At 73.7% G+C, this 55659-nt stretch carries 55 protein-coding genes (1 of these 55 cut by a window edge); 27 read left to right on the top strand and 28 right to left on the bottom strand.

Annotated elements, in window-relative coordinates; genetic code table 11:
- Positions 1-212: the 3' end of an NAD-glutamate dehydrogenase gene (locus tag SM577_RS12375; RefSeq protein WP_474586931.1), read on the top strand. It extends 4846 nt beyond the left edge of the window; 212 of the gene's 5058 nt are visible here — the last part of the coding sequence; its start codon lies off the left edge, out of view; its stop codon occupies positions 210-212.
- Between the two features lie 67 nt (positions 213-279).
- Here the strand turns inward: SM577_RS12375 and SM577_RS12370 are convergent, their stop codons facing one another.
- Positions 280-957: a class F sortase gene (locus tag SM577_RS12370; protein WP_302919667.1), complete on the bottom strand. Its 678-nt coding sequence runs from the start codon at positions 955-957 to the stop codon at positions 280-282.
- Position 958: 1 nt separating this feature from the next.
- Positions 959-2014, bottom strand: coding sequence for a hypothetical protein (locus SM577_RS12365; RefSeq protein WP_474586930.1), 1056 nt, complete (start codon positions 2012-2014; stop codon positions 959-961).
- Positions 2015-2648: 634 nt separating this feature from the next.
- Between SM577_RS12365 and SM577_RS12360 the strand changes: the two genes are divergently transcribed.
- Positions 2649-4412: a glycoside hydrolase family 6 protein gene (locus tag SM577_RS12360; protein WP_474582822.1), complete on the top strand. Its 1764-nt coding sequence runs from the start codon at positions 2649-2651 to the stop codon at positions 4410-4412.
- A 235-nt stretch (positions 4413-4647) separates the two neighbouring features.
- Here the strand turns inward: SM577_RS12360 and SM577_RS12355 are convergent, their stop codons facing one another.
- From SM577_RS12355 to SM577_RS12335, 5 genes are all read right to left on the bottom strand, one after another.
- Complete coding sequence (locus SM577_RS12355; RefSeq protein WP_088992237.1) at positions 4648-5028, bottom strand: hypothetical protein; 381 nt, start codon at positions 5026-5028, stop codon at positions 4648-4650.
- Positions 5029-5146: 118 nt separating this feature from the next.
- Positions 5147-5458 (bottom strand): hypothetical protein, encoded by a 312-nt coding sequence (locus SM577_RS12350; protein ID WP_474586929.1) that lies wholly within the window; start codon positions 5456-5458, stop codon positions 5147-5149.
- Positions 5459-5473: 15 nt separating this feature from the next.
- Positions 5474-7132 carry a sodium:solute symporter family protein gene (locus tag SM577_RS12345; RefSeq protein WP_302919178.1) on the bottom strand — a complete coding sequence of 553 codons (1659 nt, stop codon included), beginning with the start codon at positions 7130-7132 and terminating at the stop codon, positions 5474-5476.
- A 147-nt stretch (positions 7133-7279) separates the two neighbouring features.
- On the bottom strand, positions 7280-8212 hold the full coding sequence (locus tag SM577_RS12340) for a hypothetical protein (RefSeq protein ID WP_474586928.1): 933 nt from the start codon (positions 8210-8212) through the stop codon (positions 7280-7282).
- A 10-nt stretch (positions 8213-8222) separates the two neighbouring features.
- Complete coding sequence (locus SM577_RS12335; protein WP_302919176.1) at positions 8223-8816, bottom strand: hypothetical protein; 594 nt, start codon at positions 8814-8816, stop codon at positions 8223-8225.
- 302 nt (positions 8817-9118) lie between these two features.
- Between SM577_RS12335 and SM577_RS12330 the strand changes: the two genes are divergently transcribed.
- From SM577_RS12330 to SM577_RS12295, 8 genes are all read left to right on the top strand, one after another.
- Complete coding sequence (locus tag SM577_RS12330; protein ID WP_474586927.1) at positions 9119-10609, top strand: catalase; 1491 nt, start codon at positions 9119-9121, stop codon at positions 10607-10609.
- Between the two features lie 219 nt (positions 10610-10828).
- Complete coding sequence (locus SM577_RS12325) at positions 10829-13600, top strand: sensor histidine kinase (protein WP_474586926.1); 2772 nt, start codon at positions 10829-10831, stop codon at positions 13598-13600.
- Positions 13597-14022 carry a roadblock/LC7 domain-containing protein gene (locus SM577_RS12320; RefSeq protein WP_302919666.1) on the top strand — a complete coding sequence of 142 codons (426 nt, stop codon included), beginning with the start codon at positions 13597-13599 and terminating at the stop codon, positions 14020-14022. Before SM577_RS12325 ends, SM577_RS12320 begins: the two co-directional genes overlap by 4 nt.
- Positions 14012-14401 (top strand): DUF742 domain-containing protein, encoded by a 390-nt coding sequence (locus tag SM577_RS12315; protein WP_302919174.1) that lies wholly within the window; start codon positions 14012-14014, stop codon positions 14399-14401. The genes SM577_RS12320 and SM577_RS12315 overlap by 11 nt, the downstream gene beginning before the upstream one ends.
- Positions 14382-14978 (top strand): GTP-binding protein, encoded by a 597-nt coding sequence (locus tag SM577_RS12310; RefSeq protein WP_302919173.1) that lies wholly within the window; start codon positions 14382-14384, stop codon positions 14976-14978. Before SM577_RS12315 ends, SM577_RS12310 begins: the two co-directional genes overlap by 20 nt.
- Positions 14979-15147: 169 nt before the next feature.
- Entirely contained in the window at positions 15148-16185 is a 1038-nt protein-coding gene (locus SM577_RS12305) for a lactonase family protein (protein WP_474586925.1), read from the top strand.
- A gap of 142 nt (positions 16186-16327) precedes the next feature.
- Positions 16328-18085: a VWA domain-containing protein gene (locus tag SM577_RS12300; RefSeq protein WP_302919171.1), complete on the top strand. Its 1758-nt coding sequence runs from the start codon at positions 16328-16330 to the stop codon at positions 18083-18085.
- Between the two features lie 220 nt (positions 18086-18305).
- Positions 18306-19790 carry a sugar transferase gene (locus SM577_RS12295; protein WP_474581966.1) on the top strand — a complete coding sequence of 495 codons (1485 nt, stop codon included), beginning with the start codon at positions 18306-18308 and terminating at the stop codon, positions 19788-19790.
- 12 nt (positions 19791-19802) lie between these two features.
- On the opposite strand, the gene SM577_RS12290 is transcribed toward SM577_RS12295, so the two are convergent.
- Positions 19803-20933, bottom strand: coding sequence for a PP2C family protein-serine/threonine phosphatase (locus SM577_RS12290; protein ID WP_302919170.1), 1131 nt, complete (start codon positions 20931-20933; stop codon positions 19803-19805).
- 57 nt (positions 20934-20990) lie between these two features.
- Here SM577_RS12290 and SM577_RS12285 point away from each other — a divergent pair, with 57 nt between their 5' ends.
- Positions 20991-21563, top strand: coding sequence for a MarR family winged helix-turn-helix transcriptional regulator (locus tag SM577_RS12285; RefSeq protein WP_302919169.1), 573 nt, complete (start codon positions 20991-20993; stop codon positions 21561-21563).
- Positions 21564-21767: 204 nt separating this feature from the next.
- Here SM577_RS12285 and SM577_RS12280 read toward each other — a convergent pair whose 3' ends face one another.
- Together SM577_RS12280 and SM577_RS12275 are read right to left on the bottom strand one after the other, a co-directional pair.
- Entirely contained in the window at positions 21768-23402 is a 1635-nt protein-coding gene (locus SM577_RS12280; protein ID WP_474586924.1) for a PP2C family protein-serine/threonine phosphatase, read from the bottom strand.
- A 128-nt stretch (positions 23403-23530) separates the two neighbouring features.
- Positions 23531-24796: an ROK family protein gene (locus tag SM577_RS12275; protein WP_474586923.1), complete on the bottom strand. Its 1266-nt coding sequence runs from the start codon at positions 24794-24796 to the stop codon at positions 23531-23533.
- 49 nt (positions 24797-24845) lie between these two features.
- Here SM577_RS12275 and xylA point away from each other — a divergent pair, with 49 nt between their 5' ends.
- The 4 genes from xylA (at position 24846) to SM577_RS12255 (ending at position 30237) form a co-directional block, all read left to right on the top strand.
- Complete coding sequence (gene xylA / locus SM577_RS12270) at positions 24846-26033, top strand: xylose isomerase (protein WP_302919166.1); 1188 nt, start codon at positions 24846-24848, stop codon at positions 26031-26033.
- An 11-nt stretch (positions 26034-26044) separates the two neighbouring features.
- Positions 26045-27541 (top strand): xylulokinase, encoded by a 1497-nt coding sequence (locus SM577_RS12265; protein ID WP_474586922.1) that lies wholly within the window; start codon positions 26045-26047, stop codon positions 27539-27541.
- Between the two features lie 92 nt (positions 27542-27633).
- Positions 27634-28749, top strand: coding sequence for a DUF5925 domain-containing protein (locus SM577_RS12260; RefSeq protein ID WP_474586921.1), 1116 nt, complete (start codon positions 27634-27636; stop codon positions 28747-28749).
- Positions 28750-28812: 63 nt separating this feature from the next.
- Positions 28813-30237 carry an MFS transporter gene (locus SM577_RS12255; RefSeq protein WP_474586920.1) on the top strand — a complete coding sequence of 475 codons (1425 nt, stop codon included), beginning with the start codon at positions 28813-28815 and terminating at the stop codon, positions 30235-30237.
- 178 nt (positions 30238-30415) lie between these two features.
- Here the strand turns inward: SM577_RS12255 and SM577_RS12250 are convergent, their stop codons facing one another.
- The 5 genes from SM577_RS12250 to SM577_RS12230 form a co-directional block, all read right to left on the bottom strand.
- Positions 30416-32080 carry a glycoside hydrolase family 13 protein gene (locus tag SM577_RS12250; protein ID WP_474587065.1) on the bottom strand — a complete coding sequence of 555 codons (1665 nt, stop codon included), beginning with the start codon at positions 32078-32080 and terminating at the stop codon, positions 30416-30418.
- A 68-nt stretch (positions 32081-32148) separates the two neighbouring features.
- A complete protein-coding gene (locus tag SM577_RS12245; protein WP_302919162.1) occupies positions 32149-33198 on the bottom strand; it encodes a LacI family DNA-binding transcriptional regulator in 1050 nt (349 codons plus the stop codon).
- A gap of 63 nt (positions 33199-33261) precedes the next feature.
- Positions 33262-34227, bottom strand: coding sequence for a carbohydrate ABC transporter permease (locus SM577_RS12240; protein ID WP_302919161.1), 966 nt, complete (start codon positions 34225-34227; stop codon positions 33262-33264).
- Position 34228: 1 nt separating this feature from the next.
- Positions 34229-35278 (bottom strand): carbohydrate ABC transporter permease, encoded by a 1050-nt coding sequence (locus tag SM577_RS12235; RefSeq protein ID WP_474581958.1) that lies wholly within the window; start codon positions 35276-35278, stop codon positions 34229-34231.
- A gap of 70 nt (positions 35279-35348) precedes the next feature.
- Entirely contained in the window at positions 35349-36698 is a 1350-nt protein-coding gene (locus tag SM577_RS12230) for an ABC transporter substrate-binding protein (protein WP_474581957.1), read from the bottom strand.
- 249 nt (positions 36699-36947) lie between these two features.
- Between SM577_RS12230 and SM577_RS12225 the strand changes: the two genes are divergently transcribed.
- The gene (locus SM577_RS12225) at positions 36948-37721 is read left to right on the top strand and encodes a peptidoglycan DD-metalloendopeptidase family protein (protein WP_302919158.1); all 774 of its coding nucleotides are present in this window, start codon (positions 36948-36950) and stop codon (positions 37719-37721) included.
- 39 nt (positions 37722-37760) lie between these two features.
- Here the strand turns inward: SM577_RS12225 and SM577_RS12220 are convergent, their stop codons facing one another.
- The 5 genes from SM577_RS12220 to SM577_RS12200 all read right to left on the bottom strand — a co-directional run bounded on the left by SM577_RS12220 (position 37761) and on the right by SM577_RS12200 (position 40401).
- Complete coding sequence (locus SM577_RS12220) at positions 37761-38249, bottom strand: TspO/MBR family protein (RefSeq protein ID WP_474581956.1); 489 nt, start codon at positions 38247-38249, stop codon at positions 37761-37763.
- A 152-nt stretch (positions 38250-38401) separates the two neighbouring features.
- Positions 38402-38545 (bottom strand): GPGG-motif small membrane protein, encoded by a 144-nt coding sequence (locus SM577_RS12215; RefSeq protein ID WP_007464364.1) that lies wholly within the window; start codon positions 38543-38545, stop codon positions 38402-38404.
- Positions 38536-39312, bottom strand: coding sequence for a metallophosphoesterase family protein (locus SM577_RS12210; protein WP_302919156.1), 777 nt, complete (start codon positions 39310-39312; stop codon positions 38536-38538). Before SM577_RS12210 ends, SM577_RS12215 begins: the two co-directional genes overlap by 10 nt.
- 10 nt (positions 39313-39322) lie before the next feature.
- On the bottom strand, positions 39323-39532 hold the full coding sequence (locus tag SM577_RS12205) for a hypothetical protein (RefSeq protein WP_302919663.1): 210 nt from the start codon (positions 39530-39532) through the stop codon (positions 39323-39325).
- 56 nt (positions 39533-39588) lie between these two features.
- A complete protein-coding gene (locus SM577_RS12200; protein WP_474586919.1) occupies positions 39589-40401 on the bottom strand; it encodes a nucleotidyltransferase family protein in 813 nt (270 codons plus the stop codon).
- Between SM577_RS12200 and SM577_RS12195 the strand changes: the two genes are divergently transcribed.
- Positions 40337-41074: a dTMP kinase gene (locus tag SM577_RS12195; RefSeq protein WP_474586918.1), complete on the top strand. Its 738-nt coding sequence runs from the start codon at positions 40337-40339 to the stop codon at positions 41072-41074. The two genes, SM577_RS12200 and SM577_RS12195, sit on opposite strands and share 65 nt — an antisense overlap.
- 53 nt (positions 41075-41127) lie before the next feature.
- On the opposite strand, the gene SM577_RS12190 is transcribed toward SM577_RS12195, so the two are convergent.
- Positions 41128-41811: an SDR family NAD(P)-dependent oxidoreductase gene (locus SM577_RS12190; RefSeq protein ID WP_302919153.1), complete on the bottom strand. Its 684-nt coding sequence runs from the start codon at positions 41809-41811 to the stop codon at positions 41128-41130.
- 236 nt (positions 41812-42047) lie between these two features.
- On the opposite strand from SM577_RS12190, the gene SM577_RS12185 reads away from it, so the two are divergent.
- The 3 genes from SM577_RS12185 to SM577_RS12175 all read left to right on the top strand — a co-directional run bounded on the left by SM577_RS12185 (position 42048) and on the right by SM577_RS12175 (position 45405).
- Entirely contained in the window at positions 42048-42962 is a 915-nt protein-coding gene (locus tag SM577_RS12185) for a MurR/RpiR family transcriptional regulator (protein WP_302919152.1), read from the top strand.
- On the top strand, positions 42959-43909 hold the full coding sequence (locus SM577_RS12180; protein ID WP_302919151.1) for an N-acetylmuramic acid 6-phosphate etherase: 951 nt from the start codon (positions 42959-42961) through the stop codon (positions 43907-43909). Before SM577_RS12185 ends, SM577_RS12180 begins: the two co-directional genes overlap by 4 nt.
- 509 nt (positions 43910-44418) lie before the next feature.
- Positions 44419-45405: a sigma-70 family RNA polymerase sigma factor gene (locus SM577_RS12175; RefSeq protein ID WP_302919150.1), complete on the top strand. Its 987-nt coding sequence runs from the start codon at positions 44419-44421 to the stop codon at positions 45403-45405.
- Positions 45406-45513: 108 nt separating this feature from the next.
- Here SM577_RS12175 and SM577_RS12170 read toward each other — a convergent pair whose 3' ends face one another.
- Positions 45514-46488, bottom strand: coding sequence for a C40 family peptidase (locus tag SM577_RS12170; protein WP_474586917.1), 975 nt, complete (start codon positions 46486-46488; stop codon positions 45514-45516).
- A gap of 501 nt (positions 46489-46989) precedes the next feature.
- On the opposite strand from SM577_RS12170, the gene SM577_RS12165 reads away from it, so the two are divergent.
- A complete protein-coding gene (locus tag SM577_RS12165) occupies positions 46990-47529 on the top strand; it encodes a DUF6232 family protein (protein WP_302919148.1) in 540 nt (179 codons plus the stop codon).
- 75 nt (positions 47530-47604) lie between these two features.
- Here SM577_RS12165 and SM577_RS12160 read toward each other — a convergent pair whose 3' ends face one another.
- Together SM577_RS12160 and SM577_RS12155 are read right to left on the bottom strand one after the other, a co-directional pair.
- The gene (locus tag SM577_RS12160; protein WP_302919147.1) at positions 47605-47943 is read right to left on the bottom strand and encodes a DUF3817 domain-containing protein; all 339 of its coding nucleotides are present in this window, start codon (positions 47941-47943) and stop codon (positions 47605-47607) included.
- A 27-nt stretch (positions 47944-47970) separates the two neighbouring features.
- On the bottom strand, positions 47971-48378 hold the full coding sequence (locus tag SM577_RS12155; RefSeq protein ID WP_302919146.1) for a hypothetical protein: 408 nt from the start codon (positions 48376-48378) through the stop codon (positions 47971-47973).
- A gap of 128 nt (positions 48379-48506) precedes the next feature.
- Here SM577_RS12155 and SM577_RS12150 point away from each other — a divergent pair, with 128 nt between their 5' ends.
- Genes SM577_RS12150 through SM577_RS12140 form a run of 3 tightly spaced genes read left to right on the top strand, consistent with a single transcriptional unit; the run spans position 48507 to position 49705 of the window.
- Positions 48507-48830 carry a DUF6158 family protein gene (locus SM577_RS12150; protein ID WP_302919145.1) on the top strand — a complete coding sequence of 108 codons (324 nt, stop codon included), beginning with the start codon at positions 48507-48509 and terminating at the stop codon, positions 48828-48830.
- Positions 48830-49150: a hypothetical protein gene (locus SM577_RS12145; RefSeq protein ID WP_302919144.1), complete on the top strand. Its 321-nt coding sequence runs from the start codon at positions 48830-48832 to the stop codon at positions 49148-49150. The genes SM577_RS12150 and SM577_RS12145 overlap by 1 nt, the downstream gene beginning before the upstream one ends.
- A gap of 27 nt (positions 49151-49177) precedes the next feature.
- Positions 49178-49705: a DUF1360 domain-containing protein gene (locus tag SM577_RS12140; RefSeq protein ID WP_302919143.1), complete on the top strand. Its 528-nt coding sequence runs from the start codon at positions 49178-49180 to the stop codon at positions 49703-49705.
- A gap of 62 nt (positions 49706-49767) precedes the next feature.
- On the opposite strand, the gene SM577_RS12135 is transcribed toward SM577_RS12140, so the two are convergent.
- From SM577_RS12135 to SM577_RS12125, 3 genes are all read right to left on the bottom strand, one after another.
- Positions 49768-49977, bottom strand: a complete 210-nt coding sequence (locus SM577_RS12135; RefSeq protein WP_302919142.1) for a hypothetical protein — start codon at positions 49975-49977, stop codon at positions 49768-49770.
- A 32-nt stretch (positions 49978-50009) separates the two neighbouring features.
- Positions 50010-50303 (bottom strand): hypothetical protein, encoded by a 294-nt coding sequence (locus SM577_RS12130; RefSeq protein ID WP_474587064.1) that lies wholly within the window; start codon positions 50301-50303, stop codon positions 50010-50012.
- A gap of 153 nt (positions 50304-50456) precedes the next feature.
- On the bottom strand, positions 50457-51554 hold the full coding sequence (locus SM577_RS12125; protein WP_474586916.1) for a 3-deoxy-7-phosphoheptulonate synthase: 1098 nt from the start codon (positions 51552-51554) through the stop codon (positions 50457-50459).
- 324 nt (positions 51555-51878) lie between these two features.
- Here SM577_RS12125 and SM577_RS12120 point away from each other — a divergent pair, with 324 nt between their 5' ends.
- A complete protein-coding gene (locus SM577_RS12120) occupies positions 51879-52094 on the top strand; it encodes a hypothetical protein (protein WP_302919140.1) in 216 nt (71 codons plus the stop codon).
- On the opposite strand, the gene SM577_RS12115 is transcribed toward SM577_RS12120, so the two are convergent.
- Positions 52061-52801 (bottom strand): phosphodiesterase, encoded by a 741-nt coding sequence (locus SM577_RS12115; RefSeq protein WP_474586915.1) that lies wholly within the window; start codon positions 52799-52801, stop codon positions 52061-52063. The two genes, SM577_RS12120 and SM577_RS12115, sit on opposite strands and share 34 nt — an antisense overlap.
- Positions 52802-52888: 87 nt before the next feature.
- On the opposite strand from SM577_RS12115, the gene SM577_RS12110 reads away from it, so the two are divergent.
- Both SM577_RS12110 and SM577_RS12105 read left to right on the top strand, forming a co-directional pair.
- A complete protein-coding gene (locus tag SM577_RS12110) occupies positions 52889-54181 on the top strand; it encodes a M16 family metallopeptidase (protein WP_302919138.1) in 1293 nt (430 codons plus the stop codon).
- A complete protein-coding gene (locus tag SM577_RS12105; protein ID WP_474586914.1) occupies positions 54178-55524 on the top strand; it encodes a M16 family metallopeptidase in 1347 nt (448 codons plus the stop codon). Before SM577_RS12110 ends, SM577_RS12105 begins: the two co-directional genes overlap by 4 nt.
- Positions 55525-55659: the final 135 nt, after the last annotated feature.

Genomic DNA, 55659 nt, shown 5'->3' with positions numbered 1-55659 from the left:
TGGCCGCGCTCACCGCGGAGGTGCTCGACTCCACGCCGGACAGCCTGCCCCCGCACGAGCGGGTGTTGCAGTGGGAGCAGTCCAACGCCACCTCGATCCACCGGGCCGAGCGGGCGATGGGCGAGTTCGACGAGTCCCGGGCGGACCTGGCCGCCCTGTCGGTGCTGCTGCGCCAGATCCGCACGCTGGTGCGGACCTCGGCCGCGGCCTGAGCGATCCACCCAGCGGTCCGGCCGGTCGGTGAAACCGACCGGCCGGACCGCTTTCTGCTCTGCCTGGTCATTCCGCCATGGTGGCCAGGACGATCACGTTGTCGGGGTAGCTGCCGGCGGCCTGGTCGAAGACCCCGCCGCAGGTCACCACCCGCAGGCTGGGCTTGTCGCTGGGGCCGTAGACCAGCTCGGTGGGGAACGCGTCCTTCGGGTGCCGCTGGACCGACTCGACGGTGAAGGTAGCGGGCCGGCCGTCCTCGCGGGCGACGGTGATGGTGTCCCCGGGTTGCAGGGCGCCGAGCGAGAAGAAGACCGCCGGCCCGATCTTGGCCGAGTCGACGTGCCCCACGATCACCGCGTTGCCGACCTCGCCCGGGCTCGGTCCCGGCTGGTACCAGCCGGCCAGCTCGGCCCGCTCCAGCGGCGGGACCTGGACGGTGCCGTCCGGGTTGGTGCCCAACGAGATGATGCTCGCGTCGACCCCGATCCGGGGGATCGTGATCGTGGTGGGGGTGGAGCGGGGCAGCCCGGCGGCGGCCGGCGCCTCGTCGTACGTGTCGAACGACGGCGTGGCGCTCGGCGTGGCCGCCGCCTGGGCCAGGGGTTGGGGCGGGCGGGGAGCGGGCGTGCCCTTGAGCGACGCGCCGACCAGGCCGGCGCCCACCATGGCGAGCAGGACGACGACGGCCGCGCCGGCGGCGCGCCACGGAATCCCGTGGCGGCCGCCGGCCCGGGTCGCCGTCACGTCACGCGTAGGACGCATCGGTCCGACGACGACGCAGCAGCACGATGCCGCCCAGCGCGGAGGCGCCGATCAGGCTCGCGCCCGCGGCGGCCAGCTCGCGGTCGGTGCCGGCGCCGGCGCCACCGTCACCACCGTCGACCCCGCCACGCGGCAGGACGACCAGCTCGCCCTTGCCGCAGGAGCCCTCGAGCTTGTAGCGGCCCGGCTTGGCGTGCCGGTCCACCTTGGCCTCGCCGTAGTAGACGAAGTCACGCTTGTGCTCCCAGCGGTCCTCGTCCTTGCCGTAGTCCCCGGACTCCTCGTCGGACCAGCCGTTCTCGTGGTCCTTGCCGTCCTCGTGGTCCTTGCCGTTCTCGTCGTGGCCCTTCCAGTCCGAGCCGTGGTCGCCCCGGTCGGACTCGTCGCCGTAGTCGCCGTAGTCGCCGTGGTCGTTGTTCTCGTGGTCCTTCTTGTCGCCGTCGCGGCCGGACTCCTCGCGGTCCTTCCAGTCGCTGCCGTGCTCGGCGTCCTGGCCGTGCTCGTCGCCCTTCCAGTCCTTGCGGTCCTCCTCGCGGCCGGAGTCCGCGGCGCCGCCGCCCTGGCCGTTCGGCTGCGGCTTGCCGGTCTCGTCACCGCGGCCGTCGTGGTCCTTGCCCTTGTCCTCGTGGTCCTTGCCCTTGTCGTGGTCCTTGCCCTTGTCCTCGTGGTCCTTGCCCTTGTCGTGGTCCTTGCCCTTGTCCTCGTGGTCCTTGCCCTTGTCGTGGTCCTTGCCGTGCTCGTCGCGACGGTCCTCCTCCCCGCCACGCCAGTCACGGTGGTCCTCGCGCCCGTCGACCGGCTTGAGCTTGACCTTGCCGGTGACCTTGGACCACACGTACGCGTGCTTCTGCGGCTCTTCGCAGACCTCGAGGAGCTTGACCTCGTCCCCGGGCTTGACCACGTGCGGCTTGGCGAAGACCTTGCCGTCCTTGTCGTCGTGGTGACCGTCGGCGTACGCGACCGCCGGCGAGAACACCAGCAGCGAGGCACCGCCGAGGGCGGCGCCCGCGACGACCTTTCCGAGCATCTTCTTACCCATGACCTGCGTCACTCCATCCCCTGTTGTCCTCGGCTCGGCCACATCCGAGCTAGGACCGACGTTAGACCGTTTCACGACCTATGAGAGGAAAGATTCGTGTTTAAGAGTTTGACGGGGATGAGGGCTATCGGGGTGGTAAGCGGCTTTCATCGCATGTGCCGCCGACTGGTGGGCGTCGCGGGGTTCCCGACCCCTGGCGCGCTAGGGGTCCGTCCGGCGCTCGCCGGGGTGAGTCGGCGGGATCGTCCGGGTTCGGGGGAGTGCGGAACCGGACCGTCGCCGGGGTGGCCGCCGCCATCGTCCGGCCCGGCGGGGCTCCGGGCGCCGGACCCGGCGGGCGGTCGAGCGGGAGACATAGAGGCATTGCCATGGAAGCGCTCCCATGCAAGAATCGGCGGCACGCGGTTCGGAAAGCCACACCGCGCAGCAGGCAGGAGTCGAGGGCACCGGTCCGCCGGACGACGTCCCGCCCGGGCCGGCGGTCGCCGGTCATCGCACCACCACCACCGCCCGTCCGGGTCGGGCGCCCCCCGAAGGAATCCCGTTGGCGCCGGCGGTCGTCCGCGCAGGACGCCCATCGGGCCACCGTGCCGGGCCGTTCGCGGGTCCGGTCTCGCCCAAGGAGATCAGTGGCATGAACGTGTGGAGAAGGATGTCCGGCCCACGCCGGGCCCTCGCGCTCGCCGGCGCGGGCACCCTGGTCGCGGGCGGGCTGGTGACCCTTCCGGTCACCGTCGCCCACGCCGCGACCCAGTGTGCGGTGACGTACACGACCAACGACTGGCCAGGCGGCTTCACCGCCACCGTCAACATCAGGAACATCGGCGACGCGCTCAACGGGTGGACGCTCGGCTTCACGTTCCCGGACGGCGGCCAGCGCGTGCAGCAGGGCTGGTCGGCCCGGTGGGCGCAGTCCGGCCAGAACGTCACCGCGCAGAACGAGTCGTACAACGGCTCGCTGGCCAGCGGGGCCACCATCAGCATCGGCTTCAACGGGGCCTGGAGCGGCAGCAACCCGAAGCCGACCTCGTTCACCCTGAACGGGGTGACCTGCAACGGCGGCACGAACCCGACCACCCCGCCGCCCACCACCACGCCGCCGCCGACCACCCCGCCCCCCACGACCCCGCCGCCCGGCAACCGGGTGGACAACCCGTACCTGAACGCCCGGGGCTACGTGAACCCGGAGTGGAAGGCCAAGGCCGAGTCGGTCGCCGGCGGCAACCGGGTCTCCAACAACCCCACAGCGGTCTGGCTGGACCGGATCGCCGCCATCAACGGCACGCCGGACAGCAGCTCCAACGGCGCCATGGGAGTACGGGACCACCTGGACGAGGCGCTGCGCCAGGGCGCCAACTACATCCAGTTCGTCATCTACAACCTGCCCGGTCGGGACTGCGCGGCGCTCGCCTCCAACGGTGAGCTCGGCCCGGACGAGCTGCCGAAGTACAAGGCCGAGTACATCGACCCGATCGCCGCGATCCAGGGCGACCCGAAGTACGCCAACCTGCGGATCATCAACATCATCGAGATCGACTCACTGCCGAACCTGGTGACCAACACCTCCGGCCAGCCCGGCGGCACCACGATGTGCGACACCGTGAAGGCCAACGGCGCGTACGTCAACGGCGTCGGCTACGCGCTGGCCAAGCTCGGCGCGATCGGCAACGTCTACAACTACATCGACGCCGCGCACCACGGCTGGATCGGCTGGGACAGCAACTTCGGCCCGACCGCCGACATGCTGAAGAGCGCCGCTGTCGCCTCCGGCAGCACGGTGGCGAACGTGCACGGCTTCATCGTGAACACGGCCAACTACTCGGCCCTGCGCGAGCCGTACGTCAAGGTGACCGACACGGTGAACGGCCAGACCGTGCGGCAGTCCACCTGGATCGACTGGAACCAGTACGTCGACGAACTGTCCTTCGCCCAGGCGTTCCGGAACAAGCTGGTCCAGGTCGGCTTCGACAGCAACATCGGCATGCTGATCGACACCTCCCGCAACGGCTGGGGCGGCTCCGCCCGGCCCACCGGCCCGGGTCCGATGACCAACGTCAACGACTACGTCAACGGTGGCCGGGTGGACCGGCGGATCCACGCCGGCAACTGGTGCAACCAGTCCGGGGCCGGTCTGGGCGAGCGCCCGAAGGCCGCGCCGGAGCCGGGCATCGACGCGTACGTCTGGGTCAAGCCGCCGGGTGAGTCGGACGGCTCCAGCCGGGAGATCCCGAACAACGAGGGCAAGGGCTTCGACCGGATGTGCGACCCGACGTACACCGGCAACGCGCGCAACGGCAACAACCCCACCGGGGCCCTGCCGGACGCCCCGATCTCCGGCGCCTGGTTCCCCGCACAGTTCGCGCAGCTCATGCAGAACGCCTACCCGCCGCTCTCCTGAGCCGACGCCCACCGGCCGCTGGCAGTAGGTGAGGTGCTCCAGCGGCAGGTTCCCCGGGCCCCCGGCCGACCGCCACCGGTCGGCCGGGGGCCCCCTCGCGCGCTCCCACCCGCTCGACATCCCCGCACTCTCCCGGAAAGAGTGGCCTCCCGACGCCCGGAGGCCACTCTTTCCCTGTCCGTGCCGGAGCCCGCGTCCCCGAGGGCGCGGGCCCGGGGGAGTGCGGGGTGTGGGGTCAGGGCACTGTCTTCTCGATCGCGGCCCGGCCCAGTTCGGCGAGGTCGCGGCGGGCCCGTTCGAGGTTCTCCGGGGTCATGTCCTGGCCCCGGGCCATCACCAGGTCCTCCGGGTCCCACGGCTGCTCACCACCGGTGCGGATGTTGTCCGGGGCGGCGCCAGTGCCGGTCCCGGTCGCGCCGGTGCCGGCCGCGTACGGGTCACCGATCAGGTTCTCGCCGGCGCTCCGCTCGCCGCGGTCACCGGGCCCCACGAAGGTCGGATTGTCCCGGTCGGCGCCGCCCCCGGTCATCAGCTGCGGGACGCCGGTGTCGTCCTCCACCGCCGCGGCCACTTCCGGGCTCTCCTCCAGCGGGCGGTCACGGTCACGGTCCGTCATGTCGCTGCCCTCCTGTCCCAGGCGCGTTCCCTGATCCCCCTGGCCTACCCCGGGAGGCGGAGGGCATGCCCGCCGGGTCGCGGCCGCCCGGCTCGTGCCGGGCGGTACGTCCGGTTCGTCAGGACGGCTCCTGCTCCTGGGACTCGGGGGGCTCGGCCGGGTTGCGCCACTGCCAGAGCAGCATCAGCACGCCGAACACCAGCATGCCGAGGCCGGCCCAGAGGTTGATCCGTACGCCCTCGGCCTTCTCCACCGCGGCGGCGCCGTCGAAGATCCCGACCAGCGTGACGATCGCCCCGTACGCCGTGAACAGCCCACCGATCACCCGGCGGATGTCGAACAGCCGGGCGGCGGCGGACCGGCGCCGGGCCTCTTCGGTGGCCGCCACCATGTGGTCGTGCCCGTGCGGGTCGAGGTTGTCCATGGCCATGGCCGAGCACCCTTCCTAGAAGAACGGCACGTAGAGGAGGAGCGAGAGGGTCAGCACGATCACGCCGAGCACGACGGGGGAGCGCCACCAGACAGCGTCCCCGGTGAGCACGTCGCCCTTCAGGTCGATCCCGCCCGTGCCGTACACCAGGCCGCGCAGCTCCTCGTCCCGCCGCGGCCTGGTGAACGGGGTGACGATCGCGGCGACCACCGCCACCGTCACGAACGCGATGCCGGCGCCCCAGAAGCTCTCCTCCAGGTCGGAGTTGAAGTGCACCACCCCGCCCTTGTAGAGCAGGTAGGTGGCCAGGGCGGCCAGGGTGCCCAGGAGCAGGGAGAGGAAGCCGGCCGCGGCGGTCATCCGCTTCCAGAACATGCCGATGATGAAGGTGGCGAACAGCGGCGCGTTGAACAGCGAGAAGAGCGCCTGGATGTAGTTCATGATGTTGCTGAACCCGGCCGCGATGAAGGCGGTGCCGATGCCGATCAGCACGCCGGCGACGGTGGCCCAGCGGCCGATCCGGATGTAGTACTCGTCGGGCCGGTCCCGGCGGATGTACGACTGCCAGATGTCGTAGGTGAAGACGGTGTTGAAGCCGCTGACGTTGGCCGCCATGCCGGCCATGAACGAGGCGACCAGGCCGGTCACCGCGACGCCGAGCACGCCGTTGGGGAGCAGGTCGCGCATCAGCAGCGGGATGGCGTTGTTGTAGACCAGGTCGCCGCTCTCCGCGCCCAGCCCCTGCACGGTGACCAGGGCGACCAGGCCGGGGATCACGGTGACCACCGGGATGAGCAGCTTCGGGTACGCGGCGATGATCGGCGTGCGCCGGGCGGCGCTCATGTTCTTGGCCGACAGGGCGCGCTGCACCTCGGCGAAGTTCGTCGTCCAGTAGCCGAAGGAGAGCACGAAGCCGAGGCCGAAGACGATGCCGATCCAGTGCGCGCCCAGCGGGTTGGCGGTGGTGCCGGTGTCCTGCCAGGTGTGCAGGCCGGCCTCGCCGAGCTTGGAGTCGCGCACCGCGTCCATCAGCCCGGCGACCCCGCCCACCTTCACCAGGCCGAGGATGGTGATCGGCAGCAGGCCGGCGACGATCACGAAGAACTGGAGCACCTCGTTGTAGATCGCCCCGGAGAGCCCGCCCACGGTGATGTACGCCAGCACGATCAGCGCGCCGACCACGATGGCCACCCAGAGCGGCCAGCCGAGCAGCGCCTGCATGATCAGCGCCAGCGCGTAGAGGTTCACCCCCGCGATCAGCACCTGGGCCACCGCGAAGCTGAGCGCGTTCAGCAGGTGGGTCGGGCGGTTGAAGCGCAGCCGCAGGTACTCGGGGACGCTGCGGACCTTGGAGCCGTAGTAGAAGGGCATCATCACGATGCCGAGGAAGACCATCGCCGGGACGGCGCCGATCCAGTAGTAGTGCAGCGTCATCGCGCCGTACTGGGCGCCGTTGGCGGCCATTCCGATGATCTCCAACGCCCCGAGGTTGGCCGAGACGAAGGCGAGGCCGGTCACCCAGGCGGGCAGGGAGCGACCGGAGAGGAAGAAGTCGACACTGGTCCGGATCGCCCGTCGGGCCGCGAAGCCGACCCCGAGCACGGTGACGAAGTAGAGCGCCAGGATGCCGTAGTCCAGGACGTTCATGTTCAGCCGGAGGCCGCCGCCGTCCATCCCCGTCACCCTTCGTCCGCCGTTGCGCGCCGGTCGCACGCGCGCCCCCATTTACCCCAGGTGCGAAGTTTCACGCCTGGCCCTCCCGATGGGGCCGGCACGCGGGGCGCCCCCGGCCGGTCCGGCCGGGGGCGCCCGTGGGGTCGGTCAGCGGCCGAGGACCCGGTCCAGGAAGTCGCGGTACTGGCGGACCGCCATCCGCAGCTGCTCGGTGTCCGCCGAGCCGGCGTCCTGCCACGCGCCGAGCCGGCTCTTCTGCGCCGACAGCGCCGACGCGAGGGCCTGGATGGCCTCGTCCACCAGGGCCTGCGCCTCGCCGGCGGCCGCCCTGGGATCGTCCACGAAGCGCAGCTGGACGTCGCGCCAGCGGTCCCGGAACCGCTGCGCGACGTCCGCCTCGAAGAGGGTGGCCGGCTCGGCGGGCACCGTGGTGGCGGGTTGCCCGCCGACCGCGGCCCCCGCCTCCGGGCTGGCGGTGTCCGGGTCGACCATGACCGGCGTGGCGCTGCCGTAGCCGGCCGCCCCGGTCGCGTCCGGGTCGCCGCCCCGGTCGATCAGGTCCGCCCGCCGGTCCGGGTCGCCCCCGGCCGTGTCCGGCCGCCCGACCGGGGCGCCGGAGGGTTCCTCGGGGTCGCCGCCGGGCCGCTGTTCCGCGGTGCCGCGCGGCCCGTGCAGCTCGGCCGTCGGGTCGGCCCGCCGCCCCTCGCGCGGGCCGTCGGCGGCACCGTCGCCGGGCCGCGCGGTCCACTCCGTCCGCGGGTCCGGCTCGTCCTCGGGGCGCGGGCTGGCCAGGGCGGACGCGGCGACCGCGCCACCCACGCTGGTGGCGCCGAACGCGGTGGGTACCGGACCCGGCTCGTGGAACTCGGTCCGGTCGTCGGCCGCGTCGGCGCCGTCCGGCCGGTCGGCGGTACGGCGCTCGCCGGCGACCGTCGGGTCGTCGAAGGTGCCGCGGTCGGAGATCACGTCCTCCGGTACGTCGGCCCGGTCGGCCCGGTCCTCGGCCGGCGGAACCGGCACCGGGGTGGACCGGACGGCCTCGGGGTGCTCGTTGCTCGCCCGCTGCTCTTCCTGGCGCATGGTGGTCTCCTCAGCGGTTCGTGACGTCGTGCGGGGTGTCCGGGTGGCGCTGCTCGGGCGGGCGGGGCGTGACCGGCTCCTCGCCGAGCAGTTCGGCGAAGAGGGCCCGGTAGTGCACCACGGCCTGGCGCAGCTCCTCGGTGCTGGCCTCCCCGCGGGAGTTGCGCAGGTGAATCTCGTGTGCGTCCCGGTACCGGGTGAGCGTCCGGGCGTGCTCGACGGAGAGGTGGGCGATCTGGTCGGAGAAGTCACCGGTGGGGTAGCCGCGTTCGGCGATGAGCCGGGTGAGAAGTTCGTCCGCGTCGCCCACCGTCTCGCCCGGCGAGTCGACGAAACGGACCTGGAGTTCCTCCCAGGCGGCCGCGTACCGGGCCCGGGACTCGGCGGAGAGCGGGGTCAGGGTGAGTTCGGCGTGCCGGCGCTCCCGGTCCCGCAGCTCCCGCTCGGCGGCGGTGCGGCTGTCCCGTTCGGCGACCACCCGGTCGTACTCCGGCCCGAAGCGGCGCCGCAGCGCCCGGCGCCGGCCGGCCACCAGGGCGACCGCGACCAGCGCCGCGATCACCAGGATGACGAGGACTGTGACGATTACCTGCGTGGGCGACATGGCCTCCTCCTTCGCCCGGTGGTATTCCCTCGGCTCACTGATCGCCAATCCCGTTGCGCGGCACTTTCCTGACCGATCCGGCGGGATCCCGGCGGGTCGGCACGCCGGCGCGCGGACATGACGAGTCACACAGAGTGATGGCCGGCCAAAACTTGACTCATTCCAGAAAACGCGATTGGCTGGGTGCGGTCGGTCGGATCCGACCCCGAGCGCCCCGCCGCCCCCCGACTGCCAGCAGTCCCGCCCCGACCGCCGCCGACGCGTCCGGGGGGCACGCCGCAACACCGATCAGGAGGAGAGCGATGAGCGACCCGCAGGCCAGCAAGCCGATCCTCACCACCCGTCAGGGCCACCCGGTGCACAACAACCAGCAGCAGCGGACGGTCGGTTCCCGCGGCCCGGCGACGCTGGAGAACTACCACTTCCTGGAGAAGATCAGCCACTTCGACCGGGAGCGGATCCCGGAGCGGGTGGTGCACGCCCGCGGCTTCGTCGCACACGGCGAGTTCGAGGCGTACGGGACCATCGGTGACCAGCCGGCGTCGACGTACACCCGGGCCAAGCTGTTCCAGACCAAGGGCAAGAAGACCCCCGTCACCATCCGGTTCTCCACCGTCATCGGCGGCCGGGACTCCTCCGAGGCGGCTCGCGACCCGCGCGGCTTCGCGGTGAAGTTCCGCACCGAGGACGGCAACTGGGACATGGTGGGCAACAACCTCCAGATCTTCTTCATCCGCGACGCGATCAAGTTCCCGGACGTGATCCACGCGCTGAAGCCGGACCCGGTGACCTTCCGGCAGGAGCCGAACCGGATCTTCGACTTCATGTCCAACACGCCCGAGTCGATGCACATGCTGACCTGGCTCTTCTCCCCGTACGGCATCCCGCGGAACTACCGGACGATGCGCGGCTCCGGGGTGAACACCTACCGCTTCGTCAACGCCGAGGGCGAGGGCGTGCTGGTCAAGTTCCACTGGCTGTCCCAGCAGGGCGAGCACAACCTGACCCAGGCCGAGGCGGACGCGATCCAGGCCACCGACCTGGGCCACGCGTCCAAGGACCTGTACGAGGCGATCGAGCGCGGCGAGTACCCGCGGTGGGAGCTCAACGTGCAGATCATGAGCGACGACGAGCACCCGGAGCTGGACTTCGACCCGCTCGACGACACCAAGATCTGGCCCGAGGAGGACTTCCCCTACCTGCCGGTCGGCATGATGACGCTCAACCGCAACATCACCGACCACCACAACGAGAACGAGCAGATCGCCTTCGGCACCGGCGTGCTGGTCGACGGGATCGACTTCTCCGACGACAAGATGCTGGTCGGGCGGACCTTCTCCTACTCGGACACCCAGCGCTACCGGGTCGGCCCGAACTACCTCCAGCTGCCGATCAACCGGCCGCGCGAGGACGTGGTGGTCAGCACCAACCAGACCGGCGGCGCGATGTCGTACGGGGTGGACAACCGCGGCGCCAACCCGCACGTCAACTTCGAGCCGTCCTCGGTCGCCGGGCTCCAGGAGGCCGACGAGTCCTACCGCGAGTACCGACCGTTCGTCTCCGGCCAGATCATGAAGGCCCCGATCGAGCGGCAGAACAACTACACGCAGGCCGGTCGCCGCTACCGCGAGATGGCCGACTGGGAGCGGGACGACCTGATCCACAACCTGGTCACCAACCTGGCCCAGTGCGACAAGCACATCCAGGAGAAGATGGTCTGGCACTTCAGCCAGTGCGACGAGGACTACGGTCGCCGGGTCGCCGAGGGGCTCGGCCTCGCCGCCAACGTCTGATCCCCGTCCGCTTCCCGAGCGCCCCGCCGGCCGACCGGCGGGGCGCTCGTCGTCCGTCCGGGTCCACGGTGGAGGGCGCGACGGACGGTAGTGCTTCGGGCGCGGATTACGTATCCTGCCGAGGGCGCCCTGCCGGCGCCGCGGCCGGGCCCCGGCCGGCCGGAAGCCACCCGGTCGGCGTCGGTTGCCCCTGCCGCCATCCTTCCGGGCGAGGTCTGATTGAACACCCGCGACTGGCCGATCCGGTCCAAGCTGACCGCGCTGGTCGTCGTCCCGGTCACCGCGCTGCTGGCGCTCTGGATCTTCGCCACCACGCTCACCTTCGGCCCCGCCCTCGACCTGCTCTCCGCCCGCACCCTCCTCTACGACCTGGGTCGCCCCGGCGAGGCGGTGGTGGCCGAGTTGCAGCGGGAACGCCGCCTCTCGGTGATCCAGCTCGCCGGGTCCGAGTCGCTGCCGGCGCTGGCCGAGCAGCGGGCGCGTACCGACCGGGCATTGACCGAGCTGCGCCGCCGGACCGGCGGCGAAGACCTCCGCGACGCCACCGACGACCATCTCGACGCCCGGCTGGACCAGCTGGTCACCGCTCTGGAGGGGCTGCCGGCCGGCCGCGGGTTCATCGACCGGCGGGAGGTGGACCGGGTCGGCGCGCTCAACCTCTACAGCGGGATGATCTCGTCGGCCTTCCAGACCTTCGCCGCCATGGCGACCCTGCCCGACCAGGAGCTCAACCGGCAGGCGCTGGCCGTCACCGCGCTCGGTCGCTCCCGTGAGCTGCTCGGCCAGACCGACGCGCTGCTGGCCGGGGCGCTGGCCGCCGGGCGGTTCGCCGAGGGGGAGCACGCCCAGCTGGTGCAGACCATCGGCAACCAGCGGTTCCTGGCCGAGACCGCGGTGGCGGACCTGCCCGACGCCGACCGCGCCGGCTACCAGCGGCTCACCGAGCGGCCGGCGTTCGGCCGGCTGCGGGCCCTGCAGGACACGCTGCTGGCGGCCGACCGGTCCGCCCGCCCACCGGTCGACGGGCCGGCGTGGCAGGCCAACTACGAGGCCGTCCAGCAGGCGCTGCGGGACTTCGAGCTGGCCCAGGCCGACGGCCTGGCCGAACGGTCGGTGCCGCTGGCGGTGCGGGTCCTGGTCCGGCTCGCCGCCGCCGGCCTGCTGGGCCTGACCGCCGTCGTGGTCGCGGTGGTGGTGGCGCTGCGGGTCGGCCGTTCCCTCGCGCAACGGCTGACCGGCGTACGCACTGCCGCGCTGGAGATGGCCGAGCGCCGGCTGCCGGACGTGGTGGCCCGGCTGCGCCGGGGCGAGCAGGTCGACGTGGCCCGGGAGGCGCCCCCGCTGGAGTACGGCGCGGACGAGATCGGCCAGGTCGGGCGGGCCTTCAACGAGGTGCAGCGGACGGCGGTGCGGGCCGCGGTCGACGAGGTGACCCTGCGCCGCGGGCTGAACGAGGTCTTCCTGAACATCGCCCGACGCAGCCAGGGGCTGGTGCACCGGCAGCTCGCCCTGCTCGACCGGATGGAGCGGCACACCGAGGACCCGGACGAGCTGGCCGAGCTGTTCCGGGTCGACCATCTCGCCACCCGGCTGCGCCGGCACGCCGAGGACCTGGTCATCCTGGCCGGCGCGGCGCCGGGCCGGGGTTGGCGCAACCCGGTCGCCATGGTCGACCTGATCCGCGGCGCGATCTCCGAGGTCGAGTCCTACGACCGGGTCGACATCACCACCGTGCAGCCCGCCGGCACCCTCGGGCGGGCGGTGGGTGACGTGATCCACCTGCTCGCCGAGCTGATCGAGAACGCCACCGCCTTCTCCCCGCCGGACAGCCGGGTGGAGGTCGCCGGGGAGCGGGTGGCCAAGGGCTACGCCATCGAGATCACCGACCGGGGGCTGGGCATGTCGGCCGCGGCGATCGAGGACGCGAACCGGCGGCTGGCCCGTTCGCCCGAGTTCGATCCCAGCGAGACCGCCCGCCTCGGCCTGTTCGTGGTGGCCCGGCTCGCCGCCCGGCACGGGGTCCGGGTGCGGTTGCGCCCGGCCGACCCCACCGGGCTGACCGCCGTGGTGCTGCTGCCGGCCGACCTGGTCACCGCCGAGCCGTCCCCGCTGCCCGGCCCGGTCGACGCCGAGCCGGCGCGGGTCGGTGCGACGCCCGGGCGGCGCCAGCTGGACCGGGCCGACCGGCTGGCCGGCCTGCCCCGGCCCCGGACCGCCCGGACGACCCGGCCGCGGCCCGCCCCGACGGTGCCCGACGGGGCGGCCGAGCCGTCCCGCCCCGGTGGCGGCCCGGCGCCCGCCGCGCCGGCCGGCGAGATCGACGGGCTGCCCCGGCGGGTGCGCCGGCGGCCGGCCGCCCGCCCGCGGGCCGGGGACGCCGCCCGCCCGGCGACGGAGTCGGCGGCGAGCGCCCGGGCGGCGGAGGCGGTGAGCCCGGCGGCGCCCGGGGGCCGGCCCGCGGTGGACGCCCGGCCCGTGCGGCAGCCGGCCGGGGACGGTCCGACCCTGCCGCAACCGGTGGCCGAGGTGCCGCGGTCGCGGACCCCGGAGGAGGCGCGCCGGTTCATGTCGGCGTTGCAGGCCGGCACCGCTCGGGGCCGCCGGGCGGCCGAGGGCACCGCGGCGAGCCGCGACGCGGATCAGACCGCCCCCGCACCGGCCGCCGGACCCGCCGGACCCGCCGGTTCGGCCGAACCGGCCGTTCCCGCCGACGCGGCCGGCGCTCCGGCCGGACCGGCCGTCGCTCCCGGTGGGCGGGGCGGCGCTGACGCGCCGGTGGTCGCTCCGGGCACCGCTGGCGCCGCCAACGGCTCCGCGCCAGCGGGTGCTCCCGTCCAACCCGCCGGCGGCGACCCGTCGGCGGTCGCCCCGGGCACCGCGGACCCGACCGACGGCGCCGGAGCCGCGGGCGGGCGGCCGGTGGACGACGACGCCACGGTCGTCCTGCCGGCGGCCACCGAATCCCTGACCGCGACTGAGAGGGACGCCTGATGCTGCAGCCGACGAGGCAGACTGCCGATCTCGACTGGTTGCTCGACGAGTTGGTGGACCGGGTGCCATCCGCCCGCGAGGCGGTGGTGCTGTCGGCGGACGGGCTCCTGCTCGGCGCCTCCACCGGGTTGGACCGGGCGGACGCGGAGCACCTGTGCGCGCTCGCCTCCGGCCTGTCCAGCCTGGCTCGCGGGGCGAGCCGGCACGTCGCAGGCGGGCCGGTGCGGCAGACCGTGGTGGAGATGGAGTCGGCGTACCTGCTGGTCACGGCGGCCGGGCAGGGCGCCTGCCTGGCAGTGGTCAGCGAGGCGGACGCCGACATCGGCCTGGTGGCGTACGAGATGGCGATGCTGGTGACCCGGGTGGGCGAGTACCTGACAGCCCCGGCCCGGTCGGCGGCGGGAGCGGCCGATGCGGACTGAGTCGCCCGGGCCGCAGCACGAGTGGCTGGACGGCGACGCCGGCCCCGTCGTGCGGCCGTACACGCTCACCGGCGGGCGGGTCCGCTCGGCCGTCGGCGGCTTCGACCTGGTCGCGTTCGTCCTGGCCGAGCCGGGCGCCGACCTGGCCGCCCACCCGGAGCTGCAACCGGAGCACCGCCGACTGGTCGAGCTGGCCGGCCGGCCGGTCCCGGTGGCGGAGCTGGCGGCCGACCTCGACCTCGCGGTCGGCGTGGTCCGGGTGCTGCTCGGTGACCTGTTGGCCCGGGGCGTGGTCGCCGTGCACCAGCCGCCGCGCACCGCGTACCTGCCCGACAACGACATCCTCAAGGCGGTGGTCAGTGGACTCCGTGCGTTATGACGGTGAGCGGGCCCGGATCCCGCTCGCACTGAAGATCCTCATCGCCGGGGGCTTCGGGGCCGGCAAGACGACGCTGGTCAGCGCGCTGAGCGAGGTCCGGCCGCTGCAGACCGAGGAGGTGCTGACCGGGGCCGGCGTCGGTACCGACGACCTCTCCGGGGTGGAGACCAAGTCGACCACCACGGTGGCGATGGACTTCGGCCGGATCACCATCAACGAGGATCTCCAGGTCTACCTCTTCGGCACCCCCGGCCAGGACCGCTTCTGGTTCCTCTGGGACGAGCTGGCCTTCGGCGCGCTCGGCGCGGTGGTGCTCGCCGACACCCGGCGACTGGCCGACTGCTTCCCGTCGATCGACTACTTCGAGCAGCGCGGCATCCCGTTCGTGGTCGGGGTGAACTGCTTCGACGGCGCCCGCCGGTTCAGCCTGGAGACCGTACGCCAGGCCCTCGACCTGGACCCGGAGGTGCCGCTGGTGCTCTGCGACGCCCGGGACCGGCAGTCCGGCAAGCTGGTGCTGATCGAGCTGGTCGAGCACGTGGCCCGGCAGCGCGGCGAGCCGGTGCCGGCGGCCTGACCCGGCGGCGGGCCAGCGGCACCCGGCGGCGCGGCCGGCGCGGCACCCGGCGGCGTGGGCGTAGACCGGACGAGCGGGCGGAATCGGGGCGGCGAATCGTGGCTAAGGATCCGGCATTGCGGGAACCCTCTGGTTGGATCGACGCAGGAGCGGGCGGAGGGTGGAACCGGTGACAGGTCAGGACGCGATCGTCCACGTCGGCGGCTACACGGAGCACAGCGGCGGCCGGGCCACGGGCATCGTGGCCGCCCGGCGGGACCGGGACTCCGGGGCGCTCACCCCGCTGGGCACGGTCGCGGTCACCCCGTCGCCGTCGTTCCTCGCCCGGCACCCCGAGCTGCCGGTGCTCTACGCCGTCAACGAGCTCCCCACCGGTGAGGTCAGCGCCTGGCGGGTCGGGCCGGACGGCGGGCTCACCCCGCTCGGCTCCCGGCTCAGCGGCGGCGTCGAGCCCTGCCACCTGGCGGTCGCCCCGGACGGGCGGCACCTGTTCGTGGCCAACTACGGCGACGGCAGCGTGTCGGTGCTCCCGCTCGACCAGCAGGGGGTGCCCGGCGAGCGCACCGACCTGGTGCAGCACGAGGGGCACGGCCCCGACCCGGAGCGCCAGGAGCGGGCGCACGCCCACATGGTCTCGCCCGGCCCGGGGCGGGGGCCGCTGCTCGCGGTCGACCTGGGCACCGACTCGGTCTACCGGTACGACCTGGACGCCGCCACCGGCCGGCTGGTGCCCCGGGCGCCCCGGGTGCGGACCCACCCCGGGGCCGGCCCCCGGCACCTGGCCCGGCACCCCGACGGCCGGCGCTGCTACCTGGCCGGCGAGCTGGACGCCTCGGTCACCGCGTACGAGCTGACCGCCGAGGGGGCGCTGCACCAGCGGGGTCGGGTCGAGGCCAGCGAGCGGACCGGGCACGTGCAGCCGTCGGAGATCGCCGTCGGGCCGGACGGGCGCTTCCTGTACGTGGCCAATCGCGGGGTGGGCACCGTCTCCGTCTTCGCCCTCGCCGGCGAGCTGCCGGAGCAGGTCGCCGAGGTGGACACCGGTGGCGAGTGGCCGCGGCACTTCGCGCTGATCGGGGCGCACCTCTACGTGGCCGACGAGCGGGCCGACATGGTCCGGGTGTTCCGGGTCGATCCGAGCAGCGGCGTACCGGTCCCGGTAGGCGAGCCGGTGCCGCTGCCCAGCCCCACCTGTGTCCTGGGCTGACCGGGCGGAAAGCCTTGTTCGGCAACGCCTTGAGGCTGAGCAATCACTCAGTGCCACCAAATGGTGATCAACTGTATCTCCTCCGTAACTTTCGTCCGAACGGTTATGGCAGTCCCCCCTTCGGATACGCAAGATGGTCTGCGTGTCAGCAGGCCGCCATCGCATGCGTTCGAATCTCAACGGCGCCGCCGCCGCAGCAGCGGTCGGCGTGCTCGTCGTCTCCGCGGGAGGGTGGTTCGGCTATCAGCAGCTCTCCGGGCCGGACTGTTCGGGCAAGGTCGAGCTCTCCGTCGCGGTGGCCACCGAGCTGGCGCCCGCCGTCAGCGGCGCGGCCGACCAGTGGGTCAAGGACGGGGCGGCGGTCGGCGGCACCTGCATCGCGGTGACGGTGTCGGCCTCCGACCCGGTCGAGGTGGCCGCGACGGTGGCGGCCAAGCACGGCGCCGTGCTGGCCGGCGTCGGCCAGGCCAGCGGCACCGCGGTCAGCCCCGACGTCTGGATCCCGGATTCCTCCACCTGGCTGGCCCGACTCAAGGACGGCGGCGCGACCGCCTTCGACCCGGCCAACGGGGCGTCCATCGCGCGCAGCCCGGTGGTCGTGGCGATGCCCGAGCCGATCGCCTCCCGGCTCGGCTGGCCGGACCAGAAGCTGACCTGGAACAGGCTGCTCGGTGAGCTGAAGAGCGACAAGCCGCTGAACACCGGGATCGTCGAGCCGACCAAGGACGCCGCCGGGCTCTCCGGGCTGCTCTCGCTGACCGCCGCGGCCGCCAGCGCCGGCGGGGCGGACGCGCAGCGGGACACCGTCGGCGCGCTGCGCGCACTGGCCAACAGCCGCTCGGCACTGCGTCAGGACCTGCTCGCCCGGTTCCCGACCTCGCCGGATCCCACCACGATCGCCAGCGGCCTCGGCGCCGCACCCCTCTCCGAAGAGGACGTGATCGAGTACAACAGCAAGAAGCCGCCGGTCCCGCTGGCCGCGCTCTACCTGGAGCCGGCGCCGATGCCGCTGGACTACCCGTACGCGGTGCTGCCCGGCATCGAGCCGGCCAAGGCGTCCGCGGCCCGGGTGCTCTTCGAGGTGCTCACCACCTCCACCTTCCGTAACCGGCTGGCGGCGCAGTCGCTGCGCGCCCCGGACGGCAACTGGGGCGACGGCTTCGAGGCGCCGGTGGGTGCGCCCAGCCCGGCGGGTGGCGCGCCGGCGCCCCCGACCGCGGGCGGCACCGCCGCCGGCGGGCTGGACGCCGCCGCGATCGGCAGCGCGGTCTCGAGTTGGGCGATCGCCACCCAGTCCGGCCGGATGCTGGCCGTCATCGACGTCTCCGGTTCGATGAAGGCCGAGGTGCCCAGCGCCAACAACGCCACCCGGCAGCAGGTCACCGTCGAGGCGGCGCGCCGGGGTCTGACCCTCTTCGACGACTCCTGGTCGATCGGGCTCTGGACCTTCTCCACCAACCTCGAGGGCAGCCGCGACTACCGGCAACTGGTGCCCATCGGCCGGCTGTCCAGCAAGCGCGGGCAACTGGAGCAGGCGCTCGGCGGCATCCGGTCCTCCAGCGGTGACACCGGCCTCTACGACACCATGCTCGCCGCCTACAAGAACGTCCAGGACGGCTGGGAGGCGGGTCGGGTGAACTCGATCGTGCTCTTCACCGACGGCAAGAACGAGGACGCCAACGGCATCTCCCAGCAGAAGCTGCTCTCCGAACTCAACAAGATCAAGGACCCGGAGCGGCCGATCCAGGTCGTGATCATCGGTATCGGCAACGCGGTCAGCAAGGCCGAGCTGGAGTCGATCACCAAGGTCACCGGCGGCGGCGCGTTCGTCACCGAGGACCCGACCAAGATCGGCGAGATCTTCCTCCGGGCCATCGCGCTGCGCAAGGCGCCCGCCTGAGCCTTCGGACAGCCTGAAAGGGCCCGTCGTACCGCCGCATCCGGTACGGCGGGCCCTTTCCCGATCGCGGCCCGGTCGGGAAAAGTGACGGCAATACGTCCGAAGCAATCGGCCACCATAGTTGTCGGGGCAGGATGTCGTTCGTGCTCCCGCACCGCCGGACCCGCGATCCGGGCCGGCCGCCGCCCGGGGGCCGCCGGCGACCGATGTGGGAGGTTCGGTGACCTCGGCGACGCTGATGACCCCCGCACGGACGCCGGCGCGACCGGACGGCCCTCCGTCCGGCCTGGTGGCCCGCGCCGACGAGCGGGCCTACGTCCGCGTCCTGGTGGTGCTGGACACCAGCATCCTGACCGTCGCGGTGCTGGTCGGCTACGTCGCCCGGTTCGGCGAGGACGTCCCGACCGGCTCCCGGATCCCGTACGTGCTGGTGGCGCCCGGGGTGGTGCTCGCCTGGCTGGTCTCGCTCAAGGCGCTCGGCTGCTACGACGACCGGGTGCTCGGCTACGGGGCGGACGAGTACCGCCGGGTCGGCGCGGCGAGCCTGCGGCTGGCCGGCGGGGTCGCCATCGCCGGCTACGTCGCCGACGTCGGCATCTCCCGGGGCTTCCTGGCCGTCTCCTTCGCCGTCGGCACCCTCGGGCTCGAGGTGGCCCGGTTCGCCGCCCGCAAGCGGCTGCACCGGGCCCGCTCCCGGGGCGCCGGCTGGTCGCGCAAGGTGCTGGTGGTCGGCGACACCGCGCACGTGCTGGAACTGGTGCACACGCTGCGCCGCGAGCCGTACGCCGGCTACCACGTGGTCGGCGCGTGCATCCCGGACGCGCTGCTGGCCCCGGTGGCGCAGCGGCTGGGCGACGTGCCGGTGGTCGGCTCGTTCCGGGGCATCCCCGAGGCGGCCACCGCGATCGGCGCGGACACCGTGGCCGTCACCGCCTCCGGCGAGCTGACCGCGACCCGGCTGCGCCGGCTGGGGTGGCAGTTGGAGGGCACCGGGATCGACCTGGTGGTCGCTCCGGCGCTGACCGACGTGGCCGGCCCGCGCATCCACACCCGGCCGGTGGCCGGGCTGCCGCTGATCCACGTCGAGGCGCCCGAGTTCCGGGGGGTCCGGAAGCTGGTCAAGGGCCTCGTCGACCGGTCCGCCGCCGCGCTGGCCGTGGCGCTGCTGCTGCCGGTGCTGGGGCTGATCGCGCTGGCCATCCGGCTGGACAGCCGGGGGCCGGCGCTGTTCCGGCAGATCCGGGTCGGCCAGGGCGGCCGGGAGTTCGGGGTGTTCAAGTTCCGCACCATGGTGGTGAACGCGGACGCCCTGCGAGCCGAGCTGGCCGCCCGCAACGAGACCGACGGCCTGATGTTCAAGATGCGCGACGATCCCCGGGTCACCCGGATCGGCCGGCTGCTGCGCAAGTGGTCCCTGGACGAGTTGCCGCAGCTGGTCAACGTCCTGCTCGGGCAGATGAGCCTGGTCGGCCCCCGCCCGCCGCTGCCCGCCGAGGTGGCCCGCTACGAGGGCGACGTGGCCCGCCGGCTGCTGGTGAAGCCGGGCATGACCGGGCTCTGGCAGGTCAGCGGCCGGTCCGACCTGAGCTGGGAGGACGGCATCCGGCTCGACCTCTACTACGTGGAGAACTGGTCGCTCGCGGCCGACCTGACCATCCTGTGGAAGACCTTCGGCGCGGTGCTGCGCAGCCGGGGGGCGTACTGACCCGGCGGCGGGTCACGGCTGCGGGCCGGTCCAGTCCAGGCAGACCACCACGGCGTCGTCCACCAGGTCGCCGGCGACGAACGCGCGCAGGTCGCCGATCAGCGAGCGGACGGCGTCCAGCGGCTCCATCCGGCCGGTCCGGCGCAGGAACCGGTCCAGCGCTGTCTCGCCGTACCGGACGTTCTGCCCGGTGGCGTCGATCACACCGTCGCTGACCACGAAGAGCCGGTCGCCGCGGCGCAGCTCCAGGCGCTGCTCCCGGTAGTCGGTCGCCTCGAACATGCCGAGCGGGAACTGCTGCTCCAGCGGCTGCTCGCTCACCTCGCCGTCGCGGAGCAGTACCAGCCGGGGTGAGCCGGCGTCGACCACCGTCAGCACTCCGGTGCGCAGCTCCAGCTGCATCAGCAGGGCGGCCAGGTGCTGGCCGCCCCGGTGCAGGTCGTACACGGCCTGGTCGGCCAGCGCGGCCTGGTCGGCCAGGCTCAGCCCGGCCCGCCGGGCGTTGCGCAGCGCGTGGGTGGCGAGCGTGGTGAGCATGGCCGCCTCGACACCCTCGCCGGAGCCGTTGATGGTGGAGAGCCAGAGCCGGTCGCCGTCGTCGGCCCAGTCGAAGCTGTCGCCGCGCACCGCGTACGCCGGCTCCAACTGGCCGGCCAACCGGAACGCGGGGCGGGAGCGGCTGCGGCCGGGCAGCATCTCCCACTGCATCTCGGCGGCGAGGGTGAGCCGCCGGCTGCGCCGGGCGGTCCGGTAGACGTCCGTGCCGGCCGAGACGGCGGCCAGCTCGTGGGCCAGTGCGGTGGCGACCTCGGCCAGCCCGTCCAGCGCCGCCGGGGGGACGGGCACCGGGGTGATCCGGAGCACCCCGCGCCGTTCCCCGCGCATCGAGACCGGCAGGTAGCCCACCTGGTCGACGACGACCGGCGTCTGGTGGTCGAAGCAGCGCCAGGCCGGATGCCCCGGCGTGGTGATCGGGTCGCCGTCGTGCAGCGGCAGCAGCGCGGAGAGCCGGTAGTCGACCTGGAACAGCTCGGTGCCGGTCACGCCGTACGACTCGGCGAGCACCGCGGCGACCCGGTCCACCAGCAGGTCGGCGGGAGACTCGATGAGCGCACGCCGGGCCCGGTCGACGGGTTCGCTCATCGTCGCTCCAATCACAAGCACAAAGACCAGCTGAGGCGGAGTAGTCTCGGGCCCACCATGGCGGAACTGCACGGTCCACCCGGACCCGACACGAGTATCGCTGCCGAGCTGGACGCGGCGGCGGGTGCCCTGCTGACCGTATGGGAGGCGGCGCGGGAACGCACCACCAGCCGGATCTCCGGTGCCCAGTTGCGCGCCGTGATGGTGGTCGAGCAGCAGGACGGGATCAACCTGCGCCGGCTGGCCACCGGCCTGGACATGCTGCTCTCCTCGGCGAGCCGGCTCTGTGACCGGCTGGTCGCCGCCGGACTGCTGGAGCGGGAGCCCGGCCGGTTCGACCGTCGGGAGATCTCGCTGCACCTCACCCAGGAGGCCCGCCGGCTCCTCGCCGAGCTGCGCGACGACCGCCGCCAGCAACTCGCCGCGATCCTGGCCGACATGACCCCCGCCGGCCGGCAGGCTCTGCTGAACGGGATGCGGGAGTTCGACGAGGCGGCCCGCCGGCGGGACGCCTCGGTCCGCTCCGTCGAACCGGTCGGCCCCTGGTCGCCCGAGACGGCCGCGGCGGAGCGCGCGCTCGGCGCGGCACCCGATTGGCCGGGCGACCAGTCGGTGGCCCGCACGGCCTGACCGACTGACCGCCGCCGGCCCCGATCCCGCCTGACTCCCGGGGCGGCCGCCGGCTCCGACAACTCCCGCCAGCGGTGAACCGGCTCCGATGCCGGCCCAGTCGCCGCGGTACCGGCCGCCGGCTCCGACACCGGCCTACCGACTCGCGCTACCGGCCAACCGGCTTCGATCCCGGCCCGCCGGCCGGCGCGCGTCCCCGGGGGGTCAGCCTTCCGCCGCCGTGACGGCGAGCATGGCGATGTCGTCCTGGCTCTGCCCGGCCAGCCAGTCGTCGACCAGCCGGAGCAGCCGGTCGACCAGCGTCGCCGGGGGCAGGCCGGCCGCGTCGGCGAGCGCCCGGCGCAGCCGCCGCTCGCCGAACAGCTCGTCGCCGGCCGGCCCGCCGCGGGCCCCGGTCACCCCGTCGGTGTAGGCGAACAGCAGCTCGCCCGGGGCGAGCCGGATCTCGGTCTCGGCGAACCGGGCCGCCGCCAGCACACCCACCGGCATCCCGCCGACCCGGACCGGGCCGACCGTGCCGTCGGCGCGCACCACCAGCGGGTCGGGGTGCCCGCCGCCGGCCACCCGGACCCGGACGCCGCCGGCCGGCTCGCCCTCCACGGTGCCGAGCAGCAGGGTGGTGAACTGGCTGCGCCGGGCGGGCTGCGGGGTGTCCAGCAGCGCCCGGTCCAACAGCCGGATCAGCTCCAGCGGCCGCCGCTCCACCAGCCGCAGCGTCTGCAACGACTGGCGGACCCGCCCGGTGAGCACGGCCGCGCCGACGCCCCGGCCGCAGACGTCGCCGAGGGCGAACAGCGCGCCCTGCCCGATACGCGAGACGTCGTAGAAGTCACCGCCGATGCGCAGCCGGTCCCCGGCCGCGCGGTAGCCGCCGGCGAGGGTGACGCCGGGCACCGTGGGCAGTTCCGGCGGGAGCAGGCTCTGCTCCAGCACCCGGGCCAGGTGGGCCTGCTCGCCGTAGAGTTCGGCGGCGCCGACGGCGGCTCCGGCCCGGGCGGCGTACTCCCGGGCCAGTTCGGCGTCGCGCCGGTCGAAACCGGCCCGGCCCGGCCGGCGCAACAGGATCAGGGCGCCGGCCGGGCGGCCCGCGCCGGGCATCGGGCAGACCAGCGCCGGGCCGGGGTCGGCGAAGGCGGGCGGGAGCACGGCGGCCAGTGCGGCCGGATCGGCGTCCCGCCACGGGTCCGGCACGGCGTCGCCGTGCAGCGCCGCGGCCAGGCCGGGCAGCCCGGCCGGCACCGGGCCTTCGGTGGGCGACGGGTCGCCGGCGGCGTACCGGATCCAGCGCGGCCGCTGGTCGGCCGGGGACGGCGGCCGGTACAGCACCAGGGCCAGGTCGGCCAGGTAGGGCACGGGCAGGGTGGCGGTGGCACGCAGCGTCTGGTCGCGGTGCAGCGAGAGCCCGAGGCGGCCGCCGGCCTCGGCCAGGAAGGCGGTCCGGGTACGTTCCGCGCGCAGCGCGTCGGCGCGCGCCCGCTCCTCGGTGATGTCCCGCACGTACCAGACGCACCGGCCGCCGCCGAGGATCCGCCGGGTAGCGCTCAGCCGCCGCCCGTGGTGGGTGGTCTCGAAGCCGTCCGTCCCGTCCCGGGTGGCCGCGGCCAGTGCCGGCACCGCGCAGCGGGTCAGGTCGGTGCCGGGGGTGACCTCCGGCAGCAGGTCGGTGGCGAGCGCGTTGGCCAGGGTGACCACCTGGTCGGGACCGGTGGTCAGCACCGCCTCGGCCAGCCCGTCGAGCAGCTCGCGGGCGAGCCGGGGATCGGCCGGGAGCCGCCCGCCACGGGGCCCGGCGGCGGTGGGCACCGCCCCGGCGCCGCCGTCCGGTCGGGTCGTGGTCACCGCCGGTCGCCGGGCGCTGCGGCCTGTCGACCTGTGGACATGCTGGTCCGGCACTCCTCGCGTGGGGGTCGCTGCCTGCGGCAAGCGTACCGAGGCGGCCGGTGGTGCGCCGGGGCGGCGGTGCGGGGTCAGCTGGCCCGGGCCAGCCAGCCACCGGGGCGCGCGACGATCCGGCGGACCACCGATCCGGCCGCCCCGACCGCCGCGGCGGCCGGGCCGAGCGTCGCCGGCCGGACGGTGACCGGTGACCAGGCGGCGGTCAGCACCCGACCGGAGATCTCGGCGAGCACCGGCGGGCACAGCCAGCGGGCCAGCGGGGCGTAGCCGCCGCCGAGCACCACCGTGTCCAGGTCCAGCAGGTTCACCACGGCCGCGACCGCCACGCCGAGGGCGGTGCCGGCGTCGTGCAGGGCGCGCAGGGCGGCCGGGTCGCCGGCCGAGGCAAGCTCCGCCAGCCGGGCCGCCGCGGTGTCCGCCGGCAGGTCGGCCCCGGCCAGTCCGGCCGCGGCCAGGACGGCCTCCTGGCCGGCGTACCGCTCCAGGCAGCCGCGGCCGCCGCACCGGCACGGCCGGCCCTCCGGGCGGACCGGGAGGTGCCCGATCTCGCCGCTCCAGCCGCGCGCGCCGCGGAAGAGGTCGCCGTCGAGCACGATCCCGGCGCCGATGCCGACCTCGCCGGAGATGTGCAGGAAGCTGGCCGGCCCGGGCGGCCCGGCGTGCAGTTCGCCGAGCGCCGCGAGGTTCGCCTCGTTGTCGACGACCAGGGGCGGCACCCCGTCGATCCGCTCGGTGAGCGGCGGGTGCCCGGCGAGCAGCGCCGGGACCGGCACGTCCCGCCAGCCGAGGTTGGGCGCGAGGCGGACCAGCCCGGCGTCGTCGACCAGGCCGGGCACGGCGAGGGCCGCGCCGGCCAGGGTGAGCCCCTGGTCGGCCGCGTCGGCCCGGGCCCGGCCGGCCAGCTCGACCAGCCGGGCGAGGGTCTCGGCGGGGGAGACCGGCCGCAGGTCGGCCCGGCGGACCGTGTGGTGGCGGACCCGGCCGGCGAGGTCGACCACGCAGGCGGCCAGGTAGTCGACGTTGATCTCCAGGCCGAGCCCGGCGGGGCCGTCGTCGGCGAGCACCAGGCCGCGGGCGGGTCGGCCGGCCCCGGTACGCGGCGTCGGCTCCGCCTCGGCGACCAGCCGCCCGTTGACCAGATCCTCCACCACGGCGGAGACGGTGGCCCGGGTCAGCCCGGTCTCGGCGGCCAGCTCGGCCCGGGACGGTGGGCGCTCGGCGGCGGCGATCCGGCCCAGCACCACGGCGAGGTTCAGCTCGCGCAGGCTGCCCTGCCGGACCGCCCCGGCGGTGGTGTCGGGTCGGCGCACCCCTTGACACTGCCACAGGTGCGGCATTTAATTCAACCACTGAACAAATAGCGGACGACACCCCCGGAGGTCTGTCATGGCACCCCGTCCCACCCCCGCCGACAAGTTCTCCTTCGGCCTCTGGACGGTGGGCTGGCAGGCCCGCGACCCGTTCGGTGACGCCACCCGGCCGGCGCTCGACCCGGTCGAGGCGGTGCACCGGCTCGCCGAGCTCGGCGCGTACGGGATCACCTTCCACGACGACGACCTGGTGCCGTTCGGCGTCGACGGGGCCGCCCGCGACCAGCACATCACCCGGTTCCGCAAGGCCCTGGACGAGACCGGCCTGGTGGTGCCGATGGTGACCACCAACCTGTTCAACCACCCCGTCTTCAAGGACGGCGGCTTCACCAGCAACGACCGCGAGGTGCGCCGCTACGCGCTGCGCAAGGTGCTGCGCAACGTCGACCTCGCCGCCGAGCTGGGCGCCAAGACGTTCGTCATGTGGGGCGGCCGGGAGGGCTCCGAGTACGACGTGGCCAAGGACGTCCGGGCCGCGCTGGACCGCTACCGCGAGGCGGTCGACCTGCTCACCCAGTACGTGATCGACCGCGGCTACGACCTGCGCTTCGCGCTGGAGCCCAAGCCGAACGAGCCGCGCGGCGACATCCTGCTGCCCACCGTCGGGCACGCGCTCGCCTTCATCTCCACCCTGGCCCACCCGGAGCTGGTCGGCCTCAACCCCGAGGTCGGGCACGAGCAGATGGCCGGGCTCAACTTCGCCCACGGCATCGCCCAGGCGCTCTGGCAGGGCAAGCTGTTCCACATCGACCTCAACGGCCAGCGTGGCGTCAAGTACGACCAGGACCTGGTCTTCGGTCACGGCGACCTGCTCAACGCGTTCGCCCTGGTCGACCTGCTGGAGCACGGCGGCCCGGGCGGCGCGCCCGCCTACGAGGGCCCGCGGCACTTCGACTACAAGCCGTCGCGCACCGAGGACGTCACCGGCGTCTGGGCCTCGGCCGAGGCCAACATGCGCACCTACCTGCTGCTCAAGGAGCGGGCCGCGGCGTTCCGCGCCGACCCGGAGGTGGCCGAGGCGCTGGCCGCCGCGAAGGTGGGCGAGCTGAGCACCCCCACGCTCGCCCCCGGCGAGACGTACGCCGACCTGCTCGCCGACCGCTCCGCGTTCGAGGAGCTGGACGTCGACGCGGTGGCCGCCCGGGGCTTCGGCTTCGTCCGGCTCAACCAGCTCGCCGTCGAGCACCTGCTCGGCGCCCGCTGAGGCGGCCGGCGGTGACCCTCGTCGCCGGGGTGGACTCCTCCACCCAGTCCTGCAAGGTGGTCGTCCGGGACGCGGAGACCGGCGCGCTGCTGCGGCAGGGCCGGGCGCCGCACCCGGACGGCACCGAGGTCGACCCCGAGGCGTGGTGGCGCGCCCTCGGCGCGGCCGTCGAGGCGGCCGGCGGGCTGGCCGACGTCGCGGCCGTCTCGGTCGGCGGCCAGCAGCACGGCATGGTCGCCCTCGACGAGGCGGGCCGGACGGTCCGGCCGGCCCTGCTGTGGAACGACACCCGTTCCGCCGAGGCCGCCGCCGAGCTGGTCGAGGAGGCCGGCGGCGACGAGGCGGGCCGGCGGTTCTGGGCCGACGCGGTGGGCAGCGTGCCGGTGGCCAGCTTCACCGTCACCAAGCTGCGCTGGCTGGCCCGGCACGAGCCGGCGCAGGCCGCCCAGGTGGCGGCGGTCTGCCTGCCGCACGACTGGCTGACCTGGCGGCTGGCCGGCGCCGCCGGGCTGGACGCGCTGCGCACCGACCGGGGCGACGCCAGCGGCACCGGCTACTGGTCCCCGGCCACCGGCGACTACCGGCTCGACCTGCTGGAGCGGGCCTTCGGCCGGCGGCTGCACGTGCCGACCGTGCTCGGGCCGGCGGAGCCGGCGGGGGTCCTGCACCCGGCGGCGTTCCGGGCGGCGCCGGCGATCTCGTCCGGCGAGCCGTCCGGGCTGCCGTGGCCGCCCGGACCCGGCCGGGCGTGGACCGGCGACGGTCCGCTGCTCGGCCCCGGCACCGGCGACAACGCCGCCGCCGCGCTCGGCGTCGGGGCCGGCCCCGGCGACGTGGTGGTCTCGATCGGCACCTCCGGCACGGTGTTCAGCGTGGCCGACGCCCCGGCCGCCGACGGCACCGGAATCGTCGCCGGCTTCGCCGACGCGACCGGCCGGTACCTGCCGCTGGTCTGCACGCTCAACGCGGCCCGGGTGCTCGACGCCGCGGCCGCGATGCTCCGGGTGGGCCTGGACGAGCTCGCCGAACTGGCGCTCTCCGCCCCGGCCGGCGCCGACGGGCTGGTCATGGTGCCCTACCTGGAGGGCGAGCGGACGCCGAACCGGCCGCTGGCCACCGGCGCGGTGCACGGGCTGACCCTGCGCACCTCCACCCCGGCCCACCTGGCCCGGGCGGCCGTCGAGGGCATGCTCTGCGCCCTCGCCGACGGCCTGGACGCCATCGTGGCGCAGGGCGTCACCCCGCGTCGGGTGATCCTCGTGGGCGGTGGTGCCCGGTCGGCCGCGGTGCGCCGGATCGCGCCGCAGGTCTTCGGCTGCCCGGTGGTGGTGCCCCCGCCGGGCGAGTACGTGGCTGACGGCGCGGCCCGCCAGGCCGCCTGGGTCGCCCTGGGCGGCCCGGTGGCGCCCGAGTGGGCGGTAGAGGGCACCGAGGTGTACGAGGCCGAGCCGGTCCCCGCCGTCCGCGAACGGTACGCGGCCGCCCGGGAGCACGTCGTCGAGCGCTGACCGGTCGCCGGTGACCGGGGGAGCCTCTCCCGGTCGCCGGTGGCCGGTAAACCGCTGTACGCGCGCTCCGCCGGTTGGCGATGATCATCGACGTGCCTGCCTCGCCCGAACCGCCCGCAGCCCCGGCCGGCGTCGCCCCGCTGCCGGTGATGCAGTACGACGACGTCGACAGTCCCACCGACGTGGTGGACGCTCTGCTGCTCGCCGACTTCGTCAGCGGGCGGCATCCCTGGGCGCGCACCGCGCGGCTGGCCAAGCTCCGCCCCGGAGCGGAACTGGTGCCGCAGCGGGCCCGCCTGATCCGGACGGCCATCGAACGTCACAAGGTCGCGCGCCTCGCCAGCGGCGACGGGTGGACGGTGCGGGTGGTGAGCTGGCGGGGGCGGGGCGCGGAGGTGACAGTCACCGCTGTCGACGCCGAGACCGGAGCGAGCGTGCTGGACGAGATCGTCCGGGGCGGCGCGGAACCGGTCGGGGCCGGCACGGTGCCGATCGGCTTCTGGCACGCCGACCAGCGGCGCGGCGCACGGCGGGACAGCCGGCGGATCAAGGCGCCGACCTGGACGTCCATCCGGTCGAACTACACCGCCGGGGCCCGGGCCGAGCTGACCCGGCTGATGGAGCTGACCCCGGACGACGTGGCGGGCCGGCTGGTGCTGCTCCACGGGCCGCCCGGCACCGGCAAGACCACCGCGTTGCGGGCGCTGGCCCAGCAGTGGCGGGCGTGGTGCCAGGTCGACTGCGTCCTCGATCCGGAGGAGCTGTTCGCCGACCCGGCGTACCTGTCGGAGGTCGCGGTCGGCGAGTCGGAGGACGAGGACGAGCACGACGGCCCGGAGCGGCGGTGGCGGCTGCTGATCCTGGAGGACTGCGACGAGCTGATCCGGGGCGAGGCCCGGCAGACCGCCGGGCAGGCGTTGTCCCGGCTGCTCAACCTGACCGACGGGTTGCTGGGCCAGGGCCGCAACGTGCTGGTCGCGATCACCACCAACGAGGACCTGTCCCGGCTGCACCCCGCGGTCGTCCGGCCCGGCCGGTGCCTGGCCCGGATCGAGGTGGGCCCGCTGTCGTACGCCGAGGCGACCAGCTGGCTGGGCGACGCGGCCGGGGCGCCGGCCGGCGGCGCCACCCTCGCCGAGCTGTACGCGCACCGGGCCGGCGCGCCGGTCGTCGCGGAGCCGCCGGTGCTCGTCGGTGGCTACCTGTGAGCCGGCCCAGCCCGCCCGCGTGCCTTCACCCGCTCGTGATCTGATCCTGGTTGGCTGCCGCACATGACCTTGACCAGCGGTGGGCCGACGCGGGCCCGGGGCGGTACGGCCGCGCACCGGTTCTACAGCGTGGTGGTCTTCGTGCTGCTCGCCTCGCTGGACAACGTGGCGATCGGCCTGGTGCCCCCGCTGTACGGGTCGATCGCCGAGGCCTTCGAGGTGCCGCAGCGGTTGCTCGGCCTGGTCACCGCGGCGAGCTTCCTGACCAGCGCGGTGGCCGCGGTGGCCTGGGCGTACGTCGGCGACCGCGGCAACCGCAAGCCGCTGCTCATGATCGGCACGCTGATCTGGGCGCTGGGCACCGGCGGCAGCGCGGTCGCCGGCAACTACCCGGCCTTCCTGGCCGCGCAACTGCTCGCCGCGGTCGGTCTCGGCGCGGTCGGCTCGGTCGGCTTCTCGGTGGTCACCGACCTGATCTCGCCCCGCCGCCGGGGCCTGGTGATGAGCTTCTGGGGGCTGTCGCAGGGCGTCGGCACGCTGGCCGGCACGCTGGTCGGCGGGCTGCTCGGGGCCGCCGACTGGCGGCGGCCGTTCCTGGTGCTGACCGTGGTGGGGTTGGTCGCCACCGCGGCGTACCTGTTCACCTACGACATCCCGCGCGGCGAGAGCCAGCCGGAGCTGGCCGACGCGCTGGCCACCGGCGCCGAGTACGACTACCGGATCAGCCGGGCCGACCTGCCCCGGATCCTGGACCGGCGGACCAACCGCTGGCTGGTCCTGCAGGGCCTCACCGCGCAGGCGGCCTTCGGCTCGCTGGTCTGGCTGCCGGTGCTCTTCTCCGAACGGGCCGAGGCGCAGGGCTACTCCGAGTCGACGGCGGTGGTGGTGGGCAGCGTCTTCGCCACCCTGTTCCAGCTCGGCGGGGTGTTCTCCATCGTCGGCGGGCTGGCCGGCGACGCGCTGCACCGCCGTACGCCCCGGGGCCGGGCCCTGGTCGCGGCGATCGGCATCCTCGCGGCGCTGCCGTTCTACCTGGTGCTCTTCTTCGTGCCGATCCGCATCGAGGTGCCCGACGGCGCCGCCAACGGCGCGGTGGTGCGGGCGGTGCTGGCCAGCGTGTTCACCGAGCCGACCGTCGGGCTGAGCCTGCTCACCGCGGTGCTGGCGCTAGCGCTGACCTCGGCCAACTCGCCGAACTGGTTCGCGCTGATCGCCGACGTCAACCCGCCCGAGCACCGGGGCACCGTCTACAGCCTCGGCAACCTGGTCAACGGGGTGGGCCGGGCGGGCGGCAACTTCCTGGTGGGCGTGGCCTTCCAGGGGTTGCGGGGGGCGTTTCCGCCGCCGCTGAACTACGCCGTCGGGCTGGCCGCGTTCCAGCTCTTCTTCATCCCGACCGGGATCATGTACTGGCTGGCGTCCCGCACCTCGCCGAAGGACATCACCGAGGTGCACGACCTGCTCACCGCGCGCGCCGACCGGCTGTGAGCGGCGGCCGGCCCGGTCCGTCCGTCACGTCGGTCGCCGCGGGCCGGGGGCCGCCGGCGTCCGCGCCGCCCGTGGTCGCCACGCCCCGCGGAGCCGATGCCGTCGACGACGCACGTGGTGAATCGTCAACGACATCAGCTCCACGGGGAGCACCCGGTCCGAGCGGCCGGGACGCCGGTCAGTCGCGGACCCAGACCGTGACGTCGGTGGGGACCGCGCCGTCCTCGGTCAGCGGCGCGCTGGCGAGCACCAGCTCGCCGCCGGCCGGCAGCGGCACCGGGGCGTCGCCGAAGTTGGTCAGCACCCTCAGCCCGGCGATGCGGAAGGAGAGCACCTCGTCGCCGGAGGCGAGCCAGCTCAGGGTGCCCCGGCCCAGGCCGTGCGCGCGCCGCAGCCGCAGCGCCGAGCGGTACAGCTCGTAGGTGGAGCCGCCGACGCCGCGCTGGCGGTCCAGCGCGTACTCGGCCCAGCTCGGCGGCTGCGGCAGCCAACTGGCGTCGGTCGGCCCGAAGCCGTACGACGGGGCGTCGGCCTCCCACGGGATCGGCACCCGGCAGCCGTCCCGACCGCGCTGGGTGTGCCGGCTGCGCTCCCAGGTCGGGTCCTGCCGGGCCTCGTCGGGCATCGTGGTGTGCTCCGGCAGCCCCAGCTCCTCGCCCTGGTAGAGGTACGCCGAACCGGGCAGGGCGAGCATCAGCAGGGTGGCCGCCCGGGCCCGGCGCAGGCCGAGCGCGGCGTCCGGTTGCGGGTCGCCGATGCCGATGCCGTTCGGCCGGGGCGCGCCGACCGGCAGGCCGAGCCGGGAGGCGTGCCGCACCACGTCGTGGTTGGAGAGCACCCAGGTGGTCGGGGCGCCCACCGAGTCGGTGGCCTCCAGCGACCGGGTGATGACCGCGTACTGGGCCGGCGCGGTCCAGGCGGCGAGCAGGTACTCGAAGTTGAACGCCTGGTGCATCTCGTCCGGGCGGACGTAGCGGGCCAGCCGCTCGGCCGGCTCGACCCAGGCCTCGGCGACCAGGATCCGCCCGCCCGGGTAGGCGTCCAGCACCCGGCGCCAGTCCCGGTAGATCTCGTGCACGCCGTCCTGGTCCCACATCGGCGGCCGCGGCTTGTCGATCTCGTTGCCGGAGAGGATCTCCTGGGGCTCCTGCCAGTCCGCCAGGTCGGCCTGCTTGACCAGCCCGTGCGCCACGTCGACCCGGAAGCCGTCCACCCCGCGGTCCAGCCAGAACCGCAGCACGTCCAGGAACTCGGCGCGCACCTCCGGGTTGTCCCAGTTCAGGTCCGGCTGCCCGGTGTCGAACAGGTGCAGGTACCACTGGCCGGGGCGGCCGTCGGCCTCGGTGACCCGGGTCCAGGCCGGCCCGCCGAAGACGCTCTGCCAGTCGTTCGGCGGCTGGTCGCCGTCCGGCCCGAGGCCGTCGCGGAAGACGTACCGGTCGCGCTCCGGGCTGCCCGGCCCGGCCGCCAGCGCGGCGGCGAACCAGTGGTGCGCCGACGAGGTGTGGTTGGGCACCAGGTCGACGATCACCCGCAGCCCCCGGGCGTGCGCCTCGGCGATCAGCTTGTCCGCGTCGGCGAGCGTGCCGAAGAGCGCGTCCACGTCCCGGTAGTCGGCCACGTCGTACCCGGCGTCGGCCTGCGGCGACGGGTAGAACGGCGACAGCCAGAGCGCGTCCACGCCCAGCTCGACCAGGTGGTCGAGGCGGGCGGTGATGCCCGGCAGGTCGCCGATCCCGTCCCCGTCCGAGTCGGCGAAGGAGCGCGGGTAGACCTGGTAGATGACGGCCTCGGTCCACCAGCCGGGGGTGGACGATTCCTGCTGCGTCGGGTTGCTGTTCAGGGCGTTCTCCTGTGCGTCGAGCCGGTCGTCGGTGCGGTGGACGCCCGCCGGGGCGGGACGGCTGCCGTTCAGTGTGCCCGGGGCGGGGCGGTCGATTCGCGCACGACCAGCCGAGTGGGCAGGATCACCGGGAATCCCGGCGGGCCGTCGCCGGTCGGGGCGGTGAGCGGATCGAGGACCGGGCCGCCGAGCGGGTCGAGCAGCAGCCGGGCGGCGAGCCGGGCCTGCTCCGCCGCGGGCTGCGCGATAGTGGTCAGCCCGAGCGCGCCGGCCAGGTCGTGGTCGTCGATGCCGACCACGCTCACGTCCTGCGGCACCCGTAGCCCGGCCTCGCGCAGCGCCGTCATGGCACCCATGGCCATCTCGTCGCAGGCCGCGAAGATCGCCGTGGGCGGGTCGCCCCGGCGCAGCAACTCCTCGGCGGCCCGGGTGCCGCCGTCGATGGTGAACTGCGACTCGACGTCCAGGCTCGGGTCCGGGCGCAGCCCGGCCGCCCGCAACGCCTCCTGGTAGCCCCGGCGCCGGTCCAGGTGGGTGGTGAAGGCGAGTTCGTCGTCGGGGTCGCCGGAGATGTGCGCGATCCGGCGGTGGCCGAGGTCGAGCAGGTGCCGGGTGGCGGTCCGCGCGGCGGCCACGTCGTCGATGCGGACGCACGGCCAGCCGGGCACGCCGGTGCCGGAGCTGACGATCACCCCGGGGAGGTCCAGCGCGGCGAGGGCGGTCAGGTCGGGGGCCCGCAGCGGGGTGGCGACCAGCATGATCCCGTCCACCCGCTTGTGCAGGTTGGCCGTCCGCAGCACCCGCTGGCGGATCCGCTCCCGCCCGCCGAGGTTGTAGAGCAGCAGGTCGTAGCCGGCCTGGTGGAGGAACTCCTCGACGGTCTCGACGACGACGCCGAAGAACCACCGGGTGATCCGGGGGACCACCACGGCGACGGTTCCGGTCCGGCCGCCGGCCAGCCGGGAGGCGCTGGGGGAGACGGCGTACTCCAGCTGCTCGGCGGCGGCCAGCACCCGGCGGCGGGTGGCCGCCGAGACCGTCGGCAGGCCCCGCAGCGCCCGCGAGACGGTGGCCGTGGAGACCCCGGCCAACCGGGCGACATCATCAATCTTCGTCACGGTTCCGCGCTCCCACCCCCCCGCCCGCCGCCGCCGGTCGCCCGGCGGCGGCGGAGCTGCGGGTCAGCCCTTGACGCTGCCGGCGAGCAGGCCTCGCACGAAGTAGCGCTGCAGGGAGAGGAACACCAGCAGCGGTACGACGATCGAGACGAACGCACCGGCGGTCAACCGCTGCCACTCGTTGCCCCGGGTGCCGGCCAGCTCGGCCAGCCGGACGGTGAGCGGGGCGGTCTCGTCGCCGCCACCGGCGAAGATCAGCGCGACCAGCAGGTCGTTCCAGACCCAGAGGAACTGGAAGATGCCGAACGCGGCCAGCGCCGGGGTGATCAGCGGCAGGACGATGGTGCGGAAGATCTTGGGGTGGGTGGCCCCGTCGACCCGGGCCGCCTCCATCAGGTCCCGCGGTAGCTGCGAGATGAAGTTGTGCAGCAGGAACACGGCGAACGGGAGCGCGAAGCAGGTGTGCGCGAACCACACCTGGGCGAACTTCTGCGCACCGTCGAGGTCCCAGGCCGGCAGCAGGGTCACCCCGGCCAGGGTCACCCCGTTGGAGAAGAAGCTGAGCAGCGGCACCAGGGCCATCTGCAGCGGCACGATCTGCATCGCGAAGATCGCGATGTAGACCCAGTCTCGGCCGCGGAAGTTGATCCACGCCAGCGCGTACGCGGCCAGGGCCGCGAAGGCGAGCGGGAACAGCACCGACGGGATGGTGATCGCCAGCGAGTTGATGAAGTAGCTGGCCAACTGCCCGGACGACGAGGACCGCCCGAACAGCACCTCCTGGTAGTTCTCCAGGGTGAACTGGGGGTTGGTGAAGAAGGTCCACCAGCCGGTGGTCTTGATCTGGTCCTCGGGCCGGAACGAGGAGATGAACAGGCCGAAGGTCGGGATGGTCCAGACCAGCGCGATGACGATCGAGACCAGGGTGGCGGTACGGCTGTTCAACCGCTTGCGTACCCGGGCGACCCGGGTCTTCGGCTGGTCGGTCGCCTGCGTGCCGGTGGCGAGCGTGGGCGTGGTGGTGGTCATCTCAGCCCTCCCGCTGCTGACGCAGGTTGCGGATCTGGTAGATCACGATCGGGATGACCAGGACGAAGAGGAAGACCGCCAGCGCGGAGCCCTGCCCGTTCTGGCCGTACCGGAACGCCTGGTTGTACATCTCGTTGGCGATCACGCTGGTGTCGTAGTTGCCGTTGGTGGAGGTCCGGACGATGTCGAAGACCTTCAGCGTGGCGATGGAGAGGGTGACCACCACGACGATCAGCGCCGGCCGGATGCTCGGCAGGGTGATCTGCCAGAACATCTGCCAGGGGCTGACCCCGTCGAGCCGGGCGGCCTCCACGATGTCCGCCGGGATCGCCTTGATCGCGGCGGAGAGCACCACCATGGCGAAACCGGCCTGGATCCACACCATGATCACGATCAGCAGCAGGGTGTTCAGCGGCGAGTCGAGCAGCCACTGCTTCGGCTCGCCACCCAGGCTGACCACGATCTGGTTGAGCAGGCCGATCTGCTCCTGCTCGTCGCCGCGGTAGGCGTAGACGAACTTCCAGATGATGCTGGCGCCGACGAACGAGATCGCCATCGGCATGAAGATGAGCGACTTCGCCAGCGCCTCGAACCGGGCCCGGTCCACCATGACCGCGTAGAGCAGGCCGATCGCGGTGGCCACCAGGGGCACCAGGAGCACCCAGACCAGGGTGTTCAGCAGCACCCGGACGATCGAGTTCTCGGTGAACATCCAGACGTAGTTGTCCAGGCCGACCCAGTTCTGGCTGTTGCCGTCCATGAACGACAGCAGCGTGGTGCGGATCGCCGGGACGACCAGGCCGACGATGAGCAGCAGCACCGTCGGCAGCAGGAAGAAGAGCGCGAAGAGGCCCTCACGGGGCTTGGTGCGCGCAGGGAGCGGGGCGCCGCTGGCCGAGGCGGCGATCAGCTGGGCCTCGCGGCGCCGGGCGAACCAGGACGGCACCACGTCGAGCAGCAGGAGCAGGCCACCGACCACCGCGACGAAGGCGACCAGTCCCCAGAGCAACATCATCAGCTTCGGCGACTCGTCGGCGAAGTCGAAGTTCATCAACCCTCCCAGGGGTGTCCGCGAAGCAGGCGGGCCGGCCCGCGGTAACGGGCCGGCCCACCGTCTCAGGTCACTTCGGCCAGGTGCTCTCGATGCCCTGGAGCACCGCCGCGGTGTCCTTGCCGTTCACCCAGTCGACCATGCCCTTCCAGAAGGTCCCGGCGCCGACCGCGGCCGGCATCAGGTCGGAACCGTCGAACCGGAAGACGGTGCTCTTGTCCTGGAGGATCTGGACGGAGAGCTTGTCGATCGGGTTGGCGACGTTGGCCAGGTCGAGCTTGTTGTTCGCCGACACCCAGTCGCCGATCTTGGCCCGGCTGTTCGCGTGCTCGCCGGAGGCGAGGTAGGTCTGCACCGCCTGCACCTCGGGGCGGTCGGCGAAGGCCGCGACGAACTCGCCGCCGCCCAGCACCGGCTTGCCCTTCGACGGGTCGATGGCCGGGAAGTAGAAGGCGAAGACGTCGCCGTCCTCGGCCACCTTGGTGCCCTCGGGCCACTGGTTGGCGTAGAACGACGCCTGCCGGTGCAGCGCGCACTTGCCGGTGGTGATCGGCACGCCGGCCTCCTGGAAGGAGGTGGTGGCGATGCTCTTCACGCCGCCGAAGCCGCCGTTGACGTACTTCTCGTTCTTGAGGATCTGGCCCGCCCGGTTCAGCGCCTCGGCGACCTTCGGGTCGTTGAACGGGATGCCGTGGGTGGTCCACTGGTCGTAGACCTCGGGGGTCTGCGTCCGCAGCATCAGGTCTTCGATCCAGTCGGTGGCCGGCCAGCCGGTCGCGTCACCGGACTCGATGCCGGCGCACCACGGCTTGGTGCCGCTCGCGGCGATCGTGTCGCTGAGCTTGATCAGGTCGTCCCAGCTGGTCGGGACGGTCCAGCCCTTCTCCTTGAACATCTTCGGCGAGTACCACACGAACGACTTGACGTTCGAGCCGAGCGGGGCGCCGTAGAAGGTGCCGTTCACGGTGGAGTACTTCAGCCAGTCGGCCGGGTAGTTCTGCTCGGCCATCGCCTTGGTGTCGGCGCCGGCCGGCTTGAGCTTGCCCTGGTCGGCGAAGCGCTTCAGCAGACCCGGCTGCGGGATGAAGGCCAGGTCGGGGGCGTTGCCACCGTCGACCCGGACGCCGAGCTGCGCCTCGAACTCACCGCTGCCCTCGTGGTCGATCTCGATCCCGGTGCACTCGGTGAACTGCTCCCAGGACTGCTCCAGGCGGTCGGCCTCGATGTCCCGGATCGACGAGTAGATCGTGACCTTCTTGCCCTCGTGGCCCTGGTACTTCTCGTATGCGGCACACTCCGCGGAGCCCGCGTTGCTGCTCTTGTCGTCGTCGCCGCCGGTGCCGCAGGCGGTGGCGCTGAGCGCCAGCCCCAGTACGCCGGCGATTACGAAGGCCTGGCGTGGTCTGGCAAAGACCGCCATGCCGTCCTCCTTCCTTGCCGGCGCGGCCACGGGCGTGACCTGGCGCCGGTCCGATGGGCGTCCCCACATGTAAGCGCTTGCATCTGGTCCGGTCCAGCCCCCGCCGGACACGACCGAGTAACAATCCGGAAACCCGCTCGCCTCCCGATGGGCGCGCTCCCATCCTGCATTTTCACCTCTTTCGATCGATGGCGATTTCTGTCAGGCTGGGGGCAGGTGATCGAAGGATTTCGACATTGGAGGTGCTGGATGGGTAAGCGGTGGTTCGGCCTGATCGCTGCCGGCCTGCTCGTGGTGGGGATCACCCTGCCGGCGGCCCCGGCGATGGCCGCCCCGACGTTCAAGGTCCCGTTCCCCTGCGGGCAGACCTGGTCCGGGCAGACCCGGACCAACCACAGCCCCGCGTACGCCGTCGACTTCAACCGCACCGACGACCTCGGCGACCCGGTGGTGGCGAGTGCCCCCGGCACCGTCGACCGGGTCACCGACCTCGGCGGGACGAGCTACGGCAAGTACGTGCGGATCAGCCACGCCGGCGGGTACCACACCTACTACGCCCACCTGAACGGCTTCAACGTCTCGGTCGGGCAGAGCGTCGGCTACGGCAAGGTGATCGGCTGGGTCGGCAGCACCGGTGGCTCCACCGGCCCGCACCTGCACTACGAGCAGCGGCTGAACGGCAGCGACATCCAGGTCCGCTTCAACGGGGCGCTGGCGCTCTACTGGGGCACCAAGAACTACACCAGTGACAACGGCTGCGGCAGCTCCACCGGCTCCGGCACGGTGAACACCAGCGGCACCGCGCTCACCGTGCGCTCCGGCCCGGGCACCGGCTACGCGGCGGTCGGCACCGTCGCCGACGGCGCCCAGGTGACGATCTACTGCCAGACCAGCGGCACCAGCGTCACCGGCACGTACGGCACCAGCACGATCTGGGACCGGATCGGCACCGACCGGTTCATCAGCGACGCCTACGTCTACACCGGCCACGACGGCTACATCCCGAACGTGCCGCGCTGCTGATCCCGGCGGCGGGATCCCGCGCCCGCGGGGTCCCGCCGCTCAGCTGTTCAGCCGCCAGATGGCGAAGTTGAGCGCGGCGGCGAAGGTGACCCAGGCCCAGTACGGCAGCAGCAGCACCGCGGCCGGCCGCCAGACCCGGTCGAAGAGCACGACCGTCACCCCGATGGCCAGCCAGAGCAGCACGATCTCGGCGAACGCCAGCCCGTACCGGCCGGCGCCGAAGAAGAGCGGGGTCCAGACCGCGTTCAGCACCAGCTGCACGGCCCAGGCGACGAGCGCCGCGCCGTTGCCGACCCGTCGCCAGACCAGCCAGCCGGCCAGCGCGATCAGCACGTACAGCAGGGTCCAGACCGGCCCGAAGAGCCACGACGGCGGCGCCCAGGCGGGCTGTTCGAGGGCGGCGTACTCCGCGCCGGTGCCGCGGACGCCCAGCCCGCCGATCGCCGCCGCGACGAAGACCGCCGCGGCGAACCCGAGCAGGGCCCACCACTGCCGGGTGCCGTGCCGGGCACGCTCCGATATCTCCATGGCCGAGATATCACCCCCGAAGCGGGGGGACAAACCTCCCCGACCGGGCCGGAACGCGAAACGCCGGGGTCGTCACGTCCGGTGCTCCTGTCGGGAGGACGGAGCTCCGGCCGCGACGACCCCGGCGGGTCCGGGTGCGTACGACGGCGAGGTCAATTGAAGATGCTGACCCCACCCGGGCCCACCAACAGCCCGACCACGATGAGGACGATGCCCCACAGGATCTGCCGGCGGAACAGTGCCAGGATGCCGGCGACCACGAGTACGACTGCGAGAATCCAGAGAATCAGCTCCATGACCGCTCCATACCCGAGCTTCCGATCCGGGAAACCTGGTGTTGATCGAGGTGGTCGCCCAGGTGGAACACGCTGTAGGCCTGCTTGATGACCGGGTGGGCGACGTTGCGGACCCGCACCCCGCCCGGGGTGGTGCCGCGCTCGGTGCCCGCGTGTGCGTGCCCGTGCAGGGCGAGCGCGGTCGGCGCCGAGTCGATCGCCTGCCCCAGCTGGTACGCCCCCAGGAAGGGGTAGATCTCCAGCGGCTCGCCGGCCAGCGTGTCCGGCACCGGCGAGTAGTGGGTGAGCGCCACCAGCACGTCGCAGTCGAGCGAACGCAGCGCCTCGGCCAGCCGGTCGGCGCTGTCGGTCGTGGTCCGGACGAACGACTTCATCTCCGGCTCGCCGAAGTCGCTGGCGCAGCGCCCGGCGAACCCGCCGCCGAACCCCTTCACCCCGGCGATGCCGAGCCGGCCCCCGGCGCACTCCAGCACCACGCCGTTGCCCTCCAGCACCGTGATGCCGGCGTCCTCCAGCACCCGCACCACCTGCGGCACCTGGTCGCACTGGTGGTCGTGGTTGCCGAGCACGGTCACCACCGGGACGCCGAGTCCACCGAACTCCTGGGCCACGCAGCGCGCCTCCGACTCGGTCCCGTGCCGGGTCAGGTCCCCGGCGAGCAGCAGCGCGTCGGCGTGCTCGGGCAGTTCCTCCAGGGCCGGCCGGAACCGGCCGACCACGTCCTCGTCCAGATGCACGTCGCCCACGGCGGCGATCCGGATCACCATCGAACCTCCCTCAGGGCAGTTCCTCGACCTGGGTGGGCGCCTGCGTGCGGATCACCCCGATGTCACTGGTGATCGGCACGTCGGGAAAGCGCTCGGCCACCCGGCGCAGGATCTCCTCGCGCCGGTGCGGGCTCTCCACCTCGCCGGAGAGCACGAGTGCGCGTTCCCGGCGGACCACGGTGATGCCCTGCTCGGCCACGTCCGGATCCTCGGTCAGCATCCGCTGGATCTCCGCTTCGACGTACTCGTCGGGTGGCCCGGCGCCGCGATGCACGGTCACGGTGTCCCCTTCCCTTCCGGGGTGCCGGAGTACGGCACCACGTCCAGCCGGTCGAGCAGCACCAGGAACGCCTCGGCGTACGGCGAGTGCTGCGTCTCCTTCCGTACCCGTTCCCAGTCGATCTGCTCCCGCAACGAGCGGGCCAGCGGCAGACCGCGGGCGAAGTCGCAGTAGTGCTGGGAGAAGCTGAGCAGTTTGTGCACCATCAACTGGGTGGCCGAGAGCACCGGCATGTGGATGGCGTCGACCGGCCGGACGACGGTGTCGGCGAAGGTCTCCTCGGTCACCGGGGTCTCGATCGGCCGGTGGATCAGGTCCACCATCCGCCCGTCGTCGTAGACCTTCACCAGCCAGTCCTCCGGCGGGCGCTCGGCGGTGAAGCCGGCCTCGACCAGCGCCTCCAGGGCGCGGTCCACGTCCTCGCCGCGGATCAGGAAGTCCACGTCGTGCTCGCTGGAGTGGCCACCGTGCGCGTAGACCGCGAAGCTGCCGCCCAGGGCGAACGGGATCTCGGACTGCTTGAGCACGGCGGCGACCTTCTTCAAGGTGGTTACCAGGGTCTCGTCTCCGCGCTCGGCCATCTGGATCTCCCGTCGTCGTTGAGGTGGACAGGCGGTTGGGATCGAACTTCGATACCCGGCATTCCGGTCGGCCACACCTGCTCGGGTCGCGGGTGGGCGCCAACCGGGAGCATGACGGACAAATCTCCCGGCGGCCGAGCGTGCGTCGGATAGCCTGTGTCGGGTGGCCAGATCAACGCGGACGCGGCGCGGCAGGGCCCGATTGCGCGCCGTCGCCCTGATCGGCATCGACGGCTCGGGCAAGACCACCCAGGCGCACCGCCTCGCCGACGCGCTCACCGCGGCCGGCCGCCCCGCCACCTACCACCGCAACGCCGGCGGCCGACGCTGGCTCGGCCGGGTCGCGCAGCGGCTCGGCCGCCCGGACGCGCAACGGCTCGTCGGGCGCAACGGCCTGCTCGCGGTGGAATCCGTGCTGCGCTGGCTGGCCATCGCCGCCGCCCTGCTCAGTTGCCTGCTGACCGGCCGGGTCGCGGTGATGGACCGCTACTCCGCCTGCCAGTACGCCAGCATCCGGGCGCACGGCGGGCACCGCTGGGAGCGGCTGGCCCGGGTCGGCTACCGGCTCTTCCCGGCGCCGCAGGTGACCTTCCTGCTGGCCGTGGACCCGGCCGAGGCGTACCGGCGGATCGAGCGGCGCGGCACCGACCACGAGAGCATGCGCTACCTCACCGCGGCGGACACCGCCTACCGGACGCTGCCCGAGTACCCGACGTTCGTGCTGGTCGACGCCGGCCGGCCGGCGGACGAGGTGTCCCGACAGATCCAGGACCACCTGGCCGGCTGGCTGTCGGCGGCCGAGCCACGGCCGGACGCCCCGCCGCCCACCGACGCCGGTCCGGCCGCCCGGCCGGTCGAGCACCCGCCGCCGGGTCGGCTGCCGGCGCGGGTCGTGCCGTAGGGGCGCGCCTTGCCCGCCGTCGCCGGCCGGCGATGCCCCGCGACGACCTCGGCTCAGGCCCGGCCGTACACCGGAACGCTGGCGCCGCTGGTCGGCGCCGACTCGTCGGAGGCCAGGAACCGGATCACCCGGGCGATCTCGGCCGGGTCCACCCAGCGGGAGTGGTCGGCGTCGGGCTGGGCGGCCCGGTTGGCGGGCGTGTCGATGACGCTCGGCAACACCGTGTTGCAGCGCACCCCGGCGGACCGGTACTCGACGGCCACCGCGGCCGCGAAGGCGAGCACCGCGGCCTTGGCGGTGACGTAGCCGGCGGCCCCGGCGAACGGGGCGACCGCGGCCCGGGAGGAGACGCAGACCACCGCGCCGCCGCCGGCCGCGATCAGGTGCGGCAGGGCTGCCCGGGTGACCAGGTGGGTGGGGCGCAGGTTGACGGTCAGCATCCGCTCGAACTCGTCGACCGGTGTCTCGTGCACCTTGCCGCCGCCGGCGTACCCCCCGACCAGGTTGACCACCGCGCGCAGCGGCGCCGCGGGATCGCCGGCGGCGGCCTCGACCGCGTGTTGCGCGCCGGCCGGCCCGGTCAGGTCGGCCACCACGCGGACCGGCCCGTCCGCCGTCGTGGCCGGGCTCGTCCGCTGCGGTACGACCACCCGCCAGCCCGCCTCGACGAAGGCGGCGGTGACCGCGCCGCCGAGCCCACCCGTGCCTCCGGTCACCAGCACACTGCGATCCGCCATGCCGCCCACGCTAGCGGCGGATCGGCGGGGCATGGCCCCCGCCCGGGAGTCGACCGGCGACCGACCGGCAGGCCGGTCCGTCCCGGTGGCGGAGGCGCCGGTCACCGGGGCGGTGGCACCCTGGCAGGGTGCTCCGCGGTGGCAGGCTGTCAAGCGGAGCGCGCCGATTGGCGGTACTTTCGCCAACACGCGGAGTCATGGTTGACGCTCACGCCTCATGAAAGTAAGTTTCATCCGTGGCGAAGAGTCCGAAGATTTCTGCGAGTCACGAGCCGGGTGGGCTGATCGTCCACATCAGCGGCCTGCTCCCCTCGCTGTCCCCGGCCGAGCAGCGGGTCGCCCGGTTGGTCGTCGCCGACCCGGCCGACGCGGCCCGCCGGACGATCACCGACCTCGCCACCGCCGCCGAGACGTCCGAGGCGACCGTGATCCGGTTCTGCCGGTCGGTCGGCATGGACGGCTACCCCCAGCTGCGGATCCGGCTCGCCGCCGAGGCCGCCCGCCGGGTCGAGCCGCCGGACGCCCGGGTCGTCGGCGGCGACATCCCGCCCGGCGCCGACCTCGCCCAGATCATCGCGACCATCGCGTTCAACGACGCCCGCGCGGTCGAGGAGACGGCCGAGCAGCTCGACCCGGCGGTCTGCGAGCAGGTCGTGGACGCGATCGTCAACGCCGGCCGGATCGACGTCTACGGCGCCGGCGCCAGCGGCTTCGTCGCCTCCGACTTCCAGCAGAAGCTGCACCGGATCGGCCGGACCGCCTTCTACTTCCCGGACGTGCACACCGCGCTGACCTCGGCCGCGCTGCTCGGCCGGGGCGACGTCGCGGTCGGCATCTCGCACACCGGCACCACCTCCGACGTGGTGGAGGTGCTGGAGCAGGCGCGGGCCCGGGGTGCGGCGACGGTGGCGCTGACCAACTTCCCGCGCTCACCGATCACCGAGGTCGCCGACTTCGTGCTCACCACGGCGGCCCGCGAGACCACCTACCGGTCCGGCGCCATGGCCAGCCGGCTGGCCCAGCTCACCGTGGTCGACTGTCTCTTCGTCGGGGTGGCCGCGCGCAACCGCGCCCGGGCCAAGAAGGCGCTGGAGGCGACCGCCGAGGCGGTCCAGTCGCACCGGGTGGGCTCGGGCCGGAGGCGGGCATGACCGCGGTGGAGCCGGACGAGCAGGCGCTTTCGGTGGCGGCCGGCCCGGCGATCCGGGTCGGCGCGCCCACCGAACGCCGTAACCCGCTCAGCGTCGACCTCGACCTGATGTCGACCCGCGAGGTGCTCTCGGTGATCAACGAGGCGGACCGGCGGGTGCCGGGCGCGGTGGCCGCCGTCCTGGACGAGATCGCCGAGACGGTCGACCTCGCGGTGACCGCCCTGCGCGCCGGGCGTCGGGTGCACTACTTCGGCGCGGGCACCTCCGGCCGGCTGGGCGTGCTCGACGTCGCCGAACTCGCCCCCACCTTCAACTCCCCGCGGCACTGGTTCTGCGCCCACCTCGCCGGCGGGCCGGACGCCATGTGGCAGGCGGTGGAGAACGTCGAGGACGACGAGCCGGCCGGCGCCGCCGAGGCGGCCGGCTGCGTACGCTCCGGTGACGTGGTGGTCGGCCTGGCCGCGAGCGGGCGCACCCCGTACGTCCTCGGGGCGCTCGCCGCGTCCCGGGCCGCCGGGGCCGCGACGGTGCTGCTCTGCGCGAACCCGGAGGCCGAGGCCGCCCGGTCGGTCGACGTCTTCATCGGCGTGGACACCGGCCCGGAGGTGATCACCGGGTCGACCCGGATGAAGGCGGGCACCGCGCAGAAGCTGGTGCTCAACACGTTCTCCACGGCCGTGATGGTGCGGTTGGGCCGGGTCTACTCGAACCTCATGATCGACATGGTGGCCACCAACGCCAAGCTGCGGGGCCGGATGATCTCGATCCTGGTCGAGGCCACCGGGTGCGCGGAGGAGATCTGCCGGCGGGCCCTCGACGAGGCCGACGGTGACCTGAAGACCGCCCTGGTCTCGCTCGTCTCCGGGGCCGAGGTGTCGGTCGCCCGGGCCGCCCTGGCCCGCTCCGCCGACCAGGTACGCGGCGCGCTCGCCCTGCTCGCCTCCTGACCCTCCCGCGCGGCCCGGTCACCCCGTCCCGGCCGGACGTGCCGCCGGGGGCGGCACCGGACGTGTCGTCCGACACGTTCCGAACCGGCGCGGTGCGCCGGGCATAACCGGAGGCCCCGGATTGTTCAACCTGCCGTGGGGTATCACCATGGGCGTGGATGAACCGGCCCGGCCGCCCGCGCGTATGTGGCAGTGACCAGGATCGCAGCGCGGCGGTGACCCGGGTCGCTGTGTTCCCGGGACGGGCGGTGTTGCCATGGACCGGGCGGACGGCCTCCGTCGATCCGTAACCCGTGCGTGGTGCCCACCGACGAGCAGCCCGACGGGGGTGCTGACAGCAAACATGGACCGCGCTCTCAGCTGATTATCAGGCATTCGTGACACTTTCGACTCACGACATGGAATCCCCGACACGTCTCATCTGTTGTGTAGGTGTCAGCACCGGTGGGCACGGCAGAAGTTACGGGGGAGGGCTGATGGACGTGGGGACGGCAAGGAACCGGGTGGGGATGGCAAGGAACCGGGCAACCGGCGCTAGCGAGGGGACCGTGAACGTGGACAAGAACATCGGCATGCGAACCGACGAGGTCGCCGAGGAGCGTGACCTGGTCGGCGTCTACCTGCACGAGATCTCCCGGACGCCGCTGCTGGACGCCGCCAAGGAGGTCGATCTCTCCAAGGCGATCGAGGCCGGCCTCTACGCCGAGCACCTGCTGGCCGAGGACCGCGTCCCGGCCGGTGTCGGGCGGGACGAGCTGGAGCGGCTGGTCGCCGAGGGGGAGCGGGCCAAGGACCTGTTCATCCGGGCGAACCTGCGCCTGGTGGTGTCGATCGCCCGACGCTACGTGCGGTCCGGGATGCCCATGCTGGACCTGATCCAGGAGGGCAACACCGGCCTCGTCCGGGCGGTCGAGAAGTTCGACTACGAGCGGGGCTACAAGTTCTCCACCTACGCGACCTGGTGGATCCGCCAGGCGATCAGCCGGGCGATCGCCCAGCAGGAGCGCACCGTGCGGCTGCCGGTGCACCTGGTCGAGGACGTCAACCGGATGCGCAACGTGGCCCGGCAGCTCACCCGTGAGCTGGGCAGCGACCCGGAGCCGGAGCAGATCGCGGCGGCCCTCGGGGTCACCGTCGAGCGGGTCAACGAGCTGGTCCGGTGGTCGCAGGACACCGTGTCGCTGGACACGCCGGTCGGCGACGACGGGGACACCAACCTCGGTGACCTGGTCGCCGACAGCGACGCCCCGTCGCCGGAGGAGATCGTGCTGACCGGCCTGGAGCGGCAGCGGATCGAGGGTCTGCTCAACCACCTCGACGACCGGTCGGCCGGGATCATGCGGGCCCGGTACGGGCTGGAGGACGGCCGGGAGCACTCGCTCACCGAGGTGGCCTCGCGGTTCTCGCTCTCCCGGGAGCGGATCCGGCAGCTGGAGATCCAGGCGCTCGGCCGGCTCCGCGAGCTGGCCCGCGCGGAGGGGCTGCAGGCAGCCTGAGCTGGTAGTAATGACGAAAGGAACGGCCGGCGTCCGATAGGGGGACGCCGGCCGTTCGTCATGTCCGGGGCGGGGTGCGTGCGGGCCGCTGCCCGCGTGGTCGTCGGGTCAGCGGACCCGGCCGTAGCCCTGGATGGGCATCAGGTTCATCCCCCGTTTGAGCACGTTCCGCCCGGCGCTGGGCGCGTCGATCACCTGGCCGCCGCCGACGTAGAGCGCCACGTGCCCGAGACCGCTGTAGAACACCAGGTCGCCGGGGCGTAGCTCGGCCCGGCTGATGTGGGCCACCACGCCCCACTGCATCCGGGTGTTGTGCGGCAGCGACTTGCCGGCCGCCCGCCAGGCCGCCGAGGTGAGGCCGGAACAGTCGTAGCCGTCCGGGCCGTCGGCGCCCCACCGGTAGGGCTTGCCCAGCGCCCCGTACGCGTAGCGGACGGCCACCCCGGCCCGGCCGGAGACGGCCGGCGCGTCGTCGGCGCTGCCCGGCCGCGCGGCGGGCTGCTCGGTGGCCCGGCCGTACGCCTGGCGGCGCAGCTCGTAGAGGCGGGCCAGGTCGCGTTCGATGCGCTTCTTTCCCGCCTCCAGTTCCCGGGCCTGGGCCGCCTGCCGGCTGAGCGTGACGTCCAGCCGGGTCTTCTCGTCGAGCAGCGCGCGCTGGCTGGCGGTGAAGCCGGCGATCCGCTGCTGCCGCTGCCGGGTGAGCTGGTCGAGGGCGCCGAGCCGGTCCAGCAGCGTGCGGGCCGAGTCGGGCCGCAGCAGCGCGTCGGCGGTGCTCAAATCGCCGCCGGTCTTGTACGCGGTCACCGCGAGCGCGCCGACGTCGGCCCGGCTCTGCTCGCTCTGCCGCTCCAGCGGCGCGATGCGCTCCTGCAGAGCGGCGACGGCGGTGCGGTTCTCCTTCATCTGCTCGCGGAGCCGGTTGTACGCCTCGACCACGTGCTCCAGCTCGGTCGAGGCCTTCTCGATCCGTCGGTTCAGTTCCCCGGCCGACGGCTCCGCCCGGGCCACCGTGGCCGGCGCGAGCAGCGCGGCCGAGAGCACCGTGACGGCCAGGCCGCGCAGCGTGTTCCTGAGGGACGACAAGAGCGGAAGGCTCCTCTCCCACCGGCCGCCGAGGGCTGCTGAGGCCCCGGGCGGCACCCGGGCCGGCGCCATCCGGGTGGACGGCGATCAACCGGGCCGGGCCCGCCCAACCTAACCCGGGGCGGGAGTGGTCCGCAGTGAAAGCCGGGGCGAATGTTGGCAAAGGGGCGGCAAGGGCGGACGTGCCGTCACGATGCGTGCGGGGCCGATCGCCGCCTCGCGCCCGGCGTTGGTCGGCCTTTTCGGGCTACCGGGTGATGTGTCGGATTCGTCGTTCCAGGCGTATGCCGCCGGTTGTCGGGTCGCTATAACCGATAAGACGGACTTGGATGGCTCTATCTGGCGGAACGCAGGTGACCAGCGCCGCCCGGGCAACGAAAACGACAGTCCGGGCTGGCGGGGCGGCAACACAATGAAGCGCGGAGCCGGGAATCCCGCCGGCGGGCATTGATGCCCGTGCCGGCGGCGGCCGACCCGGCGCACCAGCCGTGGGAGGTAGCCGTGAACCACGATGGCGCCACGACCCGACCGCCGCGACCGCCCCGACCCGCCAAGGTGAGCGCGGAGAAGAAGAACACGCTGCTCTACGCCCGGCCCGGGATCATCGTCACGGTCGACCGGTTCACCGTCGGCCGCAACACCTGGCGGGTCGCGGAGCTGACCCACCTGCACACCACCCGGGGGCCGCACGACCGGGTGGCGATGCGCGCGGTCGCCGCCAGCGGTGCGGTGATCGGCGCGGTCGGGCTCCTGCTCGGCTTCACCGGCGGGCTCCAGCGGCTCACCGCCGGGGCGTACCTCACCCTGGGGGTGGTGTTCCTGCTGCCGGTGCTGCTCGCCGCGGCCGGCGACCGGTGGCGGCCGCCGGCGTACGAGCTGTGGGGGTGGCACCGGGGCACCGAGGTCCTGCTGTTCAGCAGCGACGACGAGCGGCAGTTCGGCCAGGTGTCCCGGGCGCTGCGCCGGGCCCGGGAGATGAACCGCTACGGCGGCTGGGAGGAACCGCTCGCCTCGATGGACCCGTGGCGACCGATGCGGTGACCGCACCGGCGGCGGCCGGACGGTCCGTACCCGGGCCGGCCGCCCGCCGTCGCCCGGTGTGGAGCCGCGCCGGAGTCAGCGGGAGGCGGGCACGGCCGGCTCGGCGGCCGGCTCGGCCCGGCCGCCGGTGACCCAGGAGCTGACCCGGCGCTCGGCGTAGAAGGAGACGAACGGCACGGTGCCGGCCAGCATCACGGCGAGCATCCGCTTCAGCGGCCAGTCGGCCCGGCGGGCCAGGTCGAACGCGGCCACCAGGTAGACCATGTAGAGGAAACCGTGCGCCGGGCCCACCGTCTCCACCACGACCGGGTTGTCGAAGCCGTACTTCAGCGGCATGCCGATCACCACCAGCAGGATCAGCACCACGCCCACGATCCAGGCGATCACGCGGTACCGGGTAAGGGCTGCGCCCACCTTCGTCCGTCCTTCCGAGACCCGGCGTCAGCCGGGGTAGTCACCGGGCCGGGCGCCCGGATTGGCGTTCAACCATTGCAGGTAGCGGTTGTAGGCGGCCAGGTCGGCGTCCTCGCCGTCGGCGGCGGGCACCGGCACCCGGGTGACCCGCACCGGCCGGCGTACGCCCGGGCGGGTGGCGGCCCCGGACGGTGCCGGCGGGGCCGGGGCCGGCTCCGGCGCCTCCGGGCCGCGCAGGGCGTGGCGGACCTCACGCCACCAGACGAACACCACGAAGCCCGCGAAGATCGGCCACTCGAAGGCGTACGCCCAGCTCAGCCCGTTGCCGGAGGCGGCTCGCCCGATCTGCCACCAGCCCAGCGCGAGGAAGCCGACGACCAGCACGACCATGGCCACGTGGCGCACGATCCACGCCGGGGTCCAGAGCCGCTTCATGGCATCGAGGGTACCGGTGCCGGCAGCGTTCTCCGACGCGGTGTCGTAGTCCGCCCGGGCCGCAATGGTTTGGTGCGACCCGGTGTGGGCATCCGTCTAGACGCCAGCCCAAAACTCCACCAGGGGGCGTGATGACCGGATCGATACGACAGGACGAGTTCCCCAGCCCCGAGCAGCGGATGCCCGAGTGGGGTGGCGACCAGGTCCACGACGTGGCGTCCACCGGCCCGGACGACGACGGCGACCTGCTCGGTGTGGACCCCGCCGAGCTGGCCGACGAGGACCTCATCCGCGAGATGCACAGCCTGCACCGCACCCGGCTGGACACGCTGCGGCACGCGTCCGACTCGGCGTTGGCGCACCACCTGCGCCGCACCGCCGAGTTGGAGACCGAGTACCTCGCCCGGCACCCGGGCCGCGAGGTCGACCCGAGCCGGCTGCGGGACGAGTGATGGGTTCCGCCGAGCGCGGGGTGTCCGCGCCGCCGGAGGTGGTGTTCAGCACCGCTGTCGACCCCGACCGGGCGTCGGCGTGGCTGCCCGAGCCGTTGCGCGCCGACGGCACTCCCGCCGAGCACACCGACGTGGAGGAGCTGTCGGCGCGCTGGACCGCCCCGGGCGACTGGAGCGCCGAGCTCCGGGTGGACCCGGGCGACGCCGGCGGCGCCCGGATCCACCTCGACCTGACCGGCGCCACCGACGCCGACCGGCTGGCCGGCGAGGCCCTGGACAGCCTGGCCCGCGAGGTGGCCGACAACCTGCAGGCCGGCTGAGCCGGCGCGGAGCACGAGGGAGATCGGGTGACCGACCTGAAGGAGAAGGTGGCGCGGCTGCGCCAGGCGTACGCGCCGAACGAGTATCGGCCGCTGGGCAGCTACCTGGGGGCGATGGGCACCTACGTCGGGGTGACCGGGGCGATCGCTGGCCTGGTCCGGCTGACCGGCCGGCCGGTGCCGGAGCGTCCGGCCACGGCGGACGTGGTGCTGCTCTGCGTCGCCACCCACAAGCTGAGCCGGCTGCTCTCCAAGGACGCGGTGACCAGCCCGCTGCGGGCCCCGTTCACCCGTTACGACAAGCCCATCGGCAGCGGTGAGGTGATGGAGCAGGTGCGCGACTCGGGCAGCTCCACCCGGCACGCCATCGGCGAGCTGCTCAGCTGCCCGTTCTGCCTGGCCGTCTGGGTGGCCACCGGGCTCACCGGCGGCCTGGTGCTCGCCCCGCGGCTGACCCGGCTGGTGGCGACCGCGCTGACCGCGGTGGCCGCGTCGGACTTCCTGCAGATGGCGTACGCGGTGGCCCAGCAGGCCGCCGAGGGGGACGAGGACTGACCAGTACCGACGGAAGCGGGGGCCGGCGATCCGCCGGCCCCCGCTGTCGTGTCGACCGCCCGTCAGGTCGGGGTCGTGCCGTGGTTCTGGCCGGCCCAGCCGCGGGACCGCTCGGGCTCCCGCTCGTCCTCGTCCGCGCCGGTGATCACGTCACGGTCCACCGCTGTCTTGTCGTGCTCGTTGGCGAAGTCCGGGTCGGGCAGCGTGTCCAGCCCCTCCGGGGGCTGGCCCAGTGCCGGGACCTTCTCGTGCTGCTGCTCGTGGTGGGACATCTCGCTCTCCTCTCCGGGGGCGCGCCGGGACCTCAGGTGACCGACCCGCCGAGCAGGTCCGCCGCCTCGTCCACCGCGTACTCGCCCTCGGGTAGCGCGGCGATCCGGGTGAGCAGCCGGGCGGGAAGCTCGGCGGCCACCGCCCGGCGGTAGATGGTGGCCTGGGTGATCCGCTCCTGGCCGTGGTAGAGGTCCTCGAGCAGGTCGTCGAGCCGCCGGATATCCGGCTCGTCGCCGACCGGCGCGTCGCCCACGGAGGTGTCAGCCACGGGCGTGTCGGTCACGGGCGCGTCGGTCACGGGTACGTCCTCGGTCACCCCGCCCAGCTACCCGCCCCCCATCCGGTCAAACCCACCCCACCCCACCCCACCCACCCCCACCCCCACCACCCGTTGATCATGAGGTTGGCCGCGGTGTTGGAGATCGACTTCGCCGTCAACCTCATGATCAACGGGATCGGGTGGGGGTGGGGGTGGGGGTTAGGCGGGGGTGGGGGTGGGGGTGCGGCGGCGGGTGCGGACGGCGGTGGCGAGGTGGGCCAGCACCTCTTCGGTGGTGTCCCAGCCGATGCAGGCGTCGGTGACCGACCGGCCGTAGGTCAGCTCCCGGGTGGGGTCGAGGTCCTGGCGGCCGGGGAGCAGGAAGCTCTCCAGCATGATCCCGACGATGCCGCGCTGGCCGGCGGCGAGCTGGCCGGCCACGTCCGCGGCCACCCTCGGCTGGTTGCGGTGGTCCTTGCCGCTGTTGGCATGGCTGGCGTCCACCACCACCCGCTCGGGCAGCCCGGCCGCCCGGAGCAGCTCCAGCGCCCCGGCCACCGACTCGGCGTCGTAGTTCGGCCGGCCGCCACCGCCGCGCAGCACCAGGTGCCCGTCGGCGTTGCCCCGGGTGTGCATGATCGCCGGGGTGCCGGAGACGTCGATGCCGGGGAAGACGTGCGGGACCCCGGCGGCGCGGATCGCGTCCACCGCGGTGGCGATGCTGCCGTCCGGGCGGTTCTTCATCCCGATCGGCATCGACAGCCCGGAGGCGAGCTGCCGGTGCACCTGGCTCTCCACCGTGCGCGCGCCGATGGCGCCCCAGGCCACCGTGTCGGCGATGTACTGCGGGGTGATCGGGTCGAGGAACTCGCAACCCACCGGCAGACCCAGCCGCAGCACGTCGAGCAGCAGCGCCCGCGCGGTACGCAGTCCGGTGTTCACGTCACCCGAGCCGTCCAGCCCCGGATCGTTGATCAGGCCCTTCCACCCCACCGTGGAGCGCGGCTTCTCGAAGTAGACCCGCATCACCACCAGCAGGTCGTCGTCGAGGCGGTCGGCGGCGACGCGGAGCCGGTGGGCGTAGTCCAGGGCGGCCGCCGGGTCGTGCACCGAGCACGGGCCGACCACCACCAGCAGGCGGTCGTCCGCGCGGTCCAGCACCCGACCGACAGCGCGGCGGCCGGACAGCACGGCCGAGGCGAGCGCGTCGTCCAGGGGCAGCTCGTGGTGCAGCAGGGCCGGGGTGGTCAACGGCACGACGCGGTCGATCCGCTGATCGCTGACCCGATCGGTCTCCGGGGTCGTCACGGTGGGCATCCTTCCGCCGACCGCGCCCGGTGCCGGTGCCCGGGGTCGAGCCGGCTGCTCGCATGCGAAAGGGCAGGAACTCGATGCTCCTGCCCGGCCGGCTCGTGGTGCGGTGACGTCAGATCATGGTGAGGTCACCGGCTGGCGAGCCGGCTGCCTAAACCATCGATACGACCGCGTCACGCCGGCAAGCCTACCCGACGCGACGGCCGGTGGCACCGGGCTCGTCGCGGCGTCACCCACGCCACCGGGCGGTCCCGGCCGCCGCGGCACCGGCGTGGTGGGCGGGACCGCCGGGCGTGCCCGGTCCGCGCCCGGGGTATGGGGTTCGGCATGACGCACGAGCAGAGCGACCAGGAACGGGTGGAGTCCCGCGCGCACCTGCTGCCGGAGGAGGCCACGGTGGGCAGCGACGATCCGGTGGCGCAGGCGGACGCCATCCTCGACGAGTCCGACATCCGGGAGGAGGACCGCAACGCCGCCCCGGACACCGTGCTGGAACAGCGGACGTCGGATCAGACGGTGACGCCCAGCGAGCCGCCGGACTGAACCCGGGCGCCGCGGGCCCGGCGCGAGCCCCGGTAGGTGTGCTCGCGTACCCAGGCCAGCGGCCCGACCGCGCGCAGCCCCGCCGGCAGGTTGCCGATCGGGTCGAAGGCCAGCTCGGCGTCCGTCCGGGCGCTGAGCTGGTCGCCGAGCGCGACCTGGCCGACCGGCCGCCACGGCCCGACCGCCGACGCGACCGCGAGCACCAGGCGCGGCGCGTCCGCGCGGGTGGCCGCGGCCACCTCGGCCAGGCTCCGGCCCAGGTCCACCGACTCCGGGTCGGCCAGCGCGGCCAGCCAGAGCCGCCGCCGGTCCACCCGGTAGGACATGATCGAGCTGTACGTGCCGGCGAACCGCCGCCGGGGCAGCGGCAGGTGGCGCAGCAGCGGCGCGGCGCAGCTGGAGCTGACCAGCAGGTCGAACGGGCGGTCCCCGGCCCGGTGCATCCGTACCGCCAGGCCGAGCACGTCCGGCCAGCCGTCCGGGGTGGGCACGCCGCGGGAGAGCCGGACCGTGGCCGGGTAACGGCCGGGCCGGTCGAGCATCCCGACGCCGGTCGGCGGCCCGGCCACGCCCCAGATGGTCACCTCGCCGGTGAACGAGCGGCCGAGCGGATGCAGCAGGCGGGCGCGGCGCAGCCGGGTCAGGGCGGCGGTGGCCCGTTCCAGGGCGGCACCGGCCCGGGCGGTGGTGCCGGTCGGGGCGGACATGCCCCTGCGGTACCCGGCCGCTTGCGGTCGATACCTCCCCGGACGGCGCGTCGCGATTCCGCCCCCGAGATCGGATAGCGTCGAGCCATGCCCGACAGCGGTTACCCCTGGCCCATCGAGACGACCCGACTGGACAACGGCCTGCGCGTGGTGGTGAGCGAGGACCGCACCGCCCCCGCGGTCGCGGTGAATCTCTGGTACGACGTCGGCTCGCGTCACGAACCGGAGGGGCAGACCGGCTTCGCCCACCTCTTCGAGCACCTGATGTTCGAGGGCTCGATGAACGTGGCGAAGACCGAGCACATGAAGCTGGTGCAGGGTGCGGGCGGGTCGCTGAACGCGACCACCAACCCGGACCGCACCAACTACTTCGAGACCGTCCCGGCCGAGCACCTGGAGCTGGCGCTCTGGCTGGAGGCCGACCGGATGGGCGGGCTGGTGCCGGCGCTGACCCAGGAGACCCTGGACAACCAGCGCGACGTGGTGAAGAACGAGCGGCGGCAGCGCTACGAGAACGTCCCGTACGGCGACGCCTGGCTGCGGCTGCTGCCGCTGCTCTACCCGCCCGGGCATCCCTACCACCACGCCACGATCGGCTCGATGGCCGACCTGAACGCCGCCGACCTGGCCACCTTCCAGGCCTTCCACCGGACGTACTACGCACCGAACAACGCCGTGCTAACGGTGGTCGGCGACGCCTCCGCCGCCGAGGTCTTCGCGCTGGCCGACAAGTACTTCGGCGCCATCCCGGCCCGGGCCGACATCCCGTCCGCGCCGGACGGCCGGGTCGTCCCGGCGACCGGCCGGCCCGCCGTCGAGACGATCACCGGCGACGTGCCGGCGCCCCGGGTGTACGTGGCCCACCGCACCTACCCCTTCGGCACCCCCGGCTACGACGTGCTCACCGTGCTGGCCACCGTGCTGGGCAGCGGCCGGGGCAGCCGGCTCTACCAGCGGCTCGCCGACGGCGAGCGGATCGCGCAGCCGGACCTGGTCGGGGCGTACGGGGTGGACCTGGCGCACGCCCCCGCGCCGCTGATCGCCACCGCCACCGCCCGGCCCGGGGTGACCGGCGAGCGGCTGGCCGCCGGGCTGGCCGAGGTGGTCGACGAACTGGCCACCGTGCCGGTCACCGCGACCGAGCTGGACCGGGCCAAGGCGCTGCTGACCACCGCGTGGTGGCGGCAGATGTCCACGGTGGACGGCCGGGCGGACACCCTCGGTCGCTACGCCACCCAGTTCGGCGACCCGGCGAAGGCCGGCGAGCGGCTGCCGGCCTGGCTCGCGGTGACCGCCGAGCAGATCGCCGAGGCCGCCGCCGAGGTGCTCGGCGCCGCCGACCGGGTGACCCTGACCTACCTGCCGGAGGAGACGTCATGACGCTGATCACCCACCGTCCCGGCCCGGGCGCCGCCCGCCCGTACCGGTTCCCGCCGGTGGTCCGCCGCGCCGTGGCCGGTGGTCAGGTCGTCGCCGCGCACCTGCCCGGGCAGAACCTCGCCGTCGCGCTGCTGCTGCTCGACGCCGGCGCGGCGCGCGAACCGGTCGGCAAGGAGGGGCTCGCCGGGGTGCTGGCCAAGGCCCTGGAGGAGGGCACCGCGCAGCGCGACGCCACGGCGTACGCGCTGGCCATCGAGGCCCTCGGCACCGAGTTGGTGACCGGGCTGGACTGGGACTCCTTCCAGGTCAGCGTGCAGGTGCCGGTGGACCGGCTGAGCGCCGCCGTGGAACTGCTCGCCGAGGCGGTGCGGACGCCCCGGCTCGACCCGACCGACGTGCGCCGGGTCCGCGACGACGAGGCGACCGCGCTGCGGATGGACTGGGCCAACCCCGGCCCGCGGGCCGACGCGGCGCTGCGCGCCGACCTGTTCGGCGCCGAGAACCGCTGGGGCCGCCCGATGTACGGCGACCCCGCCTCGGTCGCCGCGCTCGACGCGGAGGACGTCACGGTCTTCCACTCCGAGTGGTTCATCCGGCCCGGCACGCTGATCGTGGTCGGCGACCTGGACCGGCTCGACCTGGACGCGCTCGGCGCGGCCGCGTTCGCCGGCACCGGCGGCGGCCCGGTCGACCGGGGCGGCCCGATCGAGGTGCCGATCCGGGAGGGCCGGCGGATCATCCTGGTGGACCGCCCCGGCTCGGTGCAGTCCACGCTGCGGCTGGGCCACCCGTCGCCGCACCGGGCCCACCCCGACCACGTGCCGATGACGCTCGCCGGCACGGTGCTCGGCGGGGCGTTCACCTCCCGGCTCAACCACCTGATCCGCGAGGTGCGTGGCTACACGTACGGCATCCGGGGTGACTTCGCCTCGTCCCGCCGGTTCGGCCGGTTCGCGGTCAGCTCCGGGGTGCAGACCGCGGTGACCGCGCCGGCCCTGGTCGAGGCGGTCGGCGAGATCACCCGTACCCAGGCCGGCGGGGTGACCGAGGACGAGCTGGCGGTGGCCCGGTCCTGGCGGGCCGGCCAGCTCTCGGTCGAACTGCAGAGCCCGCGGGCGATCGCCTCCGCGCTGACCACGCTCGTGGTGCACGACCTGCCGGACGACTACCACGCGCGGCTGCGGGAGTCGCTGCTCGCCGCCGACGTCGAGCAGGTCTCCGCCGCGGCGGCGGCGCACCTGCACCCGGAGTCGCTGACCCTGGTGGTGGAGGGGGACGCGGCGGTCATCCGGGACGAACTGGTGGCCACCGGTCTCGGCGAGATCGTCGACGCCGCCCCCTGACCCGGCCGGCCTGGCCGTCGCGCCCGGCGCGCTCTCCGTCGTGGTCGGCCTGGGGTGTGGCCCGGCGGGGCCCGGGGCCGGCGGGGCGGGGGGGTGCCCGCGCCCGGGCCCGGGGGCCCCCCCCCCGCGGGGGGG

This window comes from Micromonospora desertarenae (assembly GCF_056150265.1).
This window is presented reverse-complemented; position numbering and strand designations above follow the sequence as displayed.

What these genes read in the sequence shown, in the direction of transcription:
- SM577_RS12120 (WP_302919140.1), top strand. Translation starts at nt 51,879, where the DNA reads ATGACGCACGAGCAGAGCGACCAGGAACGGGTGGAGTCCCGCGCGCAC.
- SM577_RS12225 (WP_302919158.1), top strand. Translation starts at nt 36,948, where the DNA reads ATGGGTAAGCGGTGGTTCGGCCTGATCGCTGCCGGCCTGCTCGTGGTG.
- SM577_RS12275 (WP_474586923.1), bottom strand. Translation starts at nt 24,796, where the DNA reads ATGCCGCACCTGTGGCAGTGTCAAGGGGTGCGCCGACCCGACACCACC.
- SM577_RS12145 (WP_302919144.1), top strand. Translation starts at nt 48,830, where the DNA reads ATGGGTTCCGCCGAGCGCGGGGTGTCCGCGCCGCCGGAGGTGGTGTTC.
- SM577_RS12135 (WP_302919142.1), bottom strand. Translation starts at nt 49,977, where the DNA reads ATGTCCCACCACGAGCAGCAGCACGAGAAGGTCCCGGCACTGGGCCAG.
- SM577_RS12125 (WP_474586916.1), bottom strand. Translation starts at nt 51,554, where the DNA reads ATGCCCACCGTGACGACCCCGGAGACCGATCGGGTCAGCGATCAGCGG.
- SM577_RS12355 (WP_088992237.1), bottom strand. Translation starts at nt 5,028, where the DNA reads ATGACGGACCGTGACCGTGACCGCCCGCTGGAGGAGAGCCCGGAAGTG.
- SM577_RS12365 (WP_474586930.1), bottom strand. Translation starts at nt 2,014, where the DNA reads ATGGGTAAGAAGATGCTCGGAAAGGTCGTCGCGGGCGCCGCCCTCGGC.
- SM577_RS12350 (WP_474586929.1), bottom strand. Translation starts at nt 5,458, where the DNA reads ATGGCCATGGACAACCTCGACCCGCACGGGCACGACCACATGGTGGCG.
- xylA (WP_302919166.1), top strand. Translation starts at nt 24,846, where the DNA reads ATGGCACCCCGTCCCACCCCCGCCGACAAGTTCTCCTTCGGCCTCTGG.
- SM577_RS12175 (WP_302919150.1), top strand. Translation starts at nt 44,419, where the DNA reads ATGGCAAGGAACCGGGCAACCGGCGCTAGCGAGGGGACCGTGAACGTG.
- SM577_RS12210 (WP_302919156.1), bottom strand. Translation starts at nt 39,312, where the DNA reads ATGGTGATCCGGATCGCCGCCGTGGGCGACGTGCATCTGGACGAGGAC.
- SM577_RS12360 (WP_474582822.1), top strand. Translation starts at nt 2,649, where the DNA reads ATGAACGTGTGGAGAAGGATGTCCGGCCCACGCCGGGCCCTCGCGCTC.
- SM577_RS12340 (WP_474586928.1), bottom strand. Translation starts at nt 8,212, where the DNA reads ATGCGCCAGGAAGAGCAGCGGGCGAGCAACGAGCACCCCGAGGCCGTC.
- SM577_RS12255 (WP_474586920.1), top strand. Translation starts at nt 28,813, where the DNA reads ATGACCTTGACCAGCGGTGGGCCGACGCGGGCCCGGGGCGGTACGGCC.
- SM577_RS12290 (WP_302919170.1), bottom strand. Translation starts at nt 20,933, where the DNA reads ATGAGCGAACCCGTCGACCGGGCCCGGCGTGCGCTCATCGAGTCTCCC.
- SM577_RS12235 (WP_474581958.1), bottom strand. Translation starts at nt 35,278, where the DNA reads ATGAACTTCGACTTCGCCGACGAGTCGCCGAAGCTGATGATGTTGCTC.
- SM577_RS12180 (WP_302919151.1), top strand. Translation starts at nt 42,959, where the DNA reads ATGACCGCGGTGGAGCCGGACGAGCAGGCGCTTTCGGTGGCGGCCGGC.
- SM577_RS12220 (WP_474581956.1), bottom strand. Translation starts at nt 38,249, where the DNA reads ATGGAGATATCGGAGCGTGCCCGGCACGGCACCCGGCAGTGGTGGGCC.
- SM577_RS12230 (WP_474581957.1), bottom strand. Translation starts at nt 36,698, where the DNA reads ATGGCGGTCTTTGCCAGACCACGCCAGGCCTTCGTAATCGCCGGCGTA.
- SM577_RS12115 (WP_474586915.1), bottom strand. Translation starts at nt 52,801, where the DNA reads ATGTCCGCCCCGACCGGCACCACCGCCCGGGCCGGTGCCGCCCTGGAA.
- SM577_RS12105 (WP_474586914.1), top strand. Translation starts at nt 54,178, where the DNA reads ATGACGCTGATCACCCACCGTCCCGGCCCGGGCGCCGCCCGCCCGTAC.
- SM577_RS12200 (WP_474586919.1), bottom strand. Translation starts at nt 40,401, where the DNA reads ATGCCGATCAGGGCGACGGCGCGCAATCGGGCCCTGCCGCGCCGCGTC.
- SM577_RS12155 (WP_302919146.1), bottom strand. Translation starts at nt 48,378, where the DNA reads ATGAAGCGGCTCTGGACCCCGGCGTGGATCGTGCGCCACGTGGCCATG.
- SM577_RS12285 (WP_302919169.1), top strand. Translation starts at nt 20,991, where the DNA reads ATGGCGGAACTGCACGGTCCACCCGGACCCGACACGAGTATCGCTGCC.
- SM577_RS12345 (WP_302919178.1), bottom strand. Translation starts at nt 7,132, where the DNA reads ATGGACGGCGGCGGCCTCCGGCTGAACATGAACGTCCTGGACTACGGC.
- SM577_RS12240 (WP_302919161.1), bottom strand. Translation starts at nt 34,227, where the DNA reads ATGACCACCACCACGCCCACGCTCGCCACCGGCACGCAGGCGACCGAC.
- SM577_RS12110 (WP_302919138.1), top strand. Translation starts at nt 52,889, where the DNA reads ATGCCCGACAGCGGTTACCCCTGGCCCATCGAGACGACCCGACTGGAC.
- SM577_RS12190 (WP_302919153.1), bottom strand. Translation starts at nt 41,811, where the DNA reads ATGGCGGATCGCAGTGTGCTGGTGACCGGAGGCACGGGTGGGCTCGGC.
- SM577_RS12330 (WP_474586927.1), top strand. Translation starts at nt 9,119, where the DNA reads ATGAGCGACCCGCAGGCCAGCAAGCCGATCCTCACCACCCGTCAGGGC.
- SM577_RS12215 (WP_007464364.1), bottom strand. Translation starts at nt 38,545, where the DNA reads ATGGAGCTGATTCTCTGGATTCTCGCAGTCGTACTCGTGGTCGCCGGC.
- SM577_RS12315 (WP_302919174.1), top strand. Translation starts at nt 14,012, where the DNA reads ATGCGGACTGAGTCGCCCGGGCCGCAGCACGAGTGGCTGGACGGCGAC.
- SM577_RS12335 (WP_302919176.1), bottom strand. Translation starts at nt 8,816, where the DNA reads ATGTCGCCCACGCAGGTAATCGTCACAGTCCTCGTCATCCTGGTGATC.
- SM577_RS12205 (WP_302919663.1), bottom strand. Translation starts at nt 39,532, where the DNA reads ATGCTGACCGAGGATCCGGACGTGGCCGAGCAGGGCATCACCGTGGTC.